The following is a 55804-nucleotide window of genomic DNA, read 5'->3' as shown; positions in this document are numbered from 1 at the left end:
GCGAGCGTATGCCCTACCCGGCGGTAGGCAGTGGGCTTCCGATGTCTGCCCAACAACGCTTTGGCGAAGGGTTGTTGACAATTGTTGAATGTGCGTGGGGGTGCTCTGATGAGCACCCCCGGGGTGGGTTTTCGTACGGTTTTCCGCGCTGTTTTCCGTCGGTCCGTCAGAGGCTCGGCGGGGTCATGGTGAAGCGGGCGTTCACCTGGGCGTAGACGGTTTGGCGCTGGGGTTCGAGGTCGAGGGGCGGGGCGGTTTCCTCGGCGGCGCCGAAGGCCATGGCGCGCATGGTGCCGGCGGGGGCGGCCATGGCGATGGGGGCTGCGTTCTCGGCGCCGAGGTCGGCGAGTTCGACGAGGGCGGCGAGGCGGGCGCCGAGCGCGTCGGCGTATTCGCGGGCGCGCTGGACGGCGTCGAGGACGGCCTGGCGGCGCGCTTCGGCGTGGGCGGGCGACGTGGGGCGCAGCGCCCACCAGGGGCCGTCGACGCGGGTGAGTTCGAGGTCGGCGAGGCGGGTGGTGAGTTCGCCGAGGGCGGTGAAGTCGGTGAGTTCGGCGGTGATGTGGACGCGGCCGTGGTAGGCGCGGATGCGTTCGCCGCGGCCGTGGCGGGTGGGTTCGGGGGTGATGGAGAAGGCGCCGGTTTCGAGTTTTTCGACGGCGTCGCCGTAGGTCTTGATGAGGTCGAGGGTGGCGGCGTTGCGGCGGGTGAGGTCGTCGAGTGCGGTGCGGCGGTCGGTGCCGCGCGCGGTGACGGTGACTCCGATGCGGGCGATTTCGGGGTCGACTTCGAGGTGTGCTTCGCCGCGGACGGCGATGCGGGGGGTGTCGGGGGTTCCGTAGGGCTGGTGCACGGTGTCGGTGGTCATGGGTTCAACTCTGACACTCCGGAGGCGGGGTGGCGGGGAGTCGGAGTGCGGAGGGGGTGTTGCCGGTTGTTACCGATGGGTCAGAATCTACGCGCGTTGTCGGTGTCGTCAGCGTGGTCAGTGCGTCTCTCAGGGAGTTCGGTATGGGGTTGGACCGCAGGGCGTTTTTGGGCTCGTCTGCCGTGACGGGTGCGGCAGTGGCATGGACGGGGGCGGCTGCGGCGCCGGCGGCCGCGGCGCCGTCGGCGCCGGGATCGCGGCCGGGGCGGACGTACGCGTTCACGGTGATGGGGACGACGGACCTGCACGGGAACGTCTTCAACTGGGACTACTTCACGGACCGCGAGTTCGACGACAAGGCGCACAACGACGTGGGCCTGGCGAAGATCTCGACGCTGGTGGAGCAGGTGCGGGCGGAGAAGGGGCGGCGCAACACGCTGCTGATCGACGCCGGTGACACGATCCAGGGGACGCAGCTTTCGTACTACTACGCCAAGGTGGACCCGATCACCGCGCGGCGCGGTCCGGTGCATCCGATGGCGCAGGCGATGAACGCGATCGGCTACGACGCGGCGGCGCTGGGGAACCACGAGTTCAACTACGGCATCCCGGTGCTGCGGAAGTTCCAGGAGCAGTGCGACTTCCCGCTGCTCGGGGCGAACGCGGTGGACGCGCGGTCGCTGCGGCCGGCGTTCCCCCCGTACAGCATGCACCGGCTGCGGACTCCGCACGGGCGGGACGTGAAGGTGGCGGTCCTGGGCCTGACGAACCCGGGCATCGCGATCTGGGACAAGGCGCACGTGCAGGGGAAGATGGCGTTCCCCGGCCTGGAGGAGCAGGCGGCGAAGTACGTGCCGCGGCTGCGGTCGATGGGCGCCGACGTGGTGATCGTGTCGGCGCACTCCGGGTCGAGCGGGACGTCGTCGTACGGGGACCAGCTGCCGTACGTGGAGAACGCGGCGGGCCTGGTCGCGGAGCAGGTGCCGGGGATCGACGCGATCCTGGTCGGGCACGCGCACACGGAGATACCGGAGTACCGGGTGCGGAACAAGGCGACCGGCAAGGACGTGGTGCTGTCGGAGCCGCTGAAGTGGGGGCAGCGGCTGACGCTGTTCGACTTCGAGCTGTCGTGGGAGCGGGGCCGCTGGTCGGTGGCTTCGGTGTCGGCGAAGGTCCTGAACTCGAACACGGTGCCGGAGGACCCGAAGATCGTGCGGCTGCTGTCGGACGAGCACCGGAAGGTGGTCGAGTACGTCAACCAGGTGATCGGCACGTCGACGCAGGCGATGTCGTCGGCGGAGGGCCCGGTGAAGGACGTCCCGATCATCGACCTCATCAACCACGTGCAGGCGGAGACGGTGAAGGGGGCGCTGGCCGGTACGGAGTGGGCCGCGCTGCCGGTGCTGTCGCAGGCGTCGTGCTTCTCGCGGACGGCGGTGATCCCGCAGGGAAAGGTGACGCTGCGGGACGCGGCGGGCCTGTACCCATTCGAGAACACGCTGGAGGCGCGGGTCCTGACGGGTGCGCAGGTGAAGGAGTACCTGGAGTACTCGGCCCGGTACTTCGTGCGGACGGCGCCGGACGCGGTGGTGGACCCGGCGAAGCTGACGAACGCGGAGGGGATTCCGGACTACAACTACGACGCCGTGTACGGGCTGGTCTACGACGTGGACATCGCGCAGCCGGTCGGCTCCCGGATCACCGGGTTGTCGTTCGCGGGGCGGCCGGTGGACCCGCAGGAGCGGTTCGTGCTGGCGGTGAACAACTACCGGGCGTCGGGCGGCGGGGCGTTCCCGCACGTGGCGGGGGCGAAGCAGGTGTGGGCGAACTCGGATGAGATCCGGAACACGATCATTTCGTGGGTGAAGGCGAAGGGCACGGTCGATCCGGCGGGGTTCGCGTCGGTGGGGTGGCGGCTGACGCGGGCCGGCGTGCCGGTGTTCTAGCGGCGTCCCGGTCCGGTGGCGGCGTTCGGCGCCGGCACCGGACCGGGCCACCGTCGCCGCCCTGACATATGCGCCGGCAGGATGCGCGTCTGGTCAGGTCCGTGCCTTCTTCTCGCGGTGCCATTCGTACCGCCACGCTGCTTCGAGGCAGTAGTACTCCTCCTCGTGGAAGCCGGGGCGCGGCGGTCCGAGCCGGTTCGCGGCTTCCACGCACCGTTCGTCTTCGTGAAGTGCGAGACCGTGGACGGCTTCGAGCCGGACCTGGCGCTCGGGGTGGTCTAGGAGGGCCGCCATCGCGTCGGTCAGTTCCGGATCGCCGTTCGCGACGTCGGCGGCGCTGCGGCAGGCTGCGATCGTCACGCCGGTGTCCAGGTCGTTCATCAGCCTCAGGAGTCCCTCGCGGGCCCCGTCGGAGAGGTGCTTGCGGTCCAGGGGCGTGCCGAGGCCGGCGGCCACCGCTCGCCGGACGCCGGGCTCGTGGTGGCCGAGATGCGCCAGGAGGGCGGCTTCGGCACGAGGCCCTTGATACGAGAAGAGGCCGTACAGCACCTCCGCGAGGACGGCACTGTTCGTCTCCTCGGCCGACCAGTCCGTGAGGGCGGCAACCGCGAGGACGCAGAACTCCTCGTCGTGGCTGTCGGCGAAGAGTTCTAACAGCCGCATCAGTTCGGCTCCGAACAGTCGGCGGAAGGGGTCCGTGTCGGCCCGCAGGGATTCGGCGGCGGCCCAGACTTCCTTCTCCCGCCGGTGGGAGAGCTCGATCGCGGCTCGGCCCCACGCCGTGTGGTCCTCGTCGCGTTCCAGGGCGCGGGCGATGAGCTCTTCGCACGAGGTGCGGATACCGAGCACCTCCTCGAGACGGGTGAGGATCGCCCCGTGCCCGTCCCGCACGGTCATCCCGCCCAGGGTGAGTTCGCCGACGGTGTAGTACTCGTCGTCCTGGACGCGGGTGCGGGCGATGGCGTCCGACGAGCCGGTGCGGCGGCGCAGCTCGGCTTCGGTACCGGCCTCGTGCCAGGCACGTGCGAGATCCCGCATGCCGATCAGCTCGGGCGTCGGGTACCTGTCCCGCAGGCCGGTGCGCGTGAGGACGTCGACCAGTCCGGGCGAGCCGAAGTCGACGGCCTCGCGCAGCGACGGAAGCGCGTCCGGGTCGACTTCGCCGGGCTGGGCGCCGAGTCTGAGCAGCGTGTCGGCGATGTCGGTGTGCAAGGCCTGGACGGCCGCGGTGAAGGCTGCGGTCGCGTCGTCGGCGCCCTCGTAGGGCCGGCCGTCGCGTTCCTCCAGGATCTGCTTCACGCGGAGCTTGTCGCCGGCCCTGGCGGCGGCGGCCAGAGGGCCGTCCCCCGCGCCGCTCGCGTGTCCATCCGTCTGCATGACTGCTCCCCCGCCGTGTTTCCGCTCGTCAGTCTAGGTCTGTCCGGTTGGAGCGCCGCATGGTTTTCCGGCCGGGGCCCGGGTCCCGGCCGGTCGGGTGTCCGGGGGCTCAGGCGTGGTCGGCGAGGGGGCGGAGTTCGACGGTGGGCTGGGGTTGCGGTTCCGGGCGGGGTTCGAGGCCGAAGGTGGTGAACGCGGTGCGGGCGGGCTGGGGGTAGGGGGTGGCGCCGGTGAGGGTGTTGAGGATGGTGGCGCTGCGCCAGGCGGCGAGGCCGAGGTCGGGGGCGCCGACGCCGTGGGTGTGGCGTTCGCCGTTCTGGACGAAGACGGTGCCGGTGACGGCGGGGTCGAGGACCATCCGGTGGCTGCGGTCGACGCGGGGCCGGCCGGAGGAGTCCTTGCGGAGGTAGGGGTCGAGGCCGGCCAGGAGGCGCTGGAGGGGGCGTTCGCGGTAGCCGGTGGCGAGGACGACGGCGTCGGTGGTGAGGCGGGAGCGGGTGCCCTGGTCGGCGTGCTCCAGGTGCAGTTCGATTTTGGTGGTGGCGATGCGGCCTGCGGTGCGGACGGTGACGCCGGGGGTGAGGACGGTGTCGGGCCAGCCGCCGTGGAGGCTGCGGCTGTACAGCTCGTGGTGGATGGCGGCGATGGTGGCGGTGTCGATGCCCTTGTGGAGCTGCCACTGGGCGGGGAGCAGGCGGTCGCGGACGGGCTCGGGGAGGGCGTGGAAGTAGTGGGTGTAGTCGGGGGTGAAGTGTTCGAGGCCGAGCTTGCTGTACTCCATGGGTGCGAAGGAGGGGGTGCGGGCGAGCCAGGTGAGGCGTTCGCGGCCTGCGGGGCGGGCGCGGAGGAGGTCGAGGAAGATCTCGGCTCCGGACTGGCCCGAGCCGATGACGGTGATGTGGTCGGCGCCGAGGATGCGGGTGCGGTTGTCGAGGTAGTCCGCGGAGTGGATCACGGGGACGGTGGGCGCTTCGGCGAGCGGGCGGAGCGGGTCGGGGACGTGGGGGGCGGTGCCGATGCCGAGGGCGAGGTGGCGGGCGTGGGTGCGGCCGAGGGCTTCGGCTTCGCCGTGGCTGCCGAGGCGGGTGTAGTCGATCTCGAAGAGGTCGTGCTCGGGGTTCCAGCGGACGGCGTCGACCTGGTGGCCGAAGTGGAGGCCGGGGAGGCTTTCGGCCACCCAGCGGCAGTAGGCGTCGTATTCGGTGCGCTGGATGTGGAACTGCTGGGCGAAGTAGAAGGGGTAGAGGCGCTCTCTGTTCTTGAGGTGGTTGAGGAAGCTCCAGGGGCTGGTGGGATCGGCGAGGGTGACGAGGTCCGCGAGGTACGGGACTTGGAGGGTGGTGCCGTCGATGAGGAGCCCCGGGTGCCAGCGGAAGTGGGGGCGTTCGTCGTAGAAGGCGGTGGTGAGGGGGGCGGCTCCGTGGCGGGGCAGGCCGTCGGCGAGGGCGGCGAGGGACAGGTTGAAGGGACCGATGCCGATTCCGACGAGGTCGTGGGGTGCATCGAGGTGGGCGGTCATCGGGGGGTGCTGCCTTCCAGGAGGGTGAGGAGGGTGGTGAGGTCCTGTGGGGTGGTGTGCGGGTTGAGGAGCGTCGCTTTCAGCCAGAGGCGGCCGTCGGCGGTGGCCCGGCCGAGGACGGCGCGGCCGTCGTGGAGGAGGGCGCGGCGGAGGTCCGCGGTCTCCGCGTCGGTGGCGCGGGTGGGCCGGAAGAGGACGGTGGTGAGGGTGGGGGGTGCGTGGAGCGTGAAGGCGGGGTGGGCGTCGACGAGCTCGGCGAGGTGGCGGGCGAGGCCGAGGGTGTGGTCGATGAGGCGGGTGAGGCCGTCGCGGCCGAGGGCCCGGAGGGTGGCGGCGATCTTGAGGGCGTCGGGGCGGCGGGTGGTGCGCAGCGAGCGGCCGAGGAGGTCGGGCAGGCCTGCTTCGGTGTCGTCGGCGGCGTTGAGGTAGTCGGCCTGGTGGGCGAGCGGGCTCAGGTGGGCTGTGTCGGGGACGGCGAGGAGGCCGGCGGGGACGGGCTGCCAGCCGAGTTTGTGCAGGTCGATGGTGATGGACTGGGCGCGGTGGAGGCCGGCGAGGAGATGTCGGTGCCGCAGCGTGAGGGCGAGGGGGCCGGCGTAGGCGGCGTCGACGTGGAGTTCGGCCCCGTGGTGCGCACAGACGTCGGCGAGGGCGTCGAGGGGGTCGATGAGCCCGGCGTCTGTGGTGCCTGCGGTGGCGGTGACGAGGGCGGGTCCGGGGGTGCGGGCGAGGAGGTCGTGCACGTGACGGGGGTCGAGGACGCCGGCCGGGGTGGGAAGGGCGGTCGTGGGAGGCAGTCCGAGGAGCCAGGCGGCGCGGGGGATGGAGTGGTGGGCGTTGGCTCCGTGGATGACGGTGAGGCGGGGGCCGTGGCGTTCGCGGGCGAGCAGCAGGGCGAGCTGGTTGGCTTCGGTGCCGCCGGTGGTGATGAGGGCGTCGGGTTGCGCGGTGGGGTAGAGCTCGGCGGCCAGGGTGCGCGTGAGGAGGGCTTCGGCGGCGGAGGCGGCGGGGGCCTGGTCCCAGGAGTCCAGGGAGGGGTTGAGGGCGCAGGCGGCGAGGTCGGCCGCGGCGGCGACGGCGAGGGGCGGCCCGTGGAGGTGCCCGGCGCACAGCGGGTGGGCGGGGTCGGCGGCGCCGCGCGCCAGGACGCCCACGAGCGTGCGGAGCGCTTCGTCCGGGCCGGTGCCGCGCTCGGGCAGGAGCGCCCCGAGCGCGGCGGTGACGTCGGCGCCGACGGCCTCCGGGCCGCCGGCGGGAAGGGGCCCGGACCTGGCGCGGGCCCCGGCGGCGAGGGCGTCGAGAACGGTGTCGAGGAGCGGACGCAGGGCGTCGGGGCCGTCCGTGCCTCCGGCGAGCGGGGGCAGCGGCGGTCCGGGCGGCGCGGTCATGGGGTCCTCCCGGGGGCGGGCGGTACGGGGCGGCCGGCCCTGTTGTACGGGGCCCCTGGCATCGGGGCGCGACCGGCAGCGGTGGCGTCGGGAGCACCCGCCGATACAACGATCCGACCGGAACGGAGTAACCGGGCCCCCGGCACACCGCGGCCCCGACCGGCGGGACGGGCACGTGGCGGCGGGTCGGCGGCGGCAGAGGGCGGTGGACCGGTGCGGGCCGCGAGGCCCGGGGTGACGGGCGGACCGGACGGCGGGCCGACGGACCTCCCGACTACGCGGGAGCATGGCGACGTACCGGTGCGCGGCGCGCGGGACCGGTACCGGTACCGACGCCCCGAGCGGCCCGTTCCCGCAGGTTTGGGCGCCCCGGGCCGCCCGCCGACCCGGCGGTGCGCCACCCGTCGGGACAACTTCTCACCGGTCATGCGTCCGGCGCGCTGACCAGCAGTTCTTTTGCGCTCAAGGTGTTCGGCGCCCTCGCCGGCCAGGGTTGCCCTGGCGAGGGTGCCCCGTCTCCTGGTTTCCGGCCGGGCGGGTACCGGTGGAGGGCGGTGGGCCGGACCTCGATGTGCGGGGCGCCGACGGCGCGGAAGGTCATGGACGTCCTGGGCGGCGGCCTCGCGGAACGGCTGGTCGGTGCGGCTGCTGTCGATGCCGAGGTCTCGGGAGCCCGTGGCGTCCGGGCCGGCTTCTTCGACCGGTCGCGCCGGCAGGACAGCGAGTCGAGTGCCTGGTGTTTGAGGGGCAGGGGGCCGCCCCCGCGTGGGTGGCGGCCCCCTGCTGCCGGTCAGGGGTTGGCGGTGCGGACGTGGAGGGCTCGGGACAGGTCGTCCAGTTGGTCGGTGAGGCCGCGGTGGAGGCGGGGGGTGACGGCGGGGTCGGTGAGGGCGGCGCGGCCGGTGGCGAGGTGGTCGGGGTCGACGGCGTGGGCGGGGAAGGCGTGGCGGGCGGCGGCTTCGGCGATGGCGGGGCCGCGGCGGGCGGCGAGTGCGGTGGCTTCGGTGTAGTAGCGGGGGACGTACGGGGCGACGGTGTCGGCCTGTTCGGGCTGCCAGAAGCCGCGGGCGGTGGCGGTGAAGAGGTAGTTGGAGAGGTCGTCGTCGTGGAAGAGCCGGTCCCAGGCGGCCGCCTTCGCGGCGGGGTCGGGGAGGGAGGCGTGGCAGCGGGCGGCGCCTTCGCGGCCGGTCGCGCTGGGGTCGCCGGCGAGGGCGGCGTCGATGTCGGCGGGGGTGGCGGCGCCGAGGACGGCGAGGCGGGCGAGGATGCGCCAGCGCAGTTCGGGGTCGAGTTCGGGGCCGCCGGGGACGGTGCCGTCGTCGAGCCAGGTGGTGAGGGTGTGGGGCTGGGTGGCGCTGTCGATGAGGAGGCGTACGGCGGACAGGCGCAGCCCGGGGTCGGAGCCGTCTTCGGTGCGGCGCAGCAGGTCGCGTGCGATGCCGGTGAGGGTGGTGAGGGCCTCGGTGCGCCGGTCGGGGGTGAGGTAGCGGTCGGCGATGTGGTGCCGGGCGAAGGCGAGGGCGCCCTGGACGACGGCCAGGTCGGGTTCGTGGCAGAGGTGCGCTTCGGCGGTGGCGAGGTAGGCGGCCGGTTCGAGTTCGCCGTCGCGGACCATGTCGCGCAGCGAGTTCCACACGACGGCGCGGGTGAGGGGGTCGGGGACGGCGGAGATGCCCCGCAGGGCGGTCTCGACGGAGGTGTCGTCGAGGCGGACCTTGGCGTAGCCGAGGTCGCCGTCGTTGAGGACGAGGAGGGCGGGGCGGGGGCCGGCGGCGGAGAGGACTTCGTCGGTGGGGAGGTCGAGGGTGAGGCGTTCGCGGAGGTGGAGGCGGCTGTCGCCGGGGTCGCGGTCGTAGAGCCCGAGGGCGATGTGGTGGGGGCGGCTGCCGTTGCGGTCGACGGTGAGGGTCCAGCCGCCGTGGCCTTCCCGGACGCGGGAGGTGAGGGTGTCGGCGCCGGTGGTGCGCAGCCAGGTCGCGGCCCAGGTGTGGACGTCGCGGTCGGTGTGGGCGGCGAGGGAGTCGATGAGGTCGGCGAGGGAGGCGTTGGCGAACTTGTGCCGGGTGAAGTGGGTGTTGATGCCGGCGAGGAAGTCCTTCTCGCCGATCCAGGCGACGAGTTGGCGCAGAGCCGAGGCGCCCTTGGCGTATGAGATGCCGTCGAAGTTGAGGAGGGCGGAGGCGGTGTCGGGTACGGCGTCGGGGTCGGGGGCGACGGGGTGGGTGGAGGGGCGCTGGTCGGCGTCGTATCCCCAGGGCTTGCGCTCCATGGCGAATTCGGTCCAGCTGCCGGTGAAGCGGGTGGCTTCGGTGAGGGTCTGGTAGCCCATGTATTCGGCGAAGGACTCGTTCAGCCAGATGTCGTCCCACCAGCGGAGGGTGACGAGGTCGCCGAACCACATGTGGGCCATTTCGTGGGCGATGGTGTTGGCGCGGCGCTGGCGTTCGGAGTCGGTGACGGCGGAGCGGAAGACGTATTCGTCGCGGAAGGTGACGAGGCCGGGGTTTTCCATGGCGCCCGCGTTGAATTCGGGGACGAAGGCCTGGTCGTAGGAGTCGAAGGGGTACGGCTCCGTGAACTTCTCGTGGTAGCGGTCGTAGCAGGCGGTGATGGTACCGAGGATTTCGTCGGCGTCGGCGTCGAGGTGGGGGGCGAGGGACTTGCGGCAGTGGATGCCGAAGGGGAGTCCGGCGTGTTCGGTGCGGATGCTGTGCCAGGGGCCTGCGGCGACGGCGGCGAGGTAGGTGGAGATGCGGGGGGTGGGGGCGGAGGTCCACACGGCGGCGCCGTCGGTGTCGCGGTGGCCGGTGCGGGTGGTGGTGCCGTTGGCGAGGACGGTCCAGTGGGCGGGGGCGGTGACGGTGAACTCGAAGACGGCCTTGAGGTCGGGCTGGTCGAAGGCCGGGAAGACGCGCTGGACGTCGTCGAGGAAGAGCTGGGTGTAGAGGTACGTCTCGCCGTCGGCGGGGTCGGTGAAGCGGTGGAGGCCCTCGCCGGTGCGGGAGTAGCGCATGCGGGTGTCGAGGCGGAGCTCGTGGGGGCCGGCGGTGAGGGCGGTGAGGGGGAGGCGGTTGCCGGTGAGGCCGGCCGGGTCGAGGGGGGTGCCGTCGAGTGCGGCGGAGCGCAGTTCGTCCGGTTTCAGTTCGACGAAGGTGTCGCCGGTCGCACGGGCGGTGAAGCGGATGAGGGTGGTGGTGTCGAAGGTGTCGCCGTCGCCGGTGAGGTCGAGGGTGACGGTGTAGTGGTGGACGTCGAGGAGGCGGGCGCGGGCCTCGGCTTCGCTGCGGGTGAGTGCGGGCATGGGCCCATGCTGCCCGACGGGTGGGCCCGGGCCGTCGCGTGCGGTGGCGCCGGGGTCTGTCTTTTGGATCAGGCCGGAACAGGGGGCGACCGGTGGCGAGGCGGCCGGCGCGGGTACCGGTCCCCGCGAGCCCGGCCTGGTCCGAACGGCAGACCCCGGCTAGTCCTCGCGGGCGGCGATCGTCTCGTGGTGGCGGATGACCTCGGCGATGATGAAGCCCAGGAGCTTCTCGGCGAAGGCCGGGTCGAGCTTGGCGTTTTCGGCGAGCTGGCGCAGGCGGGCGATCTGGCTGGCCTCGCGGGCGGGGTCGGCGGGCGGCAGGTGGTGGCGGGCCTTGAGGTGGCCGACCTGCTGGGTGCACTTGAAGCGTTCGGCGAGCATGTGGACGACGGCGGCGTCGATGTTGTCGATGCTGTCGCGCAGGCGGGCCAGCTCGGCGGTGACGTTGTCGTCGGGCGCCTCGGCGGGGCTGTTGTTCATGGTTCCCGAGAATACGTGGAGGGTGCAGGCGGGTCTCGGGGCAGCCGCTGGATGAGACGGCCCGGGACGGCGTACGGGGCCCCGGGCCGGGACCGGGCCAGGGTGGGGGTGCCAGGGCCCCGGCGGCGTACGGGGTTCCGGACCGCGGCCGGGCAGGAAGGTGCCCCGCCCTCCCGGGCCCGCGGGGGCCGGGAGGGCGGGGCGTGCGGGGCCGTGGGTCAGAGGGAGGCCGCCGCAGTCTTGATCTGCGAGGCGAAGGTGGACACCTCGGTGTAGACGCCGGGGTATCCGGCGCGGGCGCAGCCGCGGCCCCAGCTGACGATGCCGACCTGGATCCAGGCGCCGGCGGCGTCGCGGCGGAACATGGGGCCGCCGGAGTCGCCCTGGCAGGTGTCGACTCCGCCCTGGTCGTAGCCGGCGCAGATTTCCTCGCTCGGGACGAGGGAGCTGCCGTAGGCGCTCTGGCAGGCGGCGTCGGAGACGAAGGGGACGTTGGCCTTGAGCAGGTAGCGCTGCTGGCTGCCGCCTTCGCGGGCGGCGCCCCAGCCGGCGACGGTGAAGGTGCCGTTGTCGTACTGCTTGGTCTCGGCGATGTTGAGGGTGGGCAGGTTGATCGGCTGGGCGAGCTTGATCAGGGCCCAGTCCTTGCCCTGGCCGTTGTAGCCGGGGGCGCGGAGGACCTTGGTGGACCTGACCTTGATCGCGCTGGAGCTGTTGAGGTCGACGACGCCGGCGGTGGCGGTGATGGAGGTGTTGTTGCCGCTGGAGCCGACGCAGTGGGCGGCGGTGAGGACGATCTGCTGGGTGAGCAGCGAGCCGCCGCAGCCCATGGAGAGGCGGACCATCCAGGGGAACTCGCCCTGTGCGGCGCGGGTGCCGCCGACGACGGGGGCGGGGGCCGCGTGGGCTCCGGCGGGTTGGAGGCTGACGGCGGCGAGGGCGACGGCGCCGGCGGCGAGGGCGCGCTTGAGGAACGTGCCGAATGAGGACACGGTCAACACACTGCCTTTCGTGGGGGGTTGGGCTGTGCGTGCCATCGGGTGAATGACACGTACATGTCACACCCGCCGGTGTGCGGACATCAAGGACCCGTTTTCGGACATTCTGCGGAGCAGGGTGCGCGCCGGGCGCCCGAGGGGCCCCGGCCCACCCCGCTCGAACACGGCTTTCCGCACCCCGGCCCCGGCCCGGCGCCCGCCGCCGCCTCCGCCCGGGCGGCTGCCGGATGACGGGATCCGGTCGTACGGGGCTCCCTCCCCCGCCGGGCCCGTACGCCCGCACGGCCCAACTTTGCGGGCCGCGGCGGTTCGGCGGGGGTGCGGCGTGGGTAGTGATACCCCATCGCACGAGTGCCGGACCGGTCCCGACCCCTCGCCAGGGGGCCGGGGCCGATTCGCGCCCCTCCGCCTCCGGCACCCGCGCCATACGATCCCGCACCGCCGCGCTCCGGCTGTCCGGCTCCCCTGCGCAGGCCCTGCGGGCACGCCCCTCCCCGCCGGCCGGCCCCCGCCCGCCACCGCCGCCGCCGGCGGGACTTCAGCGGGCGCCGTACACGGGCTGCGGCGTGCGGGCCGCGGCCAGGAGCTTCGCGGCGGCCTCGCCCGCCCCGGCGGGAGTGCGGCGGGCGCCCGCGTCGGCGGTGGGGCCGCGCCGCCAGCCCTCCATGACCGTGATCCGGCCGCCCTCCGCCTCGAAGACCCGCCCGGTGACCCCGGCCGAGGCTCCACTGCCCAGCCAGACCACCAGCGGCGAGACGTTCTCGGGGGCCATCGCGTCGAACTCCCCCTCGCCCGGCGCCGCCATCGCCTGCGCGAAGACCTCCTCGGTCATCCGGGTCCGGGCGGCCGGCGCGATCGCGTTGACCTGGACCCCGTACCGGCCCAGCTCGGCCGCCGCGACCAGCGTCAGCCCGAGGATGCCGGCCTTGGCCGCGCTGTAGGCGCCCTGCCCGACCGAGCCGGCCAGCCCGGCCCCCGAGGAGGTGTTGACCACGCGGGCGTCCGGGGTGCGGCCGGCCGCGGCCTCCGCCCGCCAGTGAGCGGCCGCGTGCTTCAGCGGCAGGAAGTGGCCCTTCAGGTGGACGCGGACGACCGCGTCCCAGTCCTCCTCGCCGAGGTTGACGAGCATCCGGTCGCGCAGGAAGCCCGCGTTGTTGACGAGCGTGTCCAGCCGGCCGAAGGCCGCCAGGGCGCACTCCACGAGGGAGGCGGCGCCGGCGGTGGTGGCGATGTCGGCGGCGTGCGCCACGGCCTCGCCGCCGAGCGCCCGGATCTCCTCGGCGACGCGGGCGGCCGGGCTGCCGGGGGCCGGGCGCCCGTCCGGTCCGGTGCCGAGGTCGTTGACGACGACGCGGGCGCCCTCCGCGGCGAACGCCAGGGCGTGGGCCCGCCCGAGGCCCCGGCCGGCGCCGGTCACGGCGACGACCCTCCCCCGGGCCATCCCGCCGCCCGCACCCGCCGTCTCGCTCGTACCGCTGCTCATCTCAGTCCTCCTTGTGGGCGGTTGACGCGTCCAGGAACGCCGGGCGCTCCCCTCCCCCGTGCACGAGGAGGGCGGCCCCGCTGATGTATGCGGCCCGGTCGGAGGCGAGGAACACCGCCGCCGCGCCCGCGTCGGACGGGTCGGCGAGCCGGCCGAGGGGGACCGTCGCGGCGACGGCGGCGACGCCGTCCGCGTCGCCGTAGTGCAGGTGGGCCGATTCGGTGGCGACCATGCCGAGGACCAGCGTGTTGACGCGGACCCGCGGCGCCCATTCGACGGCCATCGAGCGGGCCAGGTGCTCCAGGCCGGCCTTGGCCGCGCCGTACGCGGCGGTTCCCGGTGAGGGCCGGGAGCCGCTGACGCTGCCGACCATGACCACCGACCCGCGGGCCTCCCGCAGCAGCGGGTAGGCGGCCAGGGAGGCCGTCATCGGGGCGACCAGGTTCAACTGGACGACGCGGGCGTGGCGTTCGGCGGCGCCCTCGCCGAGCGGGCGGTACGGGGTTCCCCCGGCGTTGTTGACGAGGCAGTCGAGGCGGCCCCCCGCCCGGCCCCCGAGGTCGTCGAAGAAGCGCTGTACTCCGTCCGGGTCGCGCAGGTCGACGGGCGCGTACGCGGCGGTGCGGCCGCCGGCCGCGACGGGCCGGTCGGGCGGCCGGCGGGCGCAGACGACGACCTCCGCGCCCGCGGCGAGGAACGAGCGGGCGATTCCCGCGCCGACGCCGCGGGTTCCGCCGGTGACCACCACGACCCTCCCGCCGAGCTCCATGGGCTGCTACCTTCCTCGCCTAACAAACGTTTGGTGGAAAGGTAGCTGATGCGCCCATGGGTGTCTCCACCTCAAGCCCCGGCAAGGGCCTCGCACTCGTCACCGTCGACTTCCCACCCGTCAACGCCCTGCCCGTACGGGGCTGGTTCGACCTCGCGGACGCCCTCCGCGCCGCAGGCCGCGACCAGGACGTCCGGTGCGTCGTCCTCGCCGCCGAGGGCCGCGGCTTCAACGCGGGCGTCGACATCAAGGAGTTGCAGTCCGACACCGGGCACGCCCGCCTGATCGGCGCCAACCGCGGCTGCCGGGAGGCCTTCGCCGCGGTGTACGAGTGCGAGGTCCCGGTGGTGGCGGCCGTGCACGGCTTCTGCCTGGGCGGCGGCATCGGCCTCGTCGGCAACGCGGACGCGGTCGTCGCCTCCGACGACGCCGCGTTCGGCCTGCCCGAGCTGGACCGGGGCGCCCTCGGCGCCGCCACGCACCTGGCCCGGCTCGTCCCGCAGCACCTGATGCGGACGCTGTACTACACCTCGCGGACCGTGACCGCCGCGGAGCTGCACGCCCACGGCTCCGTCTGGCAGGTGGTCCCGAGGGCCGGGCTGCGCGCGGCGGCGCTGGCGCTGGCCGCGGAGATCGCCCGCAAGGACGGCACCCTGATCCGCATGGCGAAGGCGGCCATCAACGGCATCGACCCGGTCGACGTGCGCCGCAGCTACCGCTTCGAGCAGGGCTTCACCTTCGAGGCGGCCCTCGGCGGGATCGCCGACCGGGTCCGCGACACCTTCGGGAAGGCGGGGGCGCCGTGACCGACAAGACGATGACGGCCGACGAGGCCGTGGGACGGCTGCGCAGCGGCATGACCGTCGGCATCGGCGGCTGGGGTTCGCGGCGCAAGCCGATGGCGCTGGTACGGGCGCTGCTGCGCTCGCAGGTCACGGACCTGACCGTGGTCTCGTACGGCGGCCCGGACGTCGGCATGCTCGCCGCGGCCGGCCGGATCCGCCGCCTCGTGGCGCCCTTCGCGACGCTCGACTCGATCCCGCTGGAGCCGCACTTCCGGGCCGCCCGCGAGAGCGGCGCGTTCGCCTTCACCGAGTACGACGAGGCGATGTTCCTGTGGGGGCTGCGGGCCGCCGCGAACCGGCTGCCGTTCCTGCCGGTGCGCGCCGGACTCGGCTCGGACGTCCTGCGCGTCAACCCCGAACTGCGCACGGTCCTCTCGCCGTACGGGGACGGGGAGGAGCTCGTCGCGGTGCCCGCACTGCGGCTGGACGCGGCCCTGGTCCACGTCAACCGCGCCGACCGGCTCGGAAACGGCCGGTACCTGGGCCCGGACCCGTACTTCGACGACCTGTTCTGCGAGGCAGCCGACGCCGCCTACCTCTCCTGCGAGCAGCTCGTGGAGACCGCGGACCTCGCCGAGGCCGGGCCGCCGCAGTCCCTGCTGATCGGCCGGCACACCGTCACCGGTGTCGTGGAGGCGCCGGGCGGCGCCCACTTCACCTCCTGCGCCCCCGACCACGGACGGGACGAGGCCTTCCAGAAGCTGTACGCGACCACCCCCTGGCCCGAGTTCGCCGCGCGTTTCCTGGCGGGCCGCGGCGAGGACGACTACCGCGGCGCCGTCCGCGCCTGGCACGGGGAGCGGCAGCAGTGGACGTGAACGCACGGGCGGCAGCGGCCGGCAGGACGGCGGGCCCGGGCGGTGCGGTGAGCCGGGCGGAGTACTGCGTGGTGGCGTGTGCCGAGGAGTGGCGGGGCGCCGGGGAGGTCCTGGCGAGCCCGATGGGGCTGGTCCCCTCGCTGGGGGCGCGGCTGGCCCGGCTGACGTTCTCCCCCGACCTGCTGCTGACCGACGGCGAGGCGCTGCTGGTGGGGCCGGACGGCGAGGTGGAGGGCTGGCTGCCCTACCGGCGGCACCTGGACCTGGTCGCGGGCGGGCGGCGGCACGTGATGATGGGCGCGAGCCAGATCGACCGGTACGGCAACCAGAACATCTCCTGCATCGGCGACTGGGAGCGGCCGGACCGGCAGCTCCTCGGGGTGCGGGGCGCCCCCGCGAACACGGTCAACAACCCGGTGGGCTACTGGGTGCCGCGGCATTCGCGGCGGGTGTTCGTCGAGCGGGTCGACATGGTGTGCGGGGTCGGCCACGACCGGGCGGCGTCCGGCGGGGCGGGCCGCTTCCACCGGCTGGGGCGGGTGGTCAGCGACCTCGGCGTGTTCGACTTCGCGACGCCCGACCGGTCGATGCGGCTCGCCTCCCTGCACCCGGGCGTCGGGGTGGAGGAGGTGCGGGAGGCCACCGGGTTCGCGCTCGCCGTGCCGGAGGAGGTCCCGTACACGCGGGATCCGACCGCCGAGGAGCTGCGGCTGCTCCGCGAGGTGCTCGACCCTGCGGGGCTGCGCGAGCGGGAAGTGCGGGGCTGAGGCGGTGGAGACGGCGCTGACCCGGCTGGTCGGGGTGCGGTACCCGATCGTGCAGACGGGCATGGGGTGGGTGGCGGGGCCGCGGCTGGTGTCGGCCGCGGCGAACGCGGGCGCACTGGGCATCCTCGCGTCGGCGACGATGACGGCGGACGGGCTGCGGGCGGCGGTGCGGGAGGTGCGGTCGCGTACGGACGCCCCGTTCGGGGTGAACCTGCGGGCGGACGCCGGGGACGCCGCCGAGCGGGTCCGGATCCTCGTCGAGGAGGGGGTGCGGGTCGCGTCGTTCGCCCTGGCCCCCTCGCGGGAACTGGTCGCCCGGCTGAAGGACGCGGGCCTGGTCGTGATCCCGTCGGTCGGGGCGCGCCGGCATGCGGAGAAGGTCGCGGCGTGGGGGGCGGACGCGGTCCTCGTGCAGGGCGGCGAAGGCGGCGGGCACACCGGGGAGGTGGCGACGACGGTGCTGCTGCCGCAGGTGGTGGACGCGGTGGACGTGCCGGTGGTCGCGGCGGGCGGCTTCCACGACGGGCGCGGGCTGGTCGCCGCGCTGTCGTACGGGGCGGCCGGGATGGCGATGGGGACGCGGTTCCTGCTCACCTCCGACTCGACGGTGCCGGATCCGGTGAAGGCCCGCTACCTGGCGGCCGGTGTCGGGGACGTGACGGTGACCCGGGCCGTGGACGGGATGCCGCACCGGATGCTGCGCACCGACCTGGTGGCCGCGCTGGAGCGGTCGGGGCGGGCGGGGGCGCTGCTGCGGGCGGTCCGGCACGCGGCGGGTTTCCGCAGGCTGTCGGGGCTCTCGTGGCCGCGGATGGTCCGGGACGGGCTGGCGATGCGGCACGGGCGGGAGCTGTCGTGGAGCCAGGTGCTGCTGGCCGCGAACACGCCGATGCTGCTGCGGGCGTCGATGGTCGAGGGCCGCACGGACGCCGGGGTCATGGCCTCGGGGCAGGTCGCCGGGGTGATCGGCGACCTTCCGTCGTGCGCGGAGCTGGTGGAGCGGGTCATGGCCGAGGCGCGGGCGGTACTGGCCCGGCTGGAGGCGCTGGACGCCGCCGGCGGCCCTGCGGGCTGATTCCCGGCGGAGCGCCGGACAGCGGCACCGCCGGACCCGGGTGCCGCCCGGCCGCGGCGTTTGCCAGGGGGGGCGGCTCCGCCCGGGTGCGCGGGCGTACTGTCCCCCTCTGATGCGGCTCGGTCCCCGGTGCCGCTCGGCGGGCCGGGGCTCGGCCCCGGCGCCGGCCTCCTGCTGCTCAGGCTCCGCCGCGGGCGGCCGGCTGGCGGTCGCCGCCGGAGCGCCGACGGCCGCCGGAGGAACCGGAGCGGGAGCCGCCGGTGCGGGCCGCGGCCGGGGCGCCGCCCTGGGCCGTACCGCGGGTGCGGCGCTGCCGCCCGTCGCCGGAGGCCTGCGCGGCCCCCGCGCCGGCCTCGGTGCGTCCGGCGCCGCCGCGCCCGCCGCCCTGGCCGCCGTTCTGGCCGCCGCCGCCCTGGCCGCGGCCGGAGCGGCGCCGTCCGCCGCCGCCCTGGCCGGTTCGCTGCTTCGGCGGGGCCGCCGGCTGGGGCACCTCGATGACGACGGGCACGCCGGAGGGCTCGCGGGCGCCGGTGAGCCGGGACAGCTCGTCGTCGGAGGACTTGACCTGCGCGGTGCGCGGGGAGATCCCGGCGTCGGACATGAGGCGGGACATGTCGCGCTTCTGCTCGGGCAGGACGAGGGTGACGACGCTGCCGGACTCGCCGGCGCGGGCGGTGCGGCCGCCGCGGTGCAGGTAGTCCTTGTGGTCGGTGGGCGGGTCGACGTTGACGACGAGGTCGAGGTCGTCGATGTGGATGCCGCGGGCGGCGACGTTCGTCGCGATCAGCGCGGTGACCTCGCCGGTCTTGAACCAGTCCAGGGTGCGGTTGCGCTGCGGCTGGGAGCGGCCGCCGTGCAGGCCGGAGGCGCGCACGCCCTGGGCGAGGAGGCGCTTGACCATGCGGTCGACGCCGCGCTTGGTGTCGACGAACATGATGACGCGGCCGTCGCGGGCGGCGATGCGGGTGGCGACGGCCTTCTTGTCGGTCTCGTCCATCACGTACAGGACGTGGTGCTCCATGGTGGTGACCGCACCGGCCGACGGGTCGACGGAGTGGCCGACCGGGTCGGTGAGGAACCTTCGGACGAGCTTGTCGATGTTCTTGTCGAGCGTCGCGGAGAACAGCAGGCGCTGGCCGCCGGGCTCGACCTGGTCCAGGAGGGCGGTGACCTGGGGCATGAAGCCCATGTCGGTCATCTGGTCGGCCTCGTCGAGGACGGTGATGGCGACCTGGTCGAGGACGGCGTCGCCGCGGTCGATGAGGTCCTTCAGGCGGCCGGGGGTGGCGACGAGCACCTCGGCGCCGCGGCGCAGTGCACCGGCCTGCCGGTTGATCGACATGCCGCCGACGACGGTCGCGGTGCGCAGGTTCAGCGCGGTGGCGTAGGGGGCGAGGGCGTCGGTGACCTGCTGGGCCAGTTCGCGGGTCGGTACGAGGACCAGGGCGAGCGGGGCCTTGGGCTGGGCGCGGCGGCCGGCGGTGCGGGCGAGGAGGGCCAGGCCGAAGGCGAGGGTCTTGCCGGAGCCGGTGCGGCCGCGGCCGAGGAGGTCGCGGCCCGCGAGGGAGTTCGGCAGGGTGGCGGCCTGGATGGGGAACGGCTCGGTGACGCCCTGGGCGGCGAGGGTCTTCAGGAGGGCCTCGGGGAGGTCCATGTCCTCGAACGCGGCGGCCGGCGGGAGCGGCGGGACCACCGGGTCGGGCATGGTGAACTCCTGCGGCCGCGGGGCCGGGGCGGCGTTCTGCCGGCCGGTGCCGGGCTTCTGCCGTCCCTGGGCGGGTCCCCGGCCGCGGGCGGGCCGGCGGGCGGGGCGGGCGGTGCTGCTGGAGCTGGTCATGCGGGACGGCCCTCCTGAAGAGGCGGTGAGGGCCCCACCCGGTGGATCCGGTGCAAAACATTAAAAAGCGCCTGCGGACGATGTCCCGTCAGGCGCACATAAAGTTCCTGGGTACCACAACTGCAAGGATGAAAGTACCACACGGACGCCTTCCGCGCAGGGCGGACGGGCCGGGGCGGGGTGCGGGCGGGCCGCGCCCCGCGGGTGTCCGCCGGGACGTGCGCCGGGGTGTCCGTGGGCGGTTCAGAGGCGTTCGAGGATGGTCACGTTGGCCTGTCCGCCGCCTTCGCACATGGTCTGGAGGCCGTAGCGGCCGCCGGTGCGCTCCAGCTCGTGGAGGAGGGTGGTCATGAGGCGGGCGCCGGTCGCGCCGAGGGGGTGGCCCAGGGCGATCGCGCCGCCGTTGGGGTTGACCCGGTCGGGGTCGGCGCCGGTCTCCTTCAGCCAGGCGAGGACGACGGGGGCGAAGGCCTCGTTGATCTCGACGAGGTCGATGTCGTCGAGGGTCATGCCGGTCTTCTTCAGGGCGTGGGCGGTGGCGGGGATGGGTGCGGTGAGCATGCGGATGGGGTCCTCGCCGCGGGCGGAGAGGTGGTGGATGCGGGCGCGGGGCGTCAGCCCGTGGTCGGCGAGGGCCCGCTCGGAGGCGATCAGCAGGGCGGCCGCGCCGTCGGAGACCTGGGAGGAGGCGGCGGCGGTGATCGTGCCGCCGGCGAGGACGGGTTTCAGGGCGGCCATCTTCTCGGGGGTGGTGTCGCGGCGGGGGCCCTCGTCGGCGGTGACGCCGGCGCAGGGGGCGGTCTCGCGGTCGAAGCGGCCCTCGTCGAGGGCGCGGACGGCCCGCCGGTGGGAGCGCAGCGCGTACTCCTCCATGTCGGTGCGGCTGATGCCCCACTGGCGGGCGATCAGTTCGGCGCCGTGGAACTGGTTGACGGGTGCGTCCCCGTACCGGGCGCGCCAGCCGGTGCTGCCGGCGTAGGGGCCGTCGGTGAGCCCGAGGGGTTCGGCGGCCTGCCGGGAGGCGTAGGCGATGGGGATCATCGACATGTTCTGGGTGCCGCCGGCGGCGACGAGGTCCTGGGTGCCGGACATGACGGCCTGGGCGGCGAAGTGGACGGCCTGCTGGGAGGAGCCGCACTGCCGGTCCACGGTCACGCCGGGCACCTCCTGGGGCAGGCCGGCCGCGAGCCAGGCGGTGCGGGCGATGTCCCCGGCCTGCGGGCCGACGGTGTCGAGGCAGCCGAAGACGACGTCGTCGACGGCGGCCGGGTCGATGCCGGTGCGGCCGACGAGGGCGGCCAGGACGTGGGCGCCGAGGTCGGCGGGGTGGACGGCGGCGAGCCCTCCCCCGCGCCGCCCGACGGGGGTGCGGACCGCGTCGACGATGTAGGCCTCGGGCATCGGGGGCTCCTCTGGTCGGGGCGCGCTGGGGTCAGTCGCGTACGGCGATCCCGTCCAGGACCATCGAGAGGTACTGGCGGGCGATCTCCTCGGGGCTGTGCCGTCCCTGGGGCCGGTACCAGGACGCGGCCACCCACACGGTGTCGCGGACGAAGCGGTAGGTGAGGCGGATGTCGAGGTCGGCGCGGAAGACCCGGTCGGCGACGCCGCGTTCGAGGGTGCCGAGCCAGGCCTTCTCGAACTTCTGCTGGGAGTCGGCGAGGTAGCGGAAGCGGGGCTGCAGGGCGAGGTGGCGGGATTCCTTCTGGTAGATGGCGACGGCGTCGCGGTGCCGGTCGATCTCCCGGAAGGACTCGGTGACGAGGGCCTCGATGGTCTCGCGGGGGCCGAGGCCGGCCGCGAGGACGGCGTCGTAGCCCTCCCACAGTTCGCCGAGGAAGGCCGAGAGGATCTCGTCGAGCATCGATTCCTTGGAATCGAAGTGGTAGTAGAGGCTGCCGGCGAGCATGCCTGCGGCGTCGGCGATCCGGCGGACGGTGGTGGCGTTGTAGCCCTGGGCCGCGAAGACCCGGGCGGCGGTGTCGAGGAGTTCGCGGCGGCGGTCGGGCGAGGCCGTCCCGGCGGGCTTCTTCGGCGGCTTGTTCTGTGGCACGCGCCCATTGTCCGTCCGATCCGGGGAGGACCCGTCAGGGGTGCCGGCTGCTGACGGAGACGGTCTCGCCGGTCATGTACGACGAGTAGCCGCTGGCCAGGAAGACGATGACGTTGGCGACCTCCCAGGGCCGGGCGGCGCGGCCGAAGGCCTCGCGGGCGGCCAGCGCGTCCAGCAGCTCGGGGGTGGTGGTCTTCGCCAGGTGGGGGTGGGCGGCGAGGCTGGGGGCGACGGCGTTGACGCGGACGCCGAACGCGGCGGCTTCCAGGGCGGCGCAGCGGGTCAGGGCCATGACGCCGGCCTTGGCGGCGGCGTAGTGGGCCTGGCCGGGCTGGGCGCGCCAGCCGAGGACGGAGGCGTTGTTGACGATGACGCCGCCGCGGCGGGCCGGGTCGTCGGCGGCCGCACGGAAGGAGCGGAGGGCGGCGCGGGTGCAGCGGAACGTGCCGCCCAGGGTGACGTCGAGGACGCGGTGCCACTGGTCGTCGGTCATGTCGGCGAGGGCGGCGGTGCCGCCGAGGCCTGCGTTGTTGACGACGGCGTCGAGGCGGCCGTGCGCGGCCTCGGCGTGGGCGAAAAGGGCCCGGACCTGGGCTTCGTCGGTGACGTCGCAGGTCAGGGAGGTGACACGGTCGGCGCCGAACTCGGCGGCGAGGGCCTCCTCGGTCTCCTTCAGGCGGCGGGCGTGGGCGTCGCCGAGGACGACGCGGGCGCCTTCCTCGAGGAAGCGGCGGGCGGTGGCGCCGCCGATGCCGGTGCCGGCGGCGGCGGTGACGACGGCGGTGCGGCCGGCGAGGAGGCCGTGCCCGGGGACGGGCTCGGGGGCGTCCGCGGCGGTGGCGGCGGCCGGGGGGACTGGTTCGGGGGCGTGCACGGCGACGTACCTCCTCGACTCCGGTCGGGGCCGTACGTTAACCTACCAAACACTTGTTAGGGAAGCATGGTGCGCCCCACGGGGGCGCCCGCCCCCGGAAGGAGCCGGCAGCCGATGGACCTGACCCATCCGCCCGAGGTGGAGGCCTTCCGGGCCGAGGCCCGGGACTGGCTCGCGCGGAACGTCCCGGCGGCCCCGCTGCCCTCCCTGGAGACCGCGGAGGGCTTCGCCGCGCACCGGGAGTGGGAGGCCCTCCTGTACGCCGGCGGCTGGTCGGCGGTGTCCTGGCCGCGGGAGTACGGCGGCCGGGGCGCGGACCTGGAGCGGTGGCTGGTCTTCGAGGAGGAGTACTGGGCGGCCGGCGCCCCGGCCCGGGTCTCCCAGAACGGCATCGGCCTGCTGGCCCCCACCCTGTTCGACCACGGCACGCCGGAGCAGCGGGAGCGGCTGCTGCCGCCGATGGCGCGCGGGGAGCAGGTGTGGGCGCAGGCCTGGTCGGAGCCGGAGGCCGGCTCGGACCTCGCCTCGCTGCGGGCGCGGGCCGAGCGCACCGCGGACGGCTGGCTGCTGTACGGGCAGAAGACGTGGTCCTCGCGGGCGGCGTTCGCCGACCGGGCCTTCGGGCTGTTCCGCACCGGGCCGGCGGCGGACCGGCCGCACCAGGGGCTGACGTACCTGGTGTTCGACCTGCGGGCACCGGGCGTGGACGTGCGGCCGATCGGCCGGCTCGACGGCAAGCCGGCCTTCGCGGAGCTCTTCCTGGACGGGGTGTTCGTACCGGACCGGGACGTCATCGGCGAGCCCGGGCAGGGATGGCGGATCGCCATGTCCGCGACGGGCAGCGAGCGCGGCCTCACCCTCCGCCCGCCGGGCCGGTTCCTCGCCGCGGCGGACCGGCTGTACGCGCTGTGGCGGTCGGCGGGCGACCCGGCGGACACCGCGCTGCGCGACCGGGTCGCGGACGCGCTGGTCGGGGCGCGCGCCTACGAGCTGTTCACGTGGGCGGCGGCGGCCCGGATCGCCGAGGGCGGGCGGACGGGCGCCGAGTCCAGCCTGAACAAGGTGTTCTGGTCGCAGTACGACCTCGCCCTGCACGAGACGGCGCTGGACCTGCTGGGCGGCGCGGAGGCGGAGCTGGTCGACGGGGAGTGGGCGCAGGGCTGGCTGTTCTCGCTGGCCGGCCCGATCTACGCGGGGACGAACGAGATCCAGCGCGACATCATCGCCGAGCGGCTGCTCGGCCTGCCGAAGGGCCGCCGCTGATGCGCTTCCTGCCGACCGAGGAGCAGACGGACTTCGCCCGGGCGGTACGCGCCCTGCTGGCGGCCGCGGACGTGCCGGCGGCGGTCCGGGCCTGGGCGGCGGGGGACTTCGCGCCCGGGCGGGCGGTGTGGAAGCGGCTGGCCGCGGCGGGCCTGTTCGCGCCGGCCGCGCCGGAGGCGTACGGCGGGGCGGGGCCGCTGCCGGTGGAACTGGCGGCCGCCATGGTGGAGGTGGGGCGGGCGGGGATGCCGGGGCCGGTGGTGGAGACCGCGGCGGCGGCGGTGCTGCTGTCGCGGCTGGAGGGCGGCCCCGGCGCGGAGGCGGCGGCCCGGTTCGTGCCGCGGCTGGTGGCGGGCGGGGAGGCGGCCTCCCTGCTGCTGCCGGGCGGCGGCCCGTACGCCCTGGACGCGGACGCGGCGGAGCACTGCTTCACGGTGGACGCCGCGGGCCGGCTGCGCGCGTACGGGGGCCCGCGCCCGGTCGGCGTCGCGGCCGTGCTGCGGTCGGCGGACCCGGCGCGCCGGCCGGCCCGTCTGGCGCCGGGCGGCGGCGAGGTGCCGGCGGCCGGGCCCGCCGTGCTCGCGGCGGCCCGCACCGCGGGCGACTGGGCGCGGCTGCTGACGGCGGCCCAGTGCCTCGGCGTCGGGGAGGCGCTGCTGGAGCGGACGGCGCGGTACGCGCGGCAGCGCACCCAGTTCGGGATGCCGATCGGCGCCTTCCAGGCGGTGAAGCACCGGCTGGCGGACACGCTGCTGGCACTGGAGTTCGCGCGGCCGCTGGTGTGGGCGGCGGCGCTGTCGCTGGACGCGGCGGAGGTCGCGGCCGCGAAGCTCGCGGCGGGCGGGGCCGCGTACGGGGCGGCCCTGACGGCGCTGCAGGTCCACGGGGCGATCGGCTACACCGAGGAGTCGGACCTGTCGCTGTGGCTGCGCAAGGCCCGCCCGCTGCGGGACGCCTGGGGCACGCCGGCGCAGTGCCGGGCGGTGGTGGCGCGGTCCTGGCCGCACGCCCGGCGCGGCACGGCCGCGCCCTGAAGCGGCCGCCCCTGCCTACCCGGGGGTACTCCGGACGGGCGGCGCCGGGCCGCGTACGCTCGCCGCATGACGGGCAGTGCGATCGACCTCCGCAAGATGGAACGGACCGCTCCGGCGCTGGTGAACCTGTACAAGAGCGCCGGGGCGTCGCTCCGCGGGCACGGGCTGGAGGGCGGGCGCGCCGCGGTCTACCTGGTCCTCGACTACTCGGGGTCGATGCGCCCGTACTACAAGGACGGCACGGTGCAGGCGCTCGCGGACCGGGTGCTGGGCCTGTCGGCGCACCTGGACGACGACGGCCGGGTCCCGGTGGTGTTCTTCTCGACCGACGTCGACGCCGTCGAGGAGATACCGCTCGCCGGGCACGCCGGGCGCGTCGCCGAGATCGCCTCCCGCCTCGGCCACATGGGCAAGACCTCCTACCACGCGGCGATGGACGCGGTCATCGACCACTACCTGGACGCGGGCACGCGCCGGCCGGCGCTCGTCGTCTTCCAGACGGACGGCGGGCCGATCGACAAGCGGGCCGCGGAGGCGTACCTGTGCAAGGCGGCGAAGCTGCCGCTGTTCTGGCAGTTCATCGGCTTCGGCGACACCCGCAGCAGCCAGTTCGACTTCCTGCGCCGCCTGGACGACCTGCCCGTGCCGTCCAGGCGGGTCGTCGACAACGCCGGCTACTTCCACGCCGGAACGGACCCGCGGGCCGTCCCGGACCGGGTGCTGTACGACCGGCTGCTCGGGGAGTTCCCGTCCTGGCTGGCGGCGGCGCGCGCGGCGGGCATCGTGCGCGCCTGACGCCGGGCGGGCGGGGGCGGGCGGTTTGATGGGAGTATGACCACGAACAATTGGGCGGCGTTCGAGGCTCGGGAGCCGGAGTTCGCGGCGACCGTCCGGGCCCGCTTCGCCCAGTACCCCCACCACGTCCTGGCCACCCTCCGCAGCGACGGCTCCCCGCGGCTGGCCGGCCTGAACGTCGAGATCCGCGGCGGCGAGCTGTGGCTCGGCATGATGCAGGGCTCGCGCAAGGCGCGGGACCTGCGGCGCGACCCGCGGTTCGCGCTGCACAGCAACCCCGGCCCGGACGATTCGATGCCCGACGGGGACGTGCGGGTCTCGGGGCGGGCGATCGAGCTGGTGGACCCGCCGGAACTGCACCGGTACGCGGAGGAGACGGAGAACCCGCACCCCTTCGACCTGTTCCACGCGGACCTGACGGAGGTGGTGCACGTCGGGGTGGACGGCGACGAGCTGGTGATCCGCACCTGGACCCCGCAGGGCGGCCTGCACACCCTGCGCCGCGGCGACGACGACGAACCGCCGCGCGAGGACCCGGCGTAGGCGGCCCGACGCCCGGCCCCCTGTCAGTGGCGGGGTCTAGCCTCGGAGAGGCCGGGCCTGACCGGTCCGCCAATCCGAGGGGGAGCGATGAAGCGCATGTTCAGGGGCCGCAAGGCCGTTGCGGTGGCGGCGATGGCGGGGGCACTGGCCCTGGTCGCCGGGTCGGGCCAGGCCTCGGCACAGGAGGAACTGATCGGCCACCCCGGCCCCGACGGGCTCATCTGGGTGCCGGAGCAGTGGGGGTCCGGCGGCTTCGTCTCGGGCGGCCTGTATTCCGGGCTGGACACCTACACCACGTTCGCCTGCGAGGGCGGCGGCAGCATCGAGGTGGCCTTCCGGCTCGACGAGCACCCCGACCGGAACCCGGCCCCGTTCACCCTGGACTGCCCGGCCGGCAGCCCGGCCCGCGTGACGGTCCCGCTGGGGGGCGGCCTGCACGGCGGCTTCGGGGCCGCGGTGACGGCCTCGTCCGCATCCATACGCTGGGGCGCGACGGTGGTGCAGCCGGATTGACATCCTCTCCCCCTGAAGGGGGGAGATTCCCGCCTACCGTGCCGTTGAGGGCTGCGGTGTCGGGTGGGTTCCTGCTTCGCCGCGCGGTGCGGGCACGGGTGCCCGTCTTACCTGCGCTCGACAGGCTGTCACGGCCAGTCCGGCCGCCTTGGCGATGTTGACCGCCGCGTTGATGTCCCGGTCCAGGACGGCCCCGCACGCCCCGCACGTCCACACGCGAACGTGCAGGGGCTGGGGGCCGCCCTTGACACCGCACTGCGAGCACACCTGCGAGGTGGGCTCGAAACGGCCGATACGGGTGAAGGTGCGCCCGTACCGGGCGGCCTTGTACTCCAGCATTCCCACGAACGCCGACCATCCGGCGTCGTGAACCGACTTTGCCAGGCGCGTCCGGGCGAGTCCTTTCACCGCCAGGTCCTCCACGGCGACCGCTTGGTTCTCGCGGATCAGCTTCGTGGAGAGCCGGTGGTGGAACTCGCGGCGAGCGTCCGCGACCCGCGCGTGCGCGCGAGCGACCTTGATCCGGGCCTTGTCCCCGTTCCCGCTGCCCTTCTCCCTGCGGGACAGGTCCCGCTGCGCCTTCTTCAGCCGCTTCTCGGCCCGCCGTAGGAACCGTGGGCTGTCGATCTTCGTGCCGTCGGAGAGGACCGCGAAGTGTCCCAAGCCGAGGTCGATGCCGACCTGGCCGGGCACCTGTGGCAGTGCTTCCTCCGGGCCGGTATCGACAACGAAGCTCACGAAGTACCGGCCCGCGCTGTCCTTCACGACCGTCACCGTCGATGGAGTCGACGGAAGCACACGGGACCACTTCACCTTCACGTCGCCGACCTTCGGCAGGCGCAGCTTTCCACCGGCCGTGATCTTCCAGTGGGCGTTCGCGGTGAACCGCACCGCCTGCCGGGTGTCCCGCTTCGACTTGTACCGGGGCGCGCCCATACGAGGGCGCTTGCCCTTCAGCCCGTCGAAGAAGTTCCTGTACGCGGCGTCCAGGTCGCGGAGGGATTGCTGGAGGACCACCGCCGAGACCTCGCCGAGCCAGGCCCGCACCGGAATCTTCTTCGCCTCGGTGATGAGCGTCTTCGACAGCTCGCCGGTCTTCGGGAACGGCATGCCTTTGCCGCGGGCAGTCTCGCGGGCGCGGAGGGCATCGTTGTAGACCACCCGCGCACACCCGAACGCCCGTGCCAACGACTCACATTGGCCGACGCTCGGGTACAGGCGGAAGCTGTACCGGAGCAGCACGCCGATCACGCTACCCGGCCCGCCCGCGCACCTCGATGAGAACGTTCGTGCCAGCCGTCACCGCGTCCACATCACGTCCACTCGAATTCGCGACGAGGGACCGGCACAAGGTCTTCGCCGACGGCCACCTGACTAGTGGCGGCAGCCCTTCGCGGCCGCAGGTCCGCGCGCACCACGGCGCCCGCCATCCTTGGTCGAGGACATGGCGGGCGCCGTGCCGGGTTTCCGTACGCCGTTGTACGGGCCGTATGAGGGGTCCTCCGCACAGGGAGTGGGTGCGCGGTGCCGCGCGGTGGTGCGTTCCCGGCCCGGAGCGTGCCCCGGGCCGGGCGGGGGTCAGACCGTCAGGGCGCGGTCGGTCGGCTTGACCGGGTAGGGGAGGGTGCTGCTGCCGGTCAGGTAGCGGTCGACGCCGCGGGCGGCCGAGCGGCCCTCCGCGATGGCCCACACGATCAGGGACTGGCCGCGGCCGGCGTCGCCGGCGACGAACACGCCGTCGACGTTGGTGGCGTAGGAGGCGTCGCGGGCGATGTTGCCGCGCTCGTCCAGGTCCAGGCCGAACTGCTCGACCAGGCCGTTGGCCCGGTCGGTGCCGGTGAAGCCCATCGCGAGGGTGACCAGCTGGGCCGGGATGGAGCGCTCGGTGCCGGGCTTCTGGACCAGCTTGCCGTCGGTGAACTCGACCTCGACGAGGTGGAGCGCCTTGACGTTGCCGTCCTCGTCGCCCTCGAAGCGGGTGGTGGAGACGGAGTAGACCCGCTCGCCGCCCTCCTCGTGCGCGGAGGTGACCTTGTAGAGCATCGGGAAGGTCGGCCACGGCTGGTTGGCGTTCCGCTCCTCGCCGGGCCGCGGCATGATCTCCAGCTGGGTGACGGACAGCGCGCCCTGGCGGTGGGCCGTGCCCACGCAGTCGGCGCCGGTGTCGCCGCCGCCGATGACGACGACGTGCTTGCCCTCGGCGGTGATGGGCGGGGCGACGAAGTCGCCCTCCTGCACCTTGTTCGCGAGCGGCAGGTACTCCATCGCGAAGTGGATGCCGCCCAGTTCACGGCCGGGGGCGGGCAGGTCCCGGGAGACGGTCGCGCCGGCGGCGATGACGACGGCGTCGAACCGCTTGCGCAGGTCGCCGGCGGTGATGTCGCGGCCGACCTCGATGCCGGTGCGGAACTTGGTGCCCTCCGCGCGCATCTGCTCGATGCGGCGGTTGATGTGCACCTTCTCCATCTTGAACTCGGGGATGCCGTAGCGCAGGAGGCCGCCGATGCGGTCGGCGCGCTCGTAGACGACGACGGTGTGGCCGGCCCGGGTCAGCTGCTGGGCGGCGGCCAGGCCGGCGGGCCCGGAGCCGATGACGGCGGCGGTCTTGCCGGAGAGGCGCTCGGGGACCTGCGGGGCGACGCCGCCGTTGTCCCACGCCTTGTCGATGATCGAGACCTCGACGTTCTTGATGGTGACGGCCGGCTGGTTGATGCCGAGGACGCACGCCGACTCGCAGGGGGCCGGGCAGAGGCGGCCGGTGAACTCCGGGAAGTTGTTCGTGGCGTGCAGCCGCTCGGACGCCGCCGACCAGTCCTCGCGGTAGGCGTAGTCGTTCCACTCGGGGATCAGGTTCCCGAGCGGGCAGCCGTTGTGGCAGAACGGGATGCCGCAGTCCATGCAGCGGCCGGCCTGCTTGCTGATGATCGGCAGGAGCGAGCCGGGGACGTAGACCTCGTTCCAGTCCTTGACGCGTTCGGCGACGGGACGGGAGCAGGCGGTCTTGCGCTCGGTGGTGAGGAAGCCCTTCGGGTCAGCCATGGGTCGCCGCCTCCATCATCTTCTCGGTGGTCTCGGACTCGGAGAGTCCGGCCCGCTCAGCGGCGTCCTTGGCGGCGAGCACTGCCTTGTACGTGGTCGGGATGATCTTGCTGAAGCGGTCCGCGGCGGCGGACCAGTCGGCGAGGAGCTTCGCGGCGACCGTCGAGCCGGTCTCCTCCTGGTGGCGGCGCACCACATCGTGCAGCCACTGCCGGTCCTCGTCCGAGAGGGTCTCGACGGCCCCCAGGTTGCCGGCGTTGACGTTGTCCCGGTCGAGGTCGACGACGTAGGCGACGCCGCCGGACATGCCGGCCGCGAAGTTGCGGCCGGTCTCGCCGAGGACGACGGCCGTGCCGCCGGTCATGTACTCGCAGCCGTGGTCGCCCACGCCCTCGGAGACGACGAGGGCGCCGGAGTTGCGGACGCAGAACCGCTCGCCGGTGCGGCCTCGCAGGAACATCTCGCCGCCGGTGGCGCCGTAGCCGATGGTGTTGCCGGCGATGGTCGAGTACTCGGCGAGGTGGTCGGCGCCGCGGTCGGGGCGGACCACGATGCGGCCGCCGGAGAGGCCCTTGCCGACGTAGTCGTTGGCGTCGCCCTCCAGGCGGAGCGTGACGCCCTTGGGGAGGAAGGCGCCGAACGACTGGCCGGCGGAGCCGGTGAAGGTCAGGTCGATGGTGTCGTCGGGCAGGCCCGCACCGCCGAACCTCTTCGTGACCTCGTGGCCGAGCATCGTGCCGACGGTCCGGTTGATGTTGCGGATGGCGACCTGGGCGCGGACCGGCTGGGCCGCCTCGGCCGTCGCCGCGTTCAGGGCGTCGGCGGCGAGCTCGATCAGCTCGTTGTCGAGGGCCTTCTCCAGGCCGTGGTCCTGCGCGATCAGGGCGTGGCGGACCGCGCCCTCGGGCAGGTCGGGCACGTGGAAGAGCGGCGCGAGGTCGAGTCCCTGGGCCTTCCAGTGGGTGACGGCCTGGTCGGTGTCGAGGAGCTCGGCGTGGCCGACGGCCTCCTCGATCGAGCGGAAGCCCAGCTCGGCGAGGAGCTCGCGGACCTCTTCGGCGATGAACTCGAAGAAGTTGACGACGAACTCGGCCTTGCCGGAGAAGCGGTCGCGCAGCACCGGGTTCTGGGTGGCGATGCCGACGGGGCAGGTGTCCAGGTGGCAGACGCGCATCATGACGCAGCCGGAGACGACGAGCGGCGCGGTCGCGAAGCCGAACTCCTCGGCGCCGAGCAGGGCGGCGATGACGACGTCGCGGCCGGTCTTGAGCTGGCCGTCGGTCTGGACGACGATCCGGTCCCGCAGCCCGTTCAGCAGCAGCGTCTGCTGGGTCTCGGCGAGGCCGAGCTCCCAGGGTCCGCCCGCGTGCTTGAGGGAGGTCAGCGGGGAGGCGCCGGTGCCGCCGTCGTGGCCGGAGATCAGGACGACGTCCGCGTGGGCCTTGGAGACGCCCGCGGCGACGGTGCCGACGCCGACCTCGGAGACCAGCTTCACGTGGATGCGGGCCGCCGGGTTGGCGTTCTTGAGGTCGTGGATGAGCTGGGCGAGGTCCTCGATGGAGTAGATGTCGTGGTGCGGCGGCGGGGAGATCAGGCCGACGCCCGGGGTGGAGTGGCGGGTCTTGGCGACCCACGGGTACACCTTGTGGCCGGGCAGCTGGCCGCCCTCGCCGGGCTTGGCGCCCTGCGCCATCTTGATCTGGATGTCGTCGGCGTTGACGAGGTACTCGGAGGTGACGCCGAAGCGGCCGGAGGCGACCTGCTTGATCGCCGAGCGGCGCGCCGGGTCGTACAGGCGCTCCGGGTCCTCGCCGCCCTCGCCGGTGTTGGACTTGCCGCCCAGCTGGTTCATGGCGATGGCGAGGGTCTCGTGCGCCTCCTTGGAGATGGAGCCGTACGACATGGCGCCGGTGGAGAACCGCTTGACGATCTCGGAGACCGGCTCGACCTCGTCCAGCGGGACGGAGGGGCGGTCGCTCTTGAAGCCGAAGAGGCCGCGGAGCGTCATGAGGCGCTCGGACTGCTCGTTCACCCGGTCCGTGTACTGCTTGAAGATGTCGTACCGGCGGTTGCGGGTGGCGTGCTGGAGCCGGAAGACGGTCTCCGGGTCGAACAGGTGCGGCTCGCCCTCGCGGCGCCACTGGTACTCGCCGCCGATCTCCAGCGCGCGGTGCGCGGCCGAGGTGCCGGAGGCCGGGTAGGCCTTGGCGTGGCGGGCGGCGACCTCCTTGGCGATGACGTCGAGGCCGGCGCCGCCGATCTTGGTGGCGGTGCCCTGGAAGTACGTGGCGACGAACTCCTCGTCGAGGCCGACGGCCTCGAATACCTGGGCGCCGCGGTAGGAGGCTACGGTGGAGATGCCCATCTTGGACATGACCTTGAGGACGCCCTTGCCGAGGGCGTAGATCAGGTTCCTGATGGCCTTCTCGGGCTCGATGCCCTCGATGAACGTGCCGGCGCGCAGCAGGTCCTCGACGGACTCCATGGCCAGGTACGGGTTGACGGCGGCGGCGCCGTAGCCGATGAGCAGGGCGACGTGGTGGACCTCGCGGACGTCGCCGGCCTCGACGAGCAGGCCGACCTGGGTGCGCTGCTTGGTGGCGATCAGGTGGTGGTGGACGGCGGCGGTCAGCAGCAGCGACGGGATGGGCGCGTGCTCGGCGTCCGAGTGGCGGTCCGACAGGACGATCAGTCGGGCGCCGTTCGCGATGGCCGCGTCGGCCTCGGCGCGGATCTCGGCGATGCGGGCGGCGAGCGCGTCGGCGCCTCCGGAGACCCGGTAGAGGCCGGAGAGGGTGGCCGCCTTCATGCCGGGCATGTCGCCGTCGGCGTTGATGTGGATGAGCTTGGCCAGCTCGTCGTTGTCGATGACGGGGAAGGGCAGGGTGACGCTGCGGCAGGACGCGGCGGTCGGCTCCAGCAGGTTGCCCTGCGGGCCCAGCGAGGACAGCAGCGAGGTGACGAGCTCCTCGCGGATGGCGTCCAGCGGCGGGTTGGTGACCTGCGCGAACAGCTGGGTGAAGTAGTCGAAGAGCAGCCGGGGCCGCTCGGAGAGCGCGGCGATCGGCGAGTCGGTGCCCATGGAGCCGATCGGCTCGGCGCCGGTGCGGGCCATCGGGGCGAGGATGACGCGCAGCTCTTCCTCGGTGTAGCCGAAGGTCTGCTGGCGGCGGGTGACCGAGGCGTGGGTGTGGACGATGTGCTCGCGCTCGGGGAGGTCGGTGAGCTCGATCTCGCCGGACTCCAGCCACTCCGCGTAGGGGGCGGCGGCGGCCAGGCCGGCCTTGATCTCGTCGTCCTCGACGATCCGGTTCTGGGCCGTGTCGACGAGGAACATCCGGCCCGGCTGGAGGCGGCCCTTGCGGACGACCTTCGCGGGGTCGATGTCGAGGACGCCGACCTCGGAGGAGAGGACGACGAGGCCGTCGTCGGTGACCCAGTAGCGGCCGGGGCGCAGGCCGTTGCGGTCGAGGACGGCGCCGACCTGGGTGCCGTCGGTGAAGGTGACGCAGGCCGGGCCGTCCCAGGGCTCCATCATCGTGGAGTGGTACTGGTAGAAGGCGCGGCGGGCCGGGTCCATGGAGGTGTGGTTCTCCCACGCCTCCGGGATCATCATCAGGACCGCGTGGGGCAGGGAGCGGCCGCCGAGGTGGAGGAGTTCCAGGACCTCGTCGAAGGACGCCGAGTCGGAGGCGTCCGGGGTGCAGATCGGGAAGATCCGGTCGAGGGCGCCCTGCCCGAAGGCGTCGGTGGCGAGCTGGGACTCGCGGGCCCGCATCCAGTTCCGGTTGCCCTTGACGGTGTTGATCTCGCCGTTGTGGGCGACGAACCGGTACGGGTGGGCGAGCGGCCACGACGGGAAGGTGTTGGTGGAGAACCGGGAGTGGACCAGGGCGAGCGCCGAGGCGAAGCGGCGGTCGGAGAGGTCCGGGAAGAACGGCTCCAGCTGGCCCGTGGTGAGCATGCCCTTGTAGACGATGGTCCGGGCGGACAGCGACGGGAAGTAGGTGCCGGCCTCGCGCTCGGCGCGCTTGCGCAGCACGAAGGCCTTGCGGTCCAGGGCGATGCCGGTGCTGGTGCCGTCGGCGACGAAGAGCTGGGAGAAGGCCGGCATGGTGGCGCGGGCGCCGTTGCCGAGGAGGTCGGGGGTGACGGGCACCTCGCGCCAGCCGAGGACGGTCAGGCCCTCCTCGGCGGCGATGGCCTCGATGTGCTCCACGGCGGCGGCCTGTGCGGTGCCGTCGGCGGGGAGGAAGGCGATGCCGACGGCGTAGGCGCCGGCCTCGGGGAGCTCGAAGCCGGCCGCCTCGCGCAGGAACGCGTCGGGGACCTGGCTGAGGATGCCGGCGCCGTCGCCGGAGTCGGGCTCGGAGCCGGTGGCGCCGCGGTGCTCGAGGTTCCGCAGTACGGTCAGCGCCTGGTCGACCAGCGCGTGGGTGGCCTCACCGGTGAGGTTCGCCACGAATCCGACGCCGCAGGCGTCCTTCTCGTTGCGCGGGTCGTACATGCCCTGGGGGGCGGGGCGACCGTCCATGGGCGACCAGGCGGTGCTGCTGGGGCCGGTCGCGGAGTGCGTGGATGCGGAACGCATCGGCTCTCCCGTCGTCGTCGTGGCATTGTGCATGGCCGAGGGACGACGTTGGCCCTCTGCGAAATTTCGTGCAGGTTACATGATGACCGCAATCTTGCGAACCGGATACGGCGTTTCACCATGCGGACACTGCACGGGGCGGGATACGGGTGTCCCCGCGCTGGTGCGAGGCGTGTGGGAGGGTGCCGGCGGGGGCGGGGGCCCCGACGCGTGAACGGGCATCGTTGCCCGGCGCGCCCCGGTGTGATGCCCGGCGGACACGGAATCGAAACCGCCGGGTAACGGACTACTTATGTGGTGCGCTGCATAGTGTCTCATCGACGGGGCGCTCAGCCTATGGCCCCGCCGATCCAGGTTCCCAGGATGTACGTCACACCGGCGGCCGCGCCACCCAGGAGCAGCTGCCGCAGGCCGCTGTACCACCAGGAGCGGGCGGTGACCTTGGAGACGATCGCGCCGCAGGCGAAGAGCCCGGCCAGGGCGAGCAGCACGGCGGGCCACAGGGCCGTCGCGCCGAGCAGGTAGGGCAGGACGGGCAGCAGGGCGCCCAGCGCGAACGAGCCGAAGGAGGACGCGGCGGCGACCAGCGGCGAGGGCAGGTCGTCGGGGTCGATGCCGAGCTCCTCGCGGGCGTGGATCTCCAGCGCCTGCTCGGGGTCGCGGGAGAGCTGCATGGCGACCTCGCGGGCGAGGGCCGGCTCGACGCCGCGGGAGACGTACAGCTCGGCGAGCTCCTCCATCTCGTCGATCGGGTGCCCCAGCAACTGCTGCCGCTCGACGTCGAGTTCGGCGAGGACGAGCTCGCGCTGCGAGGCGACCGAGGTGTATTCGCCGGCGGCCATGGAGAACGCGCCGGCGGCGAGCCCGGCCAGTCCGGCGATGGCGATGCCGGCGGGGGCGGTGGCGCCGCCGGCCACACCCGTCATCAGGGCGAGGTTGGAGACGAGGCCGTCCATCGCGCCGAAGACCGCGGGGCGCAGCCATCCGCCGTTGACGTCCCGGTGGGTGTGGTTGTCGCGGTGCGCGGTGTGCAGCGGCGCTTCGGTGTCGATGATGGACATGCGGCTCTTCTCCCCTTTTGTACCCATGGGGGCCGTGAGACGGTCCGCTCCCCCCGAACGCCTCGAAACTACGCACGATTTCGACGGTGCGCCAGCAAGGAAGGCCGTACTTACCTGGGCTTTTGGGGGTCGGCGACCGGGTGACGCCGGTACGGGCGGGGCGTTTCGCGACGACCGACAAACCGCATTCCATGGCACAAATCCCCCTAGGGGTCGCGATGACCCCCTCACGTGGAGAGGCACGCCATGGAGCCGGTTGCTGCACGCCCGCCGCAGGTCCTCCCCGAAGGGTTCCGGGGCGCTCCGCCGGGCCCGGCCGCGGGCGACGCAGTGGGCCGGCAGCACTCCCGGTACGGTCGCTGCCACCGGGTCCGCTCCGTCCCCGACACGGCCCTCACCGCACAGGAGGCAGCACGCCCATGACGGCCATCACCGTGCTCGGCAGCACGAACATGGACCTCGTCGCCTACGTCCCCAAGGCCCCCCGGCTCGGGGAGACCGTCACCGGCCGGGAGTTCCGCACCGTATCCGGCGGCAAGGGCGCCAACCAGGCCGTCGCCGCGGCCCGCCTCGGTGCGCGCGTGGCGATGATCGGCGCGGTCGGCGCGGACGCGTTCGGCGTACGGCTGCGCTCCGCGCTCACCGCGGCCGGTGTCGACACCTGCGGGCTGCGCACCGTGGAGGGCGCCAGCGGGACGGCGCACATCACCGTGGACGACGAGGGCGGCAACAGCATCATCGTCGTCCCCGGCGCCAACGGCCTCGTCACGGGGCTGGAGTCCGGCGACGAGGAGCGGATCGCCGCGGCGGGGACGCTGCTGCTGCAACTGGAGGTGCCGCTGTCCGCGGTCGCGGCCGCGGCCCGCGCGGCGCGGGCGCACGGGGTGCGGACGGTGCTGACACCGGCGCCGGTACAGCCGCTGCCGCCGGACCTGCCGGACGCGGTCGACCTGCTGGTCCCGAACGAGCACGAGGCGGCCGCCCTGACCGGGCTGACGGACCCCCGCCAGGCGGCGGCCGCGCTGCTGGAGCGGTTCCCCGAGGTGGTCGTCACCCTCGGCGCGGCGGGCGCCCTGCACGCCGCGCGCGGGCAGGAGCCGTACACGGTGCCCGCGCCGCGGGTCAGGGCCGTGGACACCACGGCCGCCGGCGACACCTTCGCCGGGGCGCTGGCCGTCGCCCTGGGCGAGGGGCGGCCGATGCGGGAGGCGATGGCCTGGGCGGCGGCGGCCGCCGCGCTGTCGGTGCAGCGGCCGGGCGCGCAGGACGCGATGCCGGACCGCGCCGACACCGACGCCGCCTTCGCGGCCTTCGCCGCCGGGCCGCAGCCGTGAAACCGCCCCGCCCGGACGCCGGTGGCCCGGGCCCGGACGGCCCGCCGGACGGGGACGGGCCGCCGGACGGGGGCGACTGCGGGGGCGGCGGGCTCGACGCCCCCCGCAGCACCCGCCGCGGTGCCGGCGGCCCCCGGCCGGCGGTGCCGGCGGCGGCGCAGTCGGTCCGCGAGCACGTCCTGCGCCCGGCCGCCCGGCCCGAAGCGGCCGCCGAGCCCTGGGGCGCCACCTGCTCCGGCCGGACCGCCCCCGCGGACGTGCCGGGCGAGGCGGTCCGCGGCCGCTTCACCCGGCACCCCGCCGGCCGGGTGGCGGCCCCGGCCCCGGTGTGCCACGTCCGGGACGCGACGGCGGACCCGCCCTGCGCGGCCCCGGACGCCGTCAGCCGGGTCGAGGACCCGGGACCCGGCCCGGCCCGGATTCGGAACATGCTGTTCCGGCCGGCCGGGAGCCCGGGCGCGGTCCGCCGGGCGGGCCGCCCGCACGGCGCGGACACAGGCGCCGTCCTCACCGCATCCGGCCCGGTCGGGGCCGGGATCAGCACGCTCCGGAAGGAGGGGGCCCTGTGATCCTGACCTGGCTCTACGCACCCGGCGACCACCAGGACACGGTGGCCAAGGCCCTGCACTGCGGCGCCGACGCCGTCATCGTCGACCTGGAGGACGCCGTGCCGGCCTCCCGCAAGGAGTACGCCCGCGCGGCCACCGCGGAGCTGCTCGCCGAGCGGCCGCCGGTCCCGGTGTACGTACGCGTCAACGCCCTCGACTCCCCCTGGGCCGGCGCGGACCTGGCCGCCCTGGCGGGGCTGCGGGGCCTGGCCGGGGTGCGGCTGCCGAAGGTCACCGCGCCGGAGCAGGTCGTACAGGCCGCCGAGCGGACGGGCGGGGTGGCCCTGTACGCGCTGCTGGAGTCGGCGCTGGGCGTGGAGCGGGCGTACGAGATCGCCCGCGCGCACCCCGCCCTGCACGGGCTCGCCCTGGGCGAGGCCGATCTGCGCGCCGATCTGGGGTGCGGGACCGAGGAGGGCCTGGACTGGCCGCGGTCGCGGGTGGTGGTCGCCGCGCGGGCGGCCGGGCTGGCGCCGCCCGCCCAGTCGGTCTTCCCCGACATCCGGGACCTGGACGCGCTCGCCGCCTCCTGCGCCCGCGGGCGGACGCTGGGCTTCCTCGGCCGCGCGGCGATCCACCCTCGCCAGCTCCCGGTGATCGAGCGGGCCTACTTGCCGGGGCCGGAGGAGGTCGGCGCCGCGCAGGAGGTCGTGGCTGCGGCCCGCCGCAACCCGGGGGCGGGGGTCCTGCCCGACGGGCGGTTCGTGGACGCGGCGGTACTGGCGGTCGCAGAGCGGGTGGTGGCGCTGTCGCGCCGCGAGTGGCCGGTTCCGCTGCCGTCCTGAGCGGCGCGGCGGGCGGCCGGAACGCCGCAGGGGCGCCGCGCTGTCTGCGCGGCGCCCCTGCGGGCGGATCCTGCTCGTGCCGGGATCAGAGCTTGTCGGCACCGGGCGCGTCGGCCGCTCCGCCGGTCTGGGCGGGGGCCTTCTCCGCGGCGGCGGCCGGCTTGGCGAGGTCCGCCTTCGCCGCCGCCGGCTCGGCGGCGGGGGCCGCGGCGCCCGCGCCCTTCACCTCGGCGGCCTCGGCCCCGGCCTTCACGGCGACGGCCTCGGCACCGGCAGCCTTCGCATCGCCGGCCGCGGCCTCGGCATCCTTCGCCTCGGCGCCCTTCGCCTCGCCGGACGCGGCGTCGGCGGCCTCCGCCGCGTTCTTCGCACCGGCCGGCTTCGCGGCGGCCGCCGGGTCGGAGGCCGCGGGGCCGCGGTCCGGCTCGACGACCTCCTCGCGGCCCGGCCGCAGCTTCGCGGAGACCGCGAAGTAGACGACGGCCAGGACGAACACGGCGATCGCGGTCCAGACGTTCAGCCGCAGGCCGAGGATGTGGTGCGCCTCGTCGACCCGCATGTACTCGATCCAGGCGCGGCCCGCGCAGTACGCGGCGACGTACAGGGCGAAGGCCCGGCCGTGGCCCAGCTTGAAGCGCCGGTCGGCCCAGATCACGAGCGCGGCGACGCCGAGGCACCACAGCGACTCGTACAGGAACGTCGGGTGGTAGGTGCCGCCGACCCGGTTCGGGCCGTCGCTGATCTCGACGGCCCACGGCAGGTCGGTGGCGCGCCCGTACAGCTCCTGGTTGAACCAGTTGCCCCAGCGGCCGATGGCCTGGGCGAGGGCGATGCCGGGGGCGAGGGCGTCGGCCCAGGCGGGCAGCGGGATGCCCCGCAGGCGGCAGCCGATCCAGGCGCCGACCGCGCCGAGCGCGATGGCGCCCCAGATGCCGAGGCCGCCCTCCCAGATCTTGAAGGCGTCGACCCAGTTGCGGCCTTCGCCGAAGTAGAGCTGGTAGTCGGTGATCACGTGGTAGAGGCGGCCGCCGACCAGGCCGAACGGAACCGCCCACACGGCGATGTCCGCGACGGTGCCCGGCTTTCCTCCGCGCGCGATCCAGCGCTTGTTGCCGAGCCAGACGGCGGCGAAGACGCCGATGATGATGCAGAACGCGTAGCCGCGCAGCGGGATCGGCCCGAGGTGGACCACACCGGTCGACGGACTGGGAATGTAGGCAAGTTCCATGGCAGGTCCGACGCTACCCTGCCGGGCGGTGCGCACGGCAACCCGCCCGGCGTTCCCGCCATCAAATCGACACCTCGTGTCCGCCGGGCGGCCTCACTCCCGGGCGGCCCCCTGGGCGCCCGTGCCGCGGGCCGGCGCCGACGGCGACGCGGTGCGCGAGGAGGACGCGGAGCCCTTCGCCTTGGAGGCCGGCGAGGCCGGCGCCCCCGCCGCGGACGGCGATCCCGAGGCGGCCGGGGAGGCCGGGGAGGCCGGGGAGGCCGGGGAGGCGCTCTTGGTGCCGCCGCCCTTCGCCGCTGCCTCGACGATCTCCTTCATCTTCTGCGGGGTGATCTGCTCGGTCATCACGTCCTTGCCGTTCAGCAGCACCGTCGGGGTGCCGCGGAACTTGCCCTCCCGGAACGCCTCGAAGGACTTGCCGACCCAGCTCTCGTGCGTCCCGTCCTCCACGCACGCACGGAACTCCGCGGTGTCGAGGCCGGGCACCTTGCCCGCCAGCTCCAGCAGCTTCGCGTTCTTGCCGTAGGCGTCGTCCGGCTCGGGCGGCTGGTTCTCGAACAGCACGTCGTGGTACTCGGTGAACTTCCCGGCGTCCTGGGCGCAGGCAGCCGCGTTGGCGCTCTTGAGCGAGCCGCTGCCGCCCATGTTGCCGTCGATCAGGGTGACCAGGTGGTAGTCGGTCTTGAGCAGCCCCTTGGCCTCCAGCTCGTGCACCGTGTCCTTGTACATGGTCTCGAAGTTCTTGCAGGCCGGGCAGCGGAAGTCCTCCCACACGACCAGCGTGGAGGGGGCCTCGGCGCTGCCCGTCCGGATGGCGAGGGAGTCCTCGCCGGTGGCCCCGGAGGGGGCCGTGACGGGGCCGCCGCCCGCGCTGTCCTTGCCGGTGTTGGCCGCGATCAGGCCGACCACGGCAGCCAGGCCGAGAACGCCGACCACCGCCGTCGCCACGACGAGCGTCCGCCGGCGCTTGTCCTTCTTCTTCTGCCGCTCGCGCTCGGCCTGGAGCCGCTCGCGGGCCGATCGGTTCTTCGCTTGGCGGTTCGCACCGTCGTTCATCTCGCTCACGGTCGGGCAAACGAAGCAGGGAGGCACTCCCGTGCCCCCCTGCTCCCAGATCCACCCGATCGGGCTACAGAACCCTTTTCGGACGCGCCCGGCGTCAGCTCCTGCGTACGCCTTCCGCAAGTTCGCCCGCCAGCGCCCGCACGGCCGCGAGACCGGCCGGCAGGTCCGGCGCGTCCAGCAGCAGCTTCACGAACGCCGAGCCGACGATCACCCCGTCGGCGAAGCCGGCGACCTCCTTGGCCTGTACGGCGTTGGAGACGCCGAGCCCGACGCACACGGGCAGCTCCGTGGTGGCGCGGGTGCGGCGGACAAGCTCCTGCGCCTCGTTGCCGACGGACTCCCGGGGGCCGGTGACGCCCATGAGGGAGGCGGCGTAGACGAAGCCCGAGCCGGCCGCGGTGATCGTGGCGAGGCGGGCGTCCTTGCTGCTGGGGGCGACGACGAAGACGGTCGCGAGGCCGTGCTTGTCGGCGTGCTCCCGCCACGGCGCGGACTCCTGGACGGGCAGGTCGGGCAGGATGCAGCCGGCGCCGCCCGCCTCGGCCAGCTCGGCGGCGAACCGCTCGGGGCCGTAGCGGTCGATCGGGTTCCAGTACGTCATCACCAGCACCGGCGCGCCGGTCGCCTCGTGCGCCTCGCGGACCGTGCGCAGCACGTCGGCGATCCGGACGCCGCCGCGCAGGGCGATGTCGTCGGCGGTCTGGATGACGGCGCCGTCGAGGACGGGGTCGCTGTGCGGGAGGCCGACCTCGACGACGTCGGCGCCGCCGGCGATGACGGCCTTGACGGCCTCGATGCCGCCGTCGACGGTCGGGAAGCCGGCCGGGAGGTAGGCGACCAGGGCGGCGCGGTCCTCGGCCCTGGCCTTGGCGAGGGTGTCGCTCAGCAGCCGGATGTTGCCCTTGCTCACTTCGACTCCCCCTCGGCGTCGTACAGCCCGAAGTAGCGGGCGGCGGTGTCCATGTCCTTGTCGCCTCGGCCGGACAGGTTGACCACGACGAGCCCGTCCGGGCCGAGCTCGCGGCCGAGGTCTAGGGCGCCGGCGAGGGCGTGCGCCGACTCGATGGCCGGGATGATGCCCTCGGTGCGGGAGAGCAGGCGCAGGGCCTGCATGGCGGCGTCGTCGGTGACCGCGCGGTACTCGCCGCGGCCGCTGTCCTTGAGGAAGGAGTGCTCCGGGCCGATGCCCGGGTAGTCCAGGCCCGCGGAGATCGAGTAAGGCTCGGTGATCTGGCCCTCGTCGTCCTGGAGGACGTAGGAGCGGGAGCCGTGCAGGATGCCGGGCTCGCCGGCGGTGAGGGTGGCGGCGTGCTCGCCGGTCTCGACGCCGTGCCCGGCGGGCTCGAAGCCGACGAGGCGGACGCCGGTGTCGGGGAGGAAGGCGTGGAAGAGGCCGATGGCGTTGGAGCCTCCGCCGACGCAGGCGGCGACGGCGTCGGGCAGGCGGCCGGTGCGCTCCAGGATCTGGCGGCGGGCCTCGACGCCGATGACGCGGTGGAAGTCGCGGACCATGGCGGGGAAGGGGTGCGGGCCGGCGACGGTGCCGAAGAGGTAGTGGGTGCGGTCGACGTTGGCGACCCAGTCGCGGAACGCCTCGTTGATGGCGTCCTTGAGGGTGCGGGAGCCGGACTTCACGGCGATGACCTCGGCGCCCAGCATTCGCATGCGGGCCACGTTGAGGGCCTGCCGCTGCGTGTCGATCTCGCCCATGTAGACGGTGCAGTCGAGGCCGAAGAGGGCGCAGGCCGTGGCGGTGGCCACGCCGTGCTGGCCGGCGCCGGTCTCGGCGATGACGCGGGTCTTGCCCATGCGCTTGGTGAGGAGGGCCTGGCCCAGCACGTTGTTGATCTTGTGCGAGCCGGTGTGGTTGAGGTCCTCGCGCTTGAGGAAGATGCGGGCGCCGCCGGCGTGCCCGGCGAAGCGGGGCACCTCGGTCAGGGCGCTGGGGCGGCCGGTGTAGTTGACCATGAGGTCGTTGAGCTCGGCCGCGAAGGCGGGGTCGTTCTTCGCCTTCTCGTACTCGACGGCGACCTCGTCCACGGCGGCGACGAGGGCCTCCGGGATGAACTTGCCGCCGAAGTCGCCGAAGTAGCCCTCGGCGTTGGGGACGCGGCCTTCCGGATCCGGGACGAAGAAGTCAGTGGCGCTGGACATGCCGGCAACTCCTGGGGTGTGCGGTGCGGCGGATGGTTGTCACCGTATGGCGCCGCCCGCCCGCGACGGGCACACCACACCCTTCGAGGGTGCGGGTGCGTGCGGTGCGGGTCCCGTGCGCGCGGAGGGCCGTCGGGGCCGTCGGGGCGCAGGGGGTGTGTGCGGAGGGGGCCCGCGCGGGGGTGCCGCGCGGGTCGTCCCGTCCGTCCTACGGCGCTTCTCCGCGGCGCCATCGCATGCCGTTGACCTGTCCGGGCTCGGAGCCGATGACGTACCGCACCCGCCGCCCGTGGACGCGCCGGGCCGGGGCGCGGCAGCCGCGGGGGCGGCAGCCGCGCGCCAGGGGCGCGTGGGCCGTCGGCACGCCGGCGGCCGGGCGGCGGCCCGGGCGGGTGCTGACGGGGGTGCGGTCGGGGGTCACGGCTGCGGTCAGCTCCGCCCGTGGCGCAGGGCGGGGTGGGCTCCGGCGGCGACGAGGTCGGCCACGGCGGACTTCGGGTCGCGTCCGGTCACCAGGGACTCCCCCACGAGGACGGCGTCGGCGCCCTCGTTGGCGTAGGCGATGAGGTCGTGCGGTCCGCGGATGCCGGACTCGGCGACCTTGACGACGTGCGCCGGGATCTCGCCGACGACGCGCTCGAAGGTGGAGCGGTCGACGCTGAGGTCCTTGAGGTTGCGCGCGTTCACACCGATGATCTTCGCGCCGGCTGCGACCGCGCGCTCGATCTCCTCCTCGTCGTGGACCTCGACGAGCGGGGTGAGGCCGATGGACTCGGCCCGCTCGATGAGGGAGACGAGGGCCTCCTGCTCCAGGGCCGCGACGATCAGCAGGGCGAGGTCGGCGCCGTAGGCGCGGGCCTCCCACAGCTGGTACGCCGTGACGATGAAGTCCTTGCGCAGGATCGGGATGTCCACGCGGGCGCGGACGGCCTCCAGGTCGGCCAGCGAGCCGCCGAAACGGCGCTGCTCGGTGAGGACGGAGATGACCGCCGCACCGCCCGCCTCGTAGTCGGCGGCGAGTCCGGCCGGGTCGGCGATCGCGGCCAGCGCGCCCTTGGACGGGCTGGAACGCTTGACCTCGCAGATCACCTTGACGCCGTCGCCGCGCAGGGCCGCGACGCCGTCCTTCGCCTGGGGCGCCTTGGCGGCACGCTCCTTGAGCTCGTCGAGGCTCACGCGGGCCTGCCGTTCGGCAAGGTCTTCGCGGACCCCTTCGATGATCTCGTCGAGCACACTCACGCGAGCGGCCCCCTTCCGGGTCGATGACGGTCGGCCGCCGTGCAGGCACGTACGACTGCAAGGTCGGCAATCAAATGGTATCCGGCCACGGCGCGCCGCTCCGCACGCGGCTGCGGGCGTCCCATTGGCTGGACATTCGGAATACGGGATTCATAAGGCCTCAGGGGGCCAGTGCGGCGCCGAAGGGCAGATTCCGGACGACGGAGAAGACCAGGGCGGCCCCGCCGAGGGCCCACCAGTACGGGCCCTTGAGGGCGAAACGCGGGGTCGGAGCGCCGCGCCAGGCCCGCAGCAGCCACAGGGCGGCGAATCCGGCGAAGGCGAAGTAGCCGATCACGGCCATCGCATTCGCCCCGAATGCGGCGGCGAGATCGCCGTGGGCGAACGCGTGGGCGCTGCGCAGGCCGCCGCATCCCGGACACAGGATTCCGCTCAGCCGGAAAAGCGGGCAGACCGGATAGTGGCCGGGTTCATTGGGGTCCACGGCGCCCACGTACGCAAATGCGGCGGCCGCCGCGAGCACCGTGAGGGCCGGGGCGGCGAGCCTGCGCGCCCGGGAGGCCGGTACGGCTGCCGGGGCCCCGGGAGCGCCCGGTGCGGGGTGCGCGGGCGGGCCGGCGGGGCCGGGCGCCGCGGCGGGCGGCGGGGCCTGTCCGGCCGGGGGCCGGGGGGTGCGGGAGGCGTCCACGCGCTGATTCTCTCCGGTGACGGCGAAAGGCGCAGCCCGACCGGGCCGCGCCTTCGTCCGCCGGCGTCCGGAGCTCAGGCCTTGGCCGCGGCGATGGCCTTGGCGAGGTCGTCGTGGGCGGGCTTGGGCGCACCCATGCCGGCGGCCTTCATGCCGAGGCCCACGACGCCTCCGAGCGCGACGACGACGAGGCCCGCCCAGAACCCGACCGGGTTCGCCAGCACCATGAAGGCGCCGGAGATGCAGAAACCGATGAAGGCGATGATGACACCGGTCCAGGCGGCCGGGGTGTGACCGTGGCTGCTGCCCGCCATGAGTTGCTCCTCGTTTTGCTCTGTCGCGCGTGCGGTGTTCGCACGCTCGGTTGCCATTGTCCCGCACGGTCGGCGGGCCGTGCTCAGCGGGTGGGGTCCTCGCCGCGGTCCAGGGCCTTCCACAGGTCCTCCGGCCGGTCGGGGTCCGCGGCGGCGGGCCGGGCGGCCCGCGGGCCGCCGTCGCGCTCGTAGCGGCCGCCCATGGCGGGCCAGCCGCCGCCGAACCGCAGGGCGAGCAGCCCGGCGGCCAGGATCAGGGCGGCGCCCGCGGCCGTGGCGTACGGCCAGGCTGTCTGCGCGGCCGTCGCGACGTGCGCGGCGGAGTCCGCGGCCGTCCGCGCGGCCTGCTCGTCCAGCGCGCGGCGGCCGTCGCCGGCGAGGAGCGCGGCGAGGGCCGCGCCGAGGCCGCTGAGCGCCAGCAGCGCCGCGACCAGCTGCCGGCCCCGGCCGCGTACGGCGAAGACGGCGACGAGCGCGGCGAGGCCGACGACGGCCAGGGCGGCGGGCAGCCCGGTGACGTCACCGCCGTCCGCGGCCAGGGGGACCGTGCCGCCGCCGACGGCCGCGGTGCCGCGGGCCCACACCCGGCCGGAGCCGAGGAGGACCACGCAGGCGCCGAGCGCGCCGAGCAGCAGGGCGGCGGCCACGCTGCGGCGGCTGCCGGTGTCGTTTCGGGAGGGGGGTGCGGCACTCACGCCCTCCACTATCCCCTACCGCTCCGGGGCGGTGGCCATCCGGTTGGCCGCGGCGACCGCGCGGAGCACGGCGGAGGCCTTGTTGCGGCACTCCAGGTCCTCCAGCTCGGGCACCGAGTCGGCGACGACGCCCGCGCCGGCCTGCACGTACGCGGTCCCGTCGCGGAGCAGGGCGGTGCGGATGGCGATGGCGGTGTCGGAGTCGCCGGCGAAGTCGAGGTAGCCGACGCAGCCGCCGTACAGGCCGCGGCGGGTGGGCTCCAGCTCCTCGATGATCTGCATGGCGCGCGGCTTGGGCGCCCCGGAGAGCGTGCCGGCGGGGAAGCAGGCGGTGAGCACGTCGAAGGCGGTCTTCCCCTCGGCGACCCGGCCGGTGACGGTGGAGACGATGTGCATGACGTGCGAGTACCGCTCGATGCTCATGAAGTCGACGACCTCGACGGAGCCGGGCTCGCACACCCGGCCCAGGTCGTTGCGGCCCAGGTCGACGAGCATCAGGTGCTCGGCGCGCTCCTTGGGGTCGGCGAGCAGCTCCTCGGCGAGCTCGTGGTCGCGCTGCGGGGTGGAGCCGCGGTGGCGGGTGCCGGCGATGGGGTGGACCATGGCCCGGCCGTCCTCGACCTTGACGAGGGCCTCGGGGCTGGAGCCGACGACGTCGAAGCCGTTCTCGAAGCGGAAGAGGTACATGTACGGGGACGGGTTGGTGGCCCGCAGCACCCGGTAGACGTCCAGGGCGGAGGCGTGGCAGGGCGTCTCGAACCGCTGCGAGGGCACGACCTGGAAGGCCTCGCCGGCCCGGATCCGCTCCTTGACGTCCTCGACGGCGGCCTGGTAGTCGGCGCCGCCCCACAGGGCGGAGAAGGCGGGCAGCTCGGCGGAGGGCAGCGGGGCGGGCGTGTAGGGGGCGGGCCGCGCGAGGTCGGCCTCCATGGCGTCGAGGCGGGCGACGGCGTCCGCGTGGGCCTCGTCGACGCCGGTGTCGAGGTCGTTGTGGTTGATGGCGTTGGCGATGAGCTGGACGCTGCCGTCCCAGTGGTCGAGGACCGCGAGGTCGGAGGTGAGCAGCATGGTCAGCTCGGGCAGCCGCAGGTCGTCGGAGCCGTGGTCGCCGATGCGCTCCAGGCGGCGGACGATGTCGTAGCCGAGGTAGCCCACCATGCCGCCGGTGAAGGGCGGCATCCCGGCGGCGAGGTCGCGGGGGGTGTGCAGGGCCTCGACGGTGGCGCGCAGGGCCTGCAGCGGGTCGCCGCCGGTGGGGACGCCGACGGGCGGGGTGCCGATCCAGTGGGCTTCGCCGTCGCGGACGGTGAGGGTGGCGTGGCTGCGGACGCCGACGAAGGAGTAGCGGGACCAGGAGCGGCCGTTCTCGGCGGACTCCAGCAGGAAGGTGCCCGGGCGCTCGGCGGCCAGCTTGCGGTAGAGGCCGACGGGGGTGTCGCCGTCGGCGAGCAGCTTGCGGCTCACCGGGATGACGCGGCGGTCGGCGGCGAGCTTGCGGAACTGTTCGAGGTCCATGCGTGGGATACCTAACCTGCCTGGTCGGCGGCGAGCGGGAGGACGTCGGCGTCGAAGCACGTGCGGGCGCCGGTGTGGCAGGCGGCGCCGACCTGGTCGACCTTGACGAGGAGGGTGTCGGCGTCGCAGTCGAGGGCGACGGACTTCACGTGCTGGACGTGCCCGGAGGTGTCCCCCTTGACCCAGTACTCCCGGCGGCTGCGGGACCAGTAGGTGCAGCGGCCGGTGGTCAGGGTGCGGTGGAGCGCCTCGTCGTCCATCCAGCCGAGCATGAGCACCTCGCCGGTGTCGTACTGCTGGGCGATGGCCGGGACGAGGCCGTCCGCGGAGCGCTTGAGCCGGGCCGCGATGGCGGGGTCGAGGGAGGAGCTGGTCATGCGGGCCATTGTGCCGCGCGGGGCGGGCGGTGATGGATCACTGTCCGCCTGATGGGCGGGCACGCGGCGCGCGGCCGCCGTAGGCTTGCCCGCATGTCTACCCATGCGAAGCGCGAACGCCTGCTGCTGGCGGACCTGTTGGAGTCGGCGGGCCCGCACGCGCCCACCCTGTGCGAGGGCTGGCTGACCCGGGACCTCGCGGCCCACGTGGTCGTGCGGGAGCGCCGCCCGGACGCGGCGGGCGGCCTGCTGCTGAACGTGCTGAAGGACCGGCTGGACAAGGCGATGGCCGAGTACGCGGCGAAGCCGTACGAGGAGCTGCTCCAGCTGATCCGGACGGGCCCGCCGAAGCTGTCGGTGTACTCGCTGAAGCAGGTCGACGAGGCGGCGAACGCGGTGGAGTTCTACGTGCACGCGGAGGACGTGCGGCGGGCGCAGCCCGACTGGACGCCGCGGCAGCTGGACCCGGTGTTCTCGGACGCGCTGTGGCTCCGGCTGGAGAAGCTGGCCCGGCTGACGGGGCGCCGCTCGCCGGTGGGGCTGGTGCTGCGGCGGCCGGACGGGCGCACGGTGGTGGCGCACAAGGGGACGCCGGTGGTGACGGTGACGGGGGAGCCGGGCGAGCTGGTGCTGTTCTGCTTCGGCCGGCAGGCTTCGGCGTCCGTGGAGCTGGACGGCGACAAGGAGGCGGTCGGCCGCCTGACGACGGCCCGCCTGGGCATCTGAGCGCATCCCCCTGCCCCCGCCGGAGCGGGAGCAGGGGGCCGGGCGTCGCCGCGGGTCAGCGGACCGGGTGGCCCGCCTCGCGGAGGGTGTCCTTGACCTGGGAGATCCGCAGGTCGCCGAAGTGGAACACCGAGGCGGCGAGGACCGCGTCGGCGCCGGCCTCGATGGCCGGCGGGAAGTGCTCCAGGCGGCCGGCGCCGCCGGAGGCGATCACCGGGACGGTGACGTGCTTGCGGACGGCGGCGATCATCTCGGTGTCGTAGCCGTCCTTGGTGCCGTCGGCGTCCATCGAGTTCAGCAGGATCTCGCCGGCGCCCAGCTCGGCCGCCCGGTGGGCCCACTCGACGGCGTCGATGCCGGTGCCGCGGCGGCCGCCGTGGGTGGTGACCTCGAAGGAGCCGGTGTCCGTGCGGCGGGCGTCGACGGACAGGACGAGCACCTGCCGGCCGAACCGCTCGGCGATCTCCCGGATCAGGTCGGGCCGCTCGATGGCGGCGGTGTTGACGCCGACCTTGTCGGCGCCGGCCCGCAGCAGCCTGTCGACGTCGTCGGCGGTGCGGACGCCGCCGCCGACGGTGAGCGGGATGAAGACCTGCTCGGCGGTGCGGCGCACCACGTCGTAGGTGGTCTCGCGGTTCCCGGACGAGGCGGTGATGTCGAGGAAGGTCAGCTCGTCGGCGCCTTCGGCGTCGTACAGCCTGGCCATCTCGACCGGGTCGCCGGCGTCGCGCAGGTTCTGGAAGTTGACGCCCTTGACGACGCGGCCGCTGTCCACGTCCAGGCAGGGGATCACCCGTACGGCGAGTGACATCAGGACTCCCCTCGGTAGGCTTCGACCTCGACCTCGACGACCAGGCTCGGGTCGACGAAGCCGGAAACGATGAGCATGGAGGCGGCGGGGCGGACGGAGGCGAAGAGCTCCTTGTGGGCCCGGCCCACCTCGTCGACGTCCCGCGCGTGGGTGAGGTACATGCGGGTGCGGACGACGTGCTCGGCGCCCAGGCCGGCCTGGGCGAGCGCGTCGAAGGCGACGCGGAAGGCGTTGACCGTCTGCTCGTACGGCCCGCCGGCGACGACCTTGCCGTCGACGACGGACGTGCAGCCGGAGACGAGCACCAGCCCGTTGGGCAGCTCGACGGCCCGGGAGTAGCCCACGGCCTCCTCCCAGGGGCCGCCCGAGGAGATGCGGCGGACGCCGCCGGTGGCGGTCATGCGCCGGCCACCACCCGCAGCGCCTCCTGGAGGGTGAAGGCCTTGGTGTAGAGGGCCTTGCCGACGATCGCGCCCTCGACGCCCAGCGGCACCAGCTCGGCGAGCGCCCGCAGGTCGTCCAGGCCGGCGATGCCGCCCGAGGCGACGACCGGCCGGTCGGTGGCGGCGCACACGTTCCGCAGCAGCTCCAGGTTGGGGCCGGTCAGGGTGCCGTCCTTGCCGATGTCGGTGACGACGTAGCGGGCGCAGCCCTCGGAGTCCAGGCGGGCCAGGGTCTCGTACAGGTCGCCGCCCTCGCTGGTCCAGCCGCGGCCCTTGAGGGTGGTGCCGCGGACGTCGAGGCCGACCGCGATGCGGTCGCCGTGCTCGGCGATGGCCTTCGCGGTCCACTCGGGGGCTTCGAGGGCTGCCGTGCCGAGGTTGACGCGGGTGCAGCCGGTGGCGAGCGCGGCGGCGAGGGTGGCGTCGTCGCGGATGCCGCCGGACAGTTCGACCTTGATGTCGAGGGCGCCGGTGATCTCGGCGACGAGGGCGCGGTTGTCGCCGGTGCCGAAGGCGGCGTCCAGGTCGACGAGGTGGAGCCATTCGGCGCCGGCGCCCTGCCAGGCGAGGGCCGCCTCCAGCGGGGAGCCGTAGGAGGTCTCGGTGCCGGACACGCCGTGCACCAGGCGTACGGCCTGGCCGTCGCGGACGTCGACCGCCGGGAGGAGTTCCAGCGTCGCGCGGGGCTCGGTCATCACAGGGTCTCGATCCAGTTGGTGAGGAGCTGGGCTCCGGCGTCGCCGGACTTCTCGGGGTGGAACTGGGTGGCCCACAGGGCGCCGTTCTCGACCGCCGCGACGAAGCGCTCGCCGTGGGTGGCCCAGGTGACCTTGGGGGCCGGGATCGCCGGGTTGGTGACCTCCAGGCTCCAGTCGTGGGCCGCGTAGGAGTGGACGAAGTAGAAGCGGGCGTCAGCGTCGAGCCCGGCGAAGGCCCGGCTGTCGGCGGGGGCCTCGACGGTGTTCCAGCCCATGTGGGGGACGACCGGGGCGCGGAGCGGGCCGACGGTGCCGGGCCACTCGTCGAGGCCTGAAGTCTCCACGCCGTGCTCGATGCCGCGCTCGAAGAGGATCTGCATGCCGACGCAGATGCCCATGACGGGGCGCCCGCCGGAGAGGCGGCGGCCGATGATCCAGTCGCCGCGGACGGACTTCAGCCCCTCCATGCAGGCGGAGAAGGCGCCGACGCCGGGGACGAGCAGGCCGTCGGCGTCCATGGCCTTGTCGTAGTCGCGGGTGATCTCGACGTCCGCGCCGACGCGCGCGAGGGCGCGCTCGGCGGAGCGGACGTTGCCGAACCCGTAGTCGAGGACGGCGACGGTCTTGGTGGGTCGGGCAGCGCTCATTCCCAGATTCCTTGGATCCGCAGGACTCCGGCGGCGAGGCACATCGCGGAGCCGATGGCGAGCAGCAGGACGACCGACTTGGGCATCTGCTGCTTCTGGAAGGAGTACACGCCGCCGGCCAGGAACAGGCCGACGACGATCAGTACGGTGCTGAGGCCGGTCACGGCTAGAGGGCGCCCTTCGTCGAGGGCAGGATGCCGGCGGCGGCCGCGCGCGGGTCGAGCTCGGAGGCGTACCGCAGGGCCCGGGCGAGCGCCTTGAACTGGCACTCGACGATGTGGTGGGCGTTGCGGCCGTACGGGACGTGGACGTGCAGGGCGATCTGGGCCTGCGCGACGAAGGACTCCAGGATGTGCCGGGTCATCGTCGTGTCGTACGCGCCGATCATGGGGGCCATGTTCTCGGGCTCGGTGTGCACGAGGTAGGGGCGGCCCGACAGGTCCACGGTCACCTGGGCGAGGGACTCGTCCAGGGGGACGGTGCAGTTGCCGAAGCGGTAGATGCCGACCTTGTCGCCGAGGGCCTGCTTGAAGGCGGCGCCGAGGGCGAGGGCGGTGTCCTCGATGGTGTGGTGGCTGTCGATGTGGAGGTCGCCGTCGGTCTTGACCGTGAGGTCGAACATGCCGTGGCGGCCGAGCTGGTCGAGCATGTGGTCGTAGAAGCCGACGCCGGTGGACACGTCGACCCGGCCCGTTCCGTCGAGGTTTATCTCGACGACGACGGAGGTCTCCTTCGTGGTGCGCTCGACCCGTCCGATGCGGCTCATGCGTGCTGCTCCTTCTTCAGTGCGCGAACCGCTTCCAGGAACGCGTCGTTCTCGGCCGGGGTGCCCGCGGTGACCCGCAGCCATCCCGGCACGCCGTTGTCCCGGACCAGGACGCCCCGGTCGAGGATCTGCTGCCAGGCGGTGTGGGAGTCCTCGAACCTGCCGAACTGGACGAAGTTCGCGTCGGACTCGGTGACCTCGTAGCCGATCGCCCGCAGTTCGGCGACCAGCCGGTCCCGCTCGGCCTTGAGCTGCTCGACGTAGCCGAGCAGGGTGTCGGTGTGCTCCAGGGCCGCCAGCGCGGTGGCCTGGGTGACGGCCGACAGGTGGTACGGCAGGCGCACCAGCTGGACGGCGTCGACCACGGCGGGGTGCGCGGCGAGGTAGCCCAGGCGCAGTCCCGCGGCGCCGAAGGCCTTGGACATGGTCCGGGAGACCACCAGGTTCGGGCGGCCTTCGATCAGCGGCAGGAGGGAGGGCCGGTGGCTGAACTCGACGTACGCCTCGTCGACGACGACGAGCGACGGCTTGGCCGCCTGGGCGGCGTCGTGCAGGGCGAGGACGGTCTCCGCCTCGACCGCGGTGCCCGTCGGGTTGTTGGGCGAGGTGATGAAGACGACGTCGGGCGCGTTCTCCGCGATGGCCCGGGCGGCGGCGGCCGGGTCGATGGTGAAGTCGTCCCGGCGCGGCCCGGAGATCCAGCCGGTGCCGGTGCCGCGGGCGATCAGGCCGTGCATGGAGTACGAGGGCTCGAAGCCGATCGCGGTGCGGCCGGGCCCGCCGAAGGTCTGCAGGAGCTGCTGGATGACCTCGTTGGAGCCGTTGGCGGCCCACACGTTCCCGCGGCCGACCGGGTGGCCGGCCGTGCGGGTGAGGTAGGCGGCCAGGGCGGTCCGCAGCTCGACGGCGTCCCGGTCGGGGTAGCGGTTGAGGGTGCGGGCCGCGTCGGCGACGCGCTCGGCGATGCGCCGCACCAGCTCCTCGGGGAGCTCGTACGGGTTCTCGTTGGTGTTGAGCTGCACGGGGACGTCCAGCTGCGGCGCGCCGTAGGGGCTCTTGCCGCGCAGCTCGTCCCGGATGGGCAGGTCGTCGATGCCGATGGCTCTGTCGGTCACTGGCCGGGCACCTTCCATCCGAAGCGGGCCTTGAGGGCGGCGCCGTGCGCGGGCAGGTCCTCGGCCTCGGCGAGGGTGACCACGTGGTGGGCGACCTCGGCGAGGGCGTCGCGCGTGTAGTCGACGATGTGGATGCCGCGCAGGAAGGACTGCACGGACAGGCCCGAGGAGTGGCAGGCGCAGCCGCCGGTGGGCAGGACGTGGTTGGAGCCGGCGCAGTAGTCGCCGAGGGAGACCGGCGCCCAGGGGCCGACGAAGATCGCGCCGGCGTTGCGGACGCGGGCCGCCCAGGCGGCGGCGTCGGCGGTCTGGATCTCCAGGTGCTCGGCGCCGTACGCGTCGACGACCTTCAGGCCGTCCTCCAGGCTGTCGACGAGGACGATCGCGGACTGCTTGCCGGCGAGGGCCGGGCGGATCCGGTCCTCGACGTGCTTGGTGGCGGCGACCTGCGGTGCGAGCTCCTTCTCGACGGCGGCCGCGAGGTCCTCGGAGTCGGTGACGAGGACGGCGGCGGCCAGCGGGTCGTGCTCGGCCTGGCTGATCAGGTCGGCGGCGACGTGCACCGGGTCGGCGGTGCCGTCGGCGAGGACGGCGATCTCGGTCGGGCCGGCCTCGGTGTCGATGCCGATCTTCCCGGTGAAGTAGCGCTTGGCGGCGGCGACCCAGATGTTGCCGGGGCCGGTGACCATGTTGACCGGCAGGCAGTCCTCGGTGCCGTACGCGAACATCGCGACGGCGACGGCGCCGCCCGCCGCGTACACCTCGTCCACGCCGAGCAGGGCGCAGGCGGCGAGGATGGTCGGGTGCGGCAGGCCGCCGAACTCCGCCTGCGGCGGCGAGGCCAGCGCGATCGAGCCGACGCCGGCCTCCTGCGCGGGGACGACGTTCATCACGACGGACGACGGGTACACCGAGCGGCCGCCCGGCGCGTACAGGCCGACGCGCTCGACCGGAACCCACTTCTCGGTCACGGTGCCGCCGGGGACGACCTGCGTGGTGTGCGCGCTGCGCCGCTGGCTGCGGTGCACGGTCCGGGCGCGGCGGATCGACTCCTCCAGCGCGGCGCGGACCTTCGGGTCGAGGCCCGCGAGCGCCTCGGCGAGCGCCTCGGCGGGGACCCTGACCTGCTCCAGCCGGACTCCGTCGAACTTCTGCGCGTACTCGATCAGCGCCGCCGTGCCGCGATGATGGACGTCCTCGCAGATGGGCCGCACCTTCTCCAGGGCGGCTTCCACGTCGAACTCGGCACGGGGCAGCAGGTCGCGCAGGGCCGCGCCCTCGGGGAGGGCGTCGCCGCGCAGGTCGATACGAGAGATCACCCCCCAATTCTCTCAGACCGCTTCCCCACGCCGTTCGCCCGTATCACTGGCTGATACGCGTCCCGGCTGTCACCGGCTGCCCTTAGCGTTCGGCGGAGAGTGCACGATCAGCGGAGGGGGCCGCCATGACCGATGCGCAGTCCGAGGGCGGGGAGCCGGCGGACCTCACGGAGCCGGAGCGCCGGATGTGGCGGGCCTTCCGGACGGGCGGAACCTGCGACCTGAGCGCCCGCGCCGCCGTCGGGGACGACCCGCACGGGGACCGGCCGTGGGGGCCCGAGCGCAGCGTCCGCGCCGACGTGGTGGCGCTGCTGCTGCTCCACGGGCCGCCGCCGGAGCCGGGCCGGGTGGCGTCGCTCAAGCTGCGGGGGGTGCGGGTGACGGGCCGCCTGGACCTGTCGGGCGGGACGGTCGAGCCGTACGTGGAGCTGCGCTCCTGCCGCTTCGACGGCGAGGTGCAGCTGTCGGAGACCCGGTTCGGGACGCTGCGGCTGGTGGACTGCGCGGTCCCCCGCCTGGACGCCTCGCGCCTGCACACCGAGGGCGACCTGCACCTGCCGCGCTGCCGGGTGGCGCGCGGGATCCGGCTGACCGACGCGCAGATCGGCACGGACCTGCTGGTCAGCCAGGCCGTCGTCCAGGGCGACGGGCGCGGGCGGGCCTTCGCGGCGGACGGGCTGTCGGTCGGGCAGGACTTCCAGGGCGAGCTGCTGGAGGCGTACGGGGAGGTGAGCCTGCGCGGGGCGAAGGTCGGGGTGTCGATGAACCTGCGCGGGGCGCGGCTGGCCAACCCGCACGGGCGGTGGGCGCTGAACGCGCCGCAGCTGACGGTGGAGCGGACCCTGTACCTGACCTCGATCGCGCTGGGCTGGGTGCCGGGCGGATCCGACTCCTCCACTCCCCCGTACGGCCTCGGGCACACGCCGGCGCGCGGGCAGCGCTCCCGGCCCTTCGAGTGCCGGGGCGGGCTGCGCCTGGACGACGGCCGGTTCGGCGACGCCGTGGACTTCTACGGGGCGAGGTTCGCGCCGGAGGCGGGCCAGGAGGTGTCGCTGCGCCGGATCCAGACGCCGGAGCTGCGGTTCGTGGGCGAGCGGCCGGAGCGGGGGCGGGTGGTGCTGTCGGGGGCGAAGGTGGTGAAGCTGGTGGACGCCTGGACCAGCTGGCCGGGCGGGGGCGGGGTGGCGATCGAGGGGTTCGCGTACGAGGCGCTGGCGCCGCGCGGCCACTTCCCGCTGGCGCGCCGGCTGGACTGGGTGGCGGCGGCGACCCCGGAGTACTCGCCGGAGCCGTACGAGCGGCTGGCGGCGGTGCTGCGGGCGAGCGGCGAGGACGCGGACGCGCGGGAGGTGCTGCTGGCGAAGCAGCGCAGGCGGCGGGCGACGCTGCCGCCCGCGGCGAAGGCGTGGGGGTACCTGCAGGACTGGACGGTGGCGTACGGGTACCGGCCGGGGCGGGCGGCGCTGTGGATGGCGCTGCTGTGGGCGGCGGGGACGGTGCTGTTCGCGGGGCACACCCCGCGGGCGGTCAAGGCGGACGAGCACCCGGAGTGGAATCCCGCCCTGTACGCCCTGGACCTGCTGCTGCCGGTCGTCGACCTGGGCCAGGAGGGGCACTGGAGGGTGGCCGGGGCCTGGCAGTGGGGCTCGGCGGCGATGGTCCTGCTGGGCTGGATCCTGGCGACGACGGTGGCGGCGGGGGCGTCGCGGCTGCTGCGGCGCGGCTGACGCCCGGGCGGGCGGCTGCGGGCGGGGCGGCGGCGCACGGCCGGGCGGGCGGCGGGCCGTTTCGGCGGCGGCGGCCCGGCCGGGCCGGAACAACCGAGGTGACAGGGCCCGCCCCTCCCCCACTACCCTTGTCCGTCGTGACCACCGTTCGCCTCCCCCTCTTCCCCCTGAACACGGTGCTGTTCCCCGGACTGGTGCTTCCGCTGAACGTCTTCGAGGAGCGTTATCGCGCCATGATGCGGGAGCTCCTGAAGACGGGCGAGGACGAGCCGCGGCGCTTCGCCGTCGTCGCCATCCGCGACGGCCGCGAGGT

General features: G+C 74.1%; 52 protein-coding genes. 16 read left to right on the top strand and 36 right to left on the bottom strand.

From position 1 onward, the window contains the following. Window positions 1-166: 166 nt before the first annotated feature. Window positions 167-868, bottom strand: coding sequence for an SIMPL domain-containing protein (locus tag IE170_RS09955; RefSeq protein ID WP_189808944.1), 702 nt, complete (start codon window positions 866-868; stop codon window positions 167-169). A 143-nt stretch (window positions 869-1011) separates the two neighbouring features. Here IE170_RS09955 and IE170_RS09950 point away from each other — a divergent pair, with 143 nt between their 5' ends. Continuing rightward, window positions 1012-2814 (top strand): bifunctional metallophosphatase/5'-nucleotidase, encoded by a 1803-nt coding sequence (locus IE170_RS09950; RefSeq protein ID WP_189808943.1) that lies wholly within the window; start codon window positions 1012-1014, stop codon window positions 2812-2814. Between the two features lie 93 nt (window positions 2815-2907). Here the strand turns inward: IE170_RS09950 and IE170_RS09945 are convergent, their stop codons facing one another. The 8 genes from IE170_RS09945 to IE170_RS09910 all read right to left on the bottom strand — a co-directional run bounded on the left by IE170_RS09945 (window position 2908) and on the right by IE170_RS09910 (window position 14129). Continuing rightward, entirely contained in the window at window positions 2908-4191 is a 1284-nt protein-coding gene (locus IE170_RS09945) for a hypothetical protein (protein WP_189808942.1), read from the bottom strand. A 109-nt stretch (window positions 4192-4300) separates the two neighbouring features. Beyond that, window positions 4301-5710 (bottom strand): lysine N(6)-hydroxylase/L-ornithine N(5)-oxygenase family protein, encoded by a 1410-nt coding sequence (locus IE170_RS09940; RefSeq protein WP_189808941.1) that lies wholly within the window; start codon window positions 5708-5710, stop codon window positions 4301-4303. Next, complete coding sequence (locus tag IE170_RS09935; RefSeq protein ID WP_189808940.1) at window positions 5707-7098, bottom strand: pyridoxal phosphate-dependent decarboxylase family protein; 1392 nt, start codon at window positions 7096-7098, stop codon at window positions 5707-5709. Before IE170_RS09935 ends, IE170_RS09940 begins: the two co-directional genes overlap by 4 nt. Window positions 7099-7888: 790 nt before the next feature. Continuing rightward, window positions 7889-10399, bottom strand: a complete 2511-nt coding sequence (gene pepN / locus IE170_RS09930; RefSeq protein ID WP_189808939.1) for an aminopeptidase N — start codon at window positions 10397-10399, stop codon at window positions 7889-7891. A 159-nt stretch (window positions 10400-10558) separates the two neighbouring features. Further along, window positions 10559-10879: a chorismate mutase gene (locus IE170_RS09925; protein WP_189808938.1), complete on the bottom strand. Its 321-nt coding sequence runs from the start codon at window positions 10877-10879 to the stop codon at window positions 10559-10561. Between the two features lie 218 nt (window positions 10880-11097). Next, window positions 11098-11916, bottom strand: a complete 819-nt coding sequence (locus tag IE170_RS09920; protein WP_189808937.1) for a serine protease — start codon at window positions 11914-11916, stop codon at window positions 11098-11100. 499 nt (window positions 11917-12415) lie between these two features. Next, a complete protein-coding gene (locus tag IE170_RS09915; RefSeq protein WP_189808936.1) occupies window positions 12416-13360 on the bottom strand; it encodes an SDR family oxidoreductase in 945 nt (314 codons plus the stop codon). 1 nt (window position 13361) lies between these two features. Continuing rightward, on the bottom strand, window positions 13362-14129 hold the full coding sequence (locus IE170_RS09910; RefSeq protein WP_189808935.1) for an SDR family oxidoreductase: 768 nt from the start codon (window positions 14127-14129) through the stop codon (window positions 13362-13364). A gap of 56 nt (window positions 14130-14185) precedes the next feature. On the opposite strand from IE170_RS09910, the gene IE170_RS09905 reads away from it, so the two are divergent. Genes IE170_RS09905 through IE170_RS09890 form a run of 4 tightly spaced genes read left to right on the top strand, consistent with a single transcriptional unit; the run spans window position 14186 to window position 17634 of the window. Then, window positions 14186-14935 carry an enoyl-CoA hydratase family protein gene (locus IE170_RS09905; RefSeq protein ID WP_189808934.1) on the top strand — a complete coding sequence of 250 codons (750 nt, stop codon included), beginning with the start codon at window positions 14186-14188 and terminating at the stop codon, window positions 14933-14935. Beyond that, window positions 14932-15792, top strand: a complete 861-nt coding sequence (locus tag IE170_RS09900; protein ID WP_189808933.1) for a CoA transferase subunit A — start codon at window positions 14932-14934, stop codon at window positions 15790-15792. Before IE170_RS09905 ends, IE170_RS09900 begins: the two co-directional genes overlap by 4 nt. After that, window positions 15783-16559 carry a CoA-transferase subunit beta gene (locus IE170_RS09895; protein WP_229884667.1) on the top strand — a complete coding sequence of 259 codons (777 nt, stop codon included), beginning with the start codon at window positions 15783-15785 and terminating at the stop codon, window positions 16557-16559. Before IE170_RS09900 ends, IE170_RS09895 begins: the two co-directional genes overlap by 10 nt. A 4-nt stretch (window positions 16560-16563) precedes the next feature. Next, a complete protein-coding gene (locus IE170_RS09890; protein WP_189808932.1) occupies window positions 16564-17634 on the top strand; it encodes an NAD(P)H-dependent flavin oxidoreductase in 1071 nt (356 codons plus the stop codon). A gap of 178 nt (window positions 17635-17812) precedes the next feature. Here the strand turns inward: IE170_RS09890 and IE170_RS09885 are convergent, their stop codons facing one another. The 4 genes from IE170_RS09885 to IE170_RS09870 form a co-directional block, all read right to left on the bottom strand. After that, entirely contained in the window at window positions 17813-19471 is a 1659-nt protein-coding gene (locus IE170_RS09885) for a DEAD/DEAH box helicase (RefSeq protein WP_189808931.1), read from the bottom strand. A 243-nt stretch (window positions 19472-19714) separates the two neighbouring features. Further along, window positions 19715-20872, bottom strand: coding sequence for an acetyl-CoA C-acetyltransferase (locus tag IE170_RS09880; RefSeq protein ID WP_189808930.1), 1158 nt, complete (start codon window positions 20870-20872; stop codon window positions 19715-19717). 31 nt (window positions 20873-20903) lie between these two features. Further along, a complete protein-coding gene (locus IE170_RS09875) occupies window positions 20904-21524 on the bottom strand; it encodes a TetR/AcrR family transcriptional regulator (protein WP_189808929.1) in 621 nt (206 codons plus the stop codon). Between the two features lie 34 nt (window positions 21525-21558). Continuing rightward, on the bottom strand, window positions 21559-22398 hold the full coding sequence (locus IE170_RS09870; protein ID WP_189808928.1) for an SDR family oxidoreductase: 840 nt from the start codon (window positions 22396-22398) through the stop codon (window positions 21559-21561). A gap of 114 nt (window positions 22399-22512) precedes the next feature. Here IE170_RS09870 and IE170_RS09865 point away from each other — a divergent pair, with 114 nt between their 5' ends. The 5 genes from IE170_RS09865 to IE170_RS09845 all read left to right on the top strand — a co-directional run bounded on the left by IE170_RS09865 (window position 22513) and on the right by IE170_RS09845 (window position 26546). Further along, window positions 22513-23661: an acyl-CoA dehydrogenase family protein gene (locus IE170_RS09865; protein WP_189808927.1), complete on the top strand. Its 1149-nt coding sequence runs from the start codon at window positions 22513-22515 to the stop codon at window positions 23659-23661. Then, entirely contained in the window at window positions 23661-24695 is a 1035-nt protein-coding gene (locus IE170_RS09860; RefSeq protein WP_189808926.1) for an acyl-CoA dehydrogenase family protein, read from the top strand. Before IE170_RS09865 ends, IE170_RS09860 begins: the two co-directional genes overlap by 1 nt. A 66-nt stretch (window positions 24696-24761) precedes the next feature. After that, the gene (locus tag IE170_RS09855; protein ID WP_189808925.1) at window positions 24762-25490 is read left to right on the top strand and encodes a VWA domain-containing protein; all 729 of its coding nucleotides are present in this window, start codon (window positions 24762-24764) and stop codon (window positions 25488-25490) included. 36 nt (window positions 25491-25526) lie between these two features. Continuing rightward, entirely contained in the window at window positions 25527-26033 is a 507-nt protein-coding gene (locus IE170_RS09850; RefSeq protein ID WP_189808924.1) for a pyridoxamine 5'-phosphate oxidase family protein, read from the top strand. A gap of 87 nt (window positions 26034-26120) precedes the next feature. Then, window positions 26121-26546 (top strand): hypothetical protein, encoded by a 426-nt coding sequence (locus tag IE170_RS09845; protein WP_189808923.1) that lies wholly within the window; start codon window positions 26121-26123, stop codon window positions 26544-26546. A 33-nt stretch (window positions 26547-26579) separates the two neighbouring features. Here IE170_RS09845 and IE170_RS09840 read toward each other — a convergent pair whose 3' ends face one another. The 4 genes from IE170_RS09840 to IE170_RS09825 all read right to left on the bottom strand — a co-directional run bounded on the left by IE170_RS09840 (window position 26580) and on the right by IE170_RS09825 (window position 35237). Continuing rightward, window positions 26580-27788, bottom strand: a complete 1209-nt coding sequence (locus IE170_RS09840) for an RNA-guided endonuclease InsQ/TnpB family protein (RefSeq protein WP_189808922.1) — start codon at window positions 27786-27788, stop codon at window positions 26580-26582. A 336-nt stretch (window positions 27789-28124) separates the two neighbouring features. Next, entirely contained in the window at window positions 28125-29585 is a 1461-nt protein-coding gene (locus IE170_RS09835; protein WP_189808921.1) for a glutamate synthase subunit beta, read from the bottom strand. After that, the gene (gene gltB / locus IE170_RS09830) at window positions 29578-34119 is read right to left on the bottom strand and encodes a glutamate synthase large subunit (RefSeq protein ID WP_189809024.1); all 4542 of its coding nucleotides are present in this window, start codon (window positions 34117-34119) and stop codon (window positions 29578-29580) included. Before gltB ends, IE170_RS09835 begins: the two co-directional genes overlap by 8 nt. A 386-nt stretch (window positions 34120-34505) precedes the next feature. After that, window positions 34506-35237 (bottom strand): VIT1/CCC1 transporter family protein, encoded by a 732-nt coding sequence (locus tag IE170_RS09825; protein WP_189808920.1) that lies wholly within the window; start codon window positions 35235-35237, stop codon window positions 34506-34508. A gap of 419 nt (window positions 35238-35656) precedes the next feature. Here IE170_RS09825 and rbsK point away from each other — a divergent pair, with 419 nt between their 5' ends. Genes rbsK through IE170_RS09810 form a run of 3 tightly spaced genes read left to right on the top strand, consistent with a single transcriptional unit; the run spans window position 35657 to window position 37964 of the window. Further along, window positions 35657-36571, top strand: coding sequence for a ribokinase (gene rbsK / locus IE170_RS09820; RefSeq protein WP_189808919.1), 915 nt, complete (start codon window positions 35657-35659; stop codon window positions 36569-36571). Beyond that, on the top strand, window positions 36568-37140 hold the full coding sequence (locus IE170_RS09815; protein ID WP_189808918.1) for a CoA-transferase family III protein: 573 nt from the start codon (window positions 36568-36570) through the stop codon (window positions 37138-37140). Before rbsK ends, IE170_RS09815 begins: the two co-directional genes overlap by 4 nt. Next, window positions 37137-37964 (top strand): HpcH/HpaI aldolase/citrate lyase family protein, encoded by an 828-nt coding sequence (locus IE170_RS09810; RefSeq protein ID WP_189808917.1) that lies wholly within the window; start codon window positions 37137-37139, stop codon window positions 37962-37964. The genes IE170_RS09815 and IE170_RS09810 overlap by 4 nt, the downstream gene beginning before the upstream one ends. An 85-nt stretch (window positions 37965-38049) precedes the next feature. Here IE170_RS09810 and lgt read toward each other — a convergent pair whose 3' ends face one another. The 11 genes from lgt to hisI all read right to left on the bottom strand — a co-directional run bounded on the left by lgt (window position 38050) and on the right by hisI (window position 47248). Next, window positions 38050-39192 (bottom strand): prolipoprotein diacylglyceryl transferase, encoded by a 1143-nt coding sequence (gene lgt / locus IE170_RS09805; protein WP_223856929.1) that lies wholly within the window; start codon window positions 39190-39192, stop codon window positions 38050-38052. A gap of 93 nt (window positions 39193-39285) precedes the next feature. Continuing rightward, complete coding sequence (locus IE170_RS09800) at window positions 39286-40248, bottom strand: DsbA family protein (protein WP_189808916.1); 963 nt, start codon at window positions 40246-40248, stop codon at window positions 39286-39288. Window positions 40249-40351: 103 nt separating this feature from the next. Continuing rightward, on the bottom strand, window positions 40352-41167 hold the full coding sequence (gene trpA, locus IE170_RS09795; protein ID WP_189808915.1) for a tryptophan synthase subunit alpha: 816 nt from the start codon (window positions 41165-41167) through the stop codon (window positions 40352-40354). Next, a complete protein-coding gene (trpB, locus tag IE170_RS09790) occupies window positions 41164-42411 on the bottom strand; it encodes a tryptophan synthase subunit beta (RefSeq protein ID WP_189808914.1) in 1248 nt (415 codons plus the stop codon). Before trpB ends, trpA begins: the two co-directional genes overlap by 4 nt. A gap of 208 nt (window positions 42412-42619) precedes the next feature. Next, window positions 42620-42844 carry a tryptophan biosynthesis modulator TrpM gene (gene trpM / locus IE170_RS33450; RefSeq protein ID WP_373298970.1) on the bottom strand — a complete coding sequence of 75 codons (225 nt, stop codon included), beginning with the start codon at window positions 42842-42844 and terminating at the stop codon, window positions 42620-42622. Beyond that, window positions 42841-43650, bottom strand: coding sequence for an indole-3-glycerol phosphate synthase TrpC (gene trpC / locus IE170_RS09785; protein ID WP_189808913.1), 810 nt, complete (start codon window positions 43648-43650; stop codon window positions 42841-42843). The genes trpM and trpC overlap by 4 nt, the downstream gene beginning before the upstream one ends. Window positions 43651-43810: 160 nt before the next feature. After that, a complete protein-coding gene (locus IE170_RS09780) occupies window positions 43811-44338 on the bottom strand; it encodes a DUF2752 domain-containing protein (RefSeq protein WP_189808912.1) in 528 nt (175 codons plus the stop codon). 74 nt (window positions 44339-44412) lie between these two features. Further along, window positions 44413-44652 carry an HGxxPAAW family protein gene (locus tag IE170_RS09775; RefSeq protein ID WP_189808911.1) on the bottom strand — a complete coding sequence of 80 codons (240 nt, stop codon included), beginning with the start codon at window positions 44650-44652 and terminating at the stop codon, window positions 44413-44415. Window positions 44653-44735: 83 nt separating this feature from the next. Beyond that, window positions 44736-45347: a TIGR02234 family membrane protein gene (locus tag IE170_RS09770; RefSeq protein ID WP_229884666.1), complete on the bottom strand. Its 612-nt coding sequence runs from the start codon at window positions 45345-45347 to the stop codon at window positions 44736-44738. 15 nt (window positions 45348-45362) lie between these two features. Continuing rightward, the gene (locus IE170_RS09765) at window positions 45363-46862 is read right to left on the bottom strand and encodes an anthranilate synthase component I (protein WP_189808910.1); all 1500 of its coding nucleotides are present in this window, start codon (window positions 46860-46862) and stop codon (window positions 45363-45365) included. 11 nt (window positions 46863-46873) lie between these two features. Beyond that, window positions 46874-47248: a phosphoribosyl-AMP cyclohydrolase gene (gene hisI / locus IE170_RS09760; RefSeq protein ID WP_373298965.1), complete on the bottom strand. Its 375-nt coding sequence runs from the start codon at window positions 47246-47248 to the stop codon at window positions 46874-46876. Between the two features lie 84 nt (window positions 47249-47332). Here hisI and IE170_RS09755 point away from each other — a divergent pair, with 84 nt between their 5' ends. Beyond that, complete coding sequence (locus IE170_RS09755; protein ID WP_189808909.1) at window positions 47333-47965, top strand: TIGR03085 family metal-binding protein; 633 nt, start codon at window positions 47333-47335, stop codon at window positions 47963-47965. A 55-nt stretch (window positions 47966-48020) separates the two neighbouring features. On the opposite strand, the gene hisF is transcribed toward IE170_RS09755, so the two are convergent. The 8 genes from hisF to hisD are packed head-to-tail and all read right to left on the bottom strand — an operon-like array spanning window position 48021 to window position 53764. Beyond that, on the bottom strand, window positions 48021-48776 hold the full coding sequence (hisF, locus tag IE170_RS09750) for an imidazole glycerol phosphate synthase subunit HisF (RefSeq protein ID WP_189808908.1): 756 nt from the start codon (window positions 48774-48776) through the stop codon (window positions 48021-48023). Beyond that, complete coding sequence (locus IE170_RS09745) at window positions 48776-49177, bottom strand: RidA family protein (protein WP_189808907.1); 402 nt, start codon at window positions 49175-49177, stop codon at window positions 48776-48778. The genes hisF and IE170_RS09745 overlap by 1 nt, the downstream gene beginning before the upstream one ends. Next, a complete protein-coding gene (priA, locus tag IE170_RS09740; protein WP_189808906.1) occupies window positions 49174-49914 on the bottom strand; it encodes a bifunctional 1-(5-phosphoribosyl)-5-((5-phosphoribosylamino)methylideneamino)imidazole-4-carboxamide isomerase/phosphoribosylanthranilate isomerase PriA in 741 nt (246 codons plus the stop codon). The genes IE170_RS09745 and priA overlap by 4 nt, the downstream gene beginning before the upstream one ends. After that, entirely contained in the window at window positions 49914-50564 is a 651-nt protein-coding gene (gene hisH, locus IE170_RS09735; protein WP_189808905.1) for an imidazole glycerol phosphate synthase subunit HisH, read from the bottom strand. The genes priA and hisH overlap by 1 nt, the downstream gene beginning before the upstream one ends. Continuing rightward, window positions 50561-50728, bottom strand: coding sequence for a CG2302 family histidine operon protein (locus IE170_RS09730; protein WP_189808904.1), 168 nt, complete (start codon window positions 50726-50728; stop codon window positions 50561-50563). The genes hisH and IE170_RS09730 overlap by 4 nt, the downstream gene beginning before the upstream one ends. A 2-nt stretch (window positions 50729-50730) precedes the next feature. Next, window positions 50731-51330 carry an imidazoleglycerol-phosphate dehydratase HisB gene (hisB, locus tag IE170_RS09725; RefSeq protein ID WP_189808903.1) on the bottom strand — a complete coding sequence of 200 codons (600 nt, stop codon included), beginning with the start codon at window positions 51328-51330 and terminating at the stop codon, window positions 50731-50733. Beyond that, window positions 51327-52445, bottom strand: a complete 1119-nt coding sequence (locus tag IE170_RS09720; RefSeq protein WP_317986286.1) for a histidinol-phosphate transaminase — start codon at window positions 52443-52445, stop codon at window positions 51327-51329. The genes hisB and IE170_RS09720 overlap by 4 nt, the downstream gene beginning before the upstream one ends. Further along, window positions 52442-53764: a histidinol dehydrogenase gene (gene hisD, locus IE170_RS09715; protein ID WP_189808901.1), complete on the bottom strand. Its 1323-nt coding sequence runs from the start codon at window positions 53762-53764 to the stop codon at window positions 52442-52444. Before hisD ends, IE170_RS09720 begins: the two co-directional genes overlap by 4 nt. Window positions 53765-53889: 125 nt before the next feature. Between hisD and IE170_RS09710 the strand changes: the two genes are divergently transcribed. Beyond that, entirely contained in the window at window positions 53890-55491 is a 1602-nt protein-coding gene (locus IE170_RS09710) for an oxidoreductase (protein WP_189808900.1), read from the top strand. A gap of 137 nt (window positions 55492-55628) precedes the next feature. After that, window positions 55629-55804: LON peptidase substrate-binding domain-containing protein (locus IE170_RS32520; protein WP_229884671.1), on the top strand; the 176-nt coding region annotated here is incomplete at its 3' end.

Origin of the sequence: Streptomyces toxytricini (assembly GCF_014649915.1) — a bacterium.
Lineage (GTDB): Bacteria > Actinomycetota > Actinomycetes > Streptomycetales > Streptomycetaceae > Streptomyces > Streptomyces toxytricini.
Note: the sequence above shows the minus strand (reverse complement) of the source record. Positions and strands in the feature narration are given on the sequence as shown.

What these genes read in the sequence shown, in the direction of transcription:
- IE170_RS09835 (WP_189808921.1), bottom strand. Translation starts at nt 29,585, where the DNA reads ATGGCTGACCCGAAGGGCTTCCTCACCACCGAGCGCAAGACCGCCTGC.
- IE170_RS09955 (WP_189808944.1), bottom strand. Translation starts at nt 868, where the DNA reads ATGACCACCGACACCGTGCACCAGCCCTACGGAACCCCCGACACCCCC.
- IE170_RS09825 (WP_189808920.1), bottom strand. Translation starts at nt 35,237, where the DNA reads ATGTCCATCATCGACACCGAAGCGCCGCTGCACACCGCGCACCGCGAC.
- IE170_RS09910 (WP_189808935.1), bottom strand. Translation starts at nt 14,129, where the DNA reads ATGGAGCTCGGCGGGAGGGTCGTGGTGGTCACCGGCGGAACCCGCGGC.
- IE170_RS09940 (WP_189808941.1), bottom strand. Translation starts at nt 5,710, where the DNA reads ATGACCGCCCACCTCGATGCACCCCACGACCTCGTCGGAATCGGCATC.
- IE170_RS09945 (WP_189808942.1), bottom strand. Translation starts at nt 4,191, where the DNA reads ATGCAGACGGATGGACACGCGAGCGGCGCGGGGGACGGCCCTCTGGCC.
- IE170_RS09775 (WP_189808911.1), bottom strand. Translation starts at nt 44,652, where the DNA reads ATGGCGGGCAGCAGCCACGGTCACACCCCGGCCGCCTGGACCGGTGTC.
- IE170_RS09860 (WP_189808926.1), top strand. Translation starts at nt 23,661, where the DNA reads ATGCGCTTCCTGCCGACCGAGGAGCAGACGGACTTCGCCCGGGCGGTA.
- trpB (WP_189808914.1), bottom strand. Translation starts at nt 42,411, where the DNA reads ATGTCCAGCGCCACTGACTTCTTCGTCCCGGATCCGGAAGGCCGCGTC.
- IE170_RS09765 (WP_189808910.1), bottom strand. Translation starts at nt 46,862, where the DNA reads ATGGACCTCGAACAGTTCCGCAAGCTCGCCGCCGACCGCCGCGTCATC.
- IE170_RS09880 (WP_189808930.1), bottom strand. Translation starts at nt 20,872, where the DNA reads ATGCCCGAGGCCTACATCGTCGACGCGGTCCGCACCCCCGTCGGGCGG.
- hisF (WP_189808908.1), bottom strand. Translation starts at nt 48,776, where the DNA reads ATGTCACTCGCCGTACGGGTGATCCCCTGCCTGGACGTGGACAGCGGC.
- IE170_RS09915 (WP_189808936.1), bottom strand. Translation starts at nt 13,360, where the DNA reads ATGAGCAGCGGTACGAGCGAGACGGCGGGTGCGGGCGGCGGGATGGCC.
- priA (WP_189808906.1), bottom strand. Translation starts at nt 49,914, where the DNA reads ATGACCGAGCCCCGCGCGACGCTGGAACTCCTCCCGGCGGTCGACGTC.
- gltB (WP_189809024.1), bottom strand. Translation starts at nt 34,119, where the DNA reads ATGGACGGTCGCCCCGCCCCCCAGGGCATGTACGACCCGCGCAACGAG.
- pepN (WP_189808939.1), bottom strand. Translation starts at nt 10,399, where the DNA reads ATGCCCGCACTCACCCGCAGCGAAGCCGAGGCCCGCGCCCGCCTCCTC.
- IE170_RS09920 (WP_189808937.1), bottom strand. Translation starts at nt 11,916, where the DNA reads ATGGCACGCACAGCCCAACCCCCCACGAAAGGCAGTGTGTTGACCGTG.
- IE170_RS09950 (WP_189808943.1), top strand. Translation starts at nt 1,012, where the DNA reads ATGGGGTTGGACCGCAGGGCGTTTTTGGGCTCGTCTGCCGTGACGGGT.
- rbsK (WP_189808919.1), top strand. Translation starts at nt 35,657, where the DNA reads ATGACGGCCATCACCGTGCTCGGCAGCACGAACATGGACCTCGTCGCC.
- IE170_RS09865 (WP_189808927.1), top strand. Translation starts at nt 22,513, where the DNA reads ATGGACCTGACCCATCCGCCCGAGGTGGAGGCCTTCCGGGCCGAGGCC.
- IE170_RS09855 (WP_189808925.1), top strand. Translation starts at nt 24,762, where the DNA reads ATGACGGGCAGTGCGATCGACCTCCGCAAGATGGAACGGACCGCTCCG.
- IE170_RS09850 (WP_189808924.1), top strand. Translation starts at nt 25,527, where the DNA reads ATGACCACGAACAATTGGGCGGCGTTCGAGGCTCGGGAGCCGGAGTTC.
- IE170_RS09845 (WP_189808923.1), top strand. Translation starts at nt 26,121, where the DNA reads ATGAAGCGCATGTTCAGGGGCCGCAAGGCCGTTGCGGTGGCGGCGATG.
- hisH (WP_189808905.1), bottom strand. Translation starts at nt 50,564, where the DNA reads ATGAGCGCTGCCCGACCCACCAAGACCGTCGCCGTCCTCGACTACGGG.
- IE170_RS09935 (WP_189808940.1), bottom strand. Translation starts at nt 7,098, where the DNA reads ATGACCGCGCCGCCCGGACCGCCGCTGCCCCCGCTCGCCGGAGGCACG.
- hisI (WP_373298965.1), bottom strand. Translation starts at nt 47,248, where the DNA reads ATGGCCCGCATGACCAGCTCCTCCCTCGACCCCGCCATCGCGGCCCGG.
- IE170_RS09745 (WP_189808907.1), bottom strand. Translation starts at nt 49,177, where the DNA reads ATGACCGCCACCGGCGGCGTCCGCCGCATCTCCTCGGGCGGCCCCTGG.
- lgt (WP_223856929.1), bottom strand. Translation starts at nt 39,192, where the DNA reads ATGGAACTTGCCTACATTCCCAGTCCGTCGACCGGTGTGGTCCACCTC.
- IE170_RS09755 (WP_189808909.1), top strand. Translation starts at nt 47,333, where the DNA reads ATGTCTACCCATGCGAAGCGCGAACGCCTGCTGCTGGCGGACCTGTTG.
- IE170_RS09925 (WP_189808938.1), bottom strand. Translation starts at nt 10,879, where the DNA reads ATGAACAACAGCCCCGCCGAGGCGCCCGACGACAACGTCACCGCCGAG.
- IE170_RS09710 (WP_189808900.1), top strand. Translation starts at nt 53,890, where the DNA reads ATGACCGATGCGCAGTCCGAGGGCGGGGAGCCGGCGGACCTCACGGAG.
- IE170_RS09800 (WP_189808916.1), bottom strand. Translation starts at nt 40,248, where the DNA reads ATGAACGACGGTGCGAACCGCCAAGCGAAGAACCGATCGGCCCGCGAG.
- hisB (WP_189808903.1), bottom strand. Translation starts at nt 51,330, where the DNA reads ATGAGCCGCATCGGACGGGTCGAGCGCACCACGAAGGAGACCTCCGTC.
- IE170_RS09905 (WP_189808934.1), top strand. Translation starts at nt 14,186, where the DNA reads ATGGGTGTCTCCACCTCAAGCCCCGGCAAGGGCCTCGCACTCGTCACC.
- IE170_RS09885 (WP_189808931.1), bottom strand. Translation starts at nt 19,471, where the DNA reads ATGACCAGCTCCAGCAGCACCGCCCGCCCCGCCCGCCGGCCCGCCCGC.